Source organism: Streptomyces sp. NPDC001532 (assembly GCF_040298625.1).
In the GTDB taxonomy this organism is placed as follows: Bacteria; Actinomycetota; Actinomycetes; order Streptomycetales; family Streptomycetaceae; genus Streptomyces.
Window position 1 is genome coordinate 1 of the sequence record NZ_JBEPAL010000059.1, and the last position, 49,261, is coordinate 49,261.

35 protein-coding genes and 1 pseudogene are annotated in these 49,261 nt (G+C 73.5%); 12 read left to right on the forward strand and 24 right to left on the reverse strand.

Annotation, left to right across the window (positions count from 1 at the left end; genetic code table 11):
* Nucleotides 1-379: 379 nt before the first annotated feature.
* Nucleotides 380-2,638 carry an MMPL family transporter gene (locus tag ABT232_RS34875; RefSeq protein ID WP_351847842.1) on the forward strand — a complete coding sequence of 753 codons (2,259 nt, stop codon included), beginning with the start codon at nucleotides 380-382 and terminating at the stop codon, nucleotides 2,636-2,638.
* Nucleotides 2,639-2,694: 56 nt separating this feature from the next.
* Here the strand turns inward: ABT232_RS34875 and mgt are convergent.
* The 4 genes and pseudogenes from mgt to ABT232_RS34895 all read right to left on the reverse strand — a co-directional run bounded on the left by mgt (nucleotide 2,695) and on the right by ABT232_RS34895 (nucleotide 7,004).
* Nucleotides 2,695-3,925, reverse strand: a pseudogene (gene mgt, locus ABT232_RS34880) (macrolide-inactivating glycosyltransferase).
* A 42-nt stretch (nucleotides 3,926-3,967) separates the two neighbouring features.
* The gene (locus ABT232_RS34885) at nucleotides 3,968-5,239 is read right to left on the reverse strand and encodes an ABC transporter substrate-binding protein (RefSeq protein WP_351847844.1); all 1,272 of its coding nucleotides are present in this window, start codon (nucleotides 5,237-5,239) and stop codon (nucleotides 3,968-3,970) included.
* Nucleotides 5,239-6,072 carry a carbohydrate ABC transporter permease gene (locus ABT232_RS34890; RefSeq protein WP_351847846.1) on the reverse strand — a complete coding sequence of 278 codons (834 nt, stop codon included), beginning with the start codon at nucleotides 6,070-6,072 and terminating at the stop codon, nucleotides 5,239-5,241. The genes ABT232_RS34885 and ABT232_RS34890 overlap by 1 nt, the downstream gene beginning before the upstream one ends.
* Nucleotides 6,069-7,004: a carbohydrate ABC transporter permease gene (locus ABT232_RS34895; RefSeq protein ID WP_351847849.1), complete on the reverse strand. Its 936-nt coding sequence runs from the start codon at nucleotides 7,002-7,004 to the stop codon at nucleotides 6,069-6,071. Before ABT232_RS34895 ends, ABT232_RS34890 begins: the two co-directional genes overlap by 4 nt.
* Nucleotides 7,005-7,214: 210 nt before the next feature.
* Between ABT232_RS34895 and ABT232_RS34900 the strand changes: the two genes are divergently transcribed.
* Nucleotides 7,215-8,078, forward strand: a complete 864-nt coding sequence (locus tag ABT232_RS34900; protein ID WP_351847851.1) for a phosphotransferase enzyme family protein — start codon at nucleotides 7,215-7,217, stop codon at nucleotides 8,076-8,078.
* A gap of 45 nt (nucleotides 8,079-8,123) precedes the next feature.
* Here the strand turns inward: ABT232_RS34900 and ABT232_RS34905 are convergent, their stop codons facing one another.
* The 4 genes from ABT232_RS34905 to ABT232_RS34920 form a co-directional block, all read right to left on the reverse strand.
* The gene (locus tag ABT232_RS34905) at nucleotides 8,124-8,846 is read right to left on the reverse strand and encodes a 3'-5' exonuclease (protein ID WP_351847855.1); all 723 of its coding nucleotides are present in this window, start codon (nucleotides 8,844-8,846) and stop codon (nucleotides 8,124-8,126) included.
* Between the two features lie 141 nt (nucleotides 8,847-8,987).
* Entirely contained in the window at nucleotides 8,988-10,235 is a 1,248-nt protein-coding gene (locus ABT232_RS34910; RefSeq protein ID WP_351847858.1) for a DUF5919 domain-containing protein, read from the reverse strand.
* A gap of 102 nt (nucleotides 10,236-10,337) precedes the next feature.
* Nucleotides 10,338-11,672, reverse strand: a complete 1,335-nt coding sequence (locus ABT232_RS34915) for a copper amine oxidase (RefSeq protein WP_351847860.1) — start codon at nucleotides 11,670-11,672, stop codon at nucleotides 10,338-10,340.
* Between the two features lie 20 nt (nucleotides 11,673-11,692).
* Nucleotides 11,693-12,520 carry a Tat pathway signal sequence domain protein gene (locus ABT232_RS34920; protein WP_351847861.1) on the reverse strand — a complete coding sequence of 276 codons (828 nt, stop codon included), beginning with the start codon at nucleotides 12,518-12,520 and terminating at the stop codon, nucleotides 11,693-11,695.
* Nucleotides 12,521-12,702: 182 nt separating this feature from the next.
* Here ABT232_RS34920 and glgX point away from each other — a divergent pair, with 182 nt between their 5' ends.
* On the forward strand, nucleotides 12,703-14,820 hold the full coding sequence (gene glgX, locus ABT232_RS34925) for a glycogen debranching protein GlgX (protein WP_351847864.1): 2,118 nt from the start codon (nucleotides 12,703-12,705) through the stop codon (nucleotides 14,818-14,820).
* A gap of 107 nt (nucleotides 14,821-14,927) precedes the next feature.
* Here glgX and ABT232_RS34930 read toward each other — a convergent pair whose 3' ends face one another.
* A complete protein-coding gene (locus ABT232_RS34930; protein ID WP_351847867.1) occupies nucleotides 14,928-16,241 on the reverse strand; it encodes an MFS transporter in 1,314 nt (437 codons plus the stop codon).
* An 81-nt stretch (nucleotides 16,242-16,322) separates the two neighbouring features.
* On the opposite strand from ABT232_RS34930, the gene treY reads away from it, so the two are divergent.
* Together treY and ABT232_RS34940 are read left to right on the forward strand one after the other, a co-directional pair.
* Nucleotides 16,323-18,683 carry a malto-oligosyltrehalose synthase gene (treY, locus tag ABT232_RS34935; protein WP_351847870.1) on the forward strand — a complete coding sequence of 787 codons (2,361 nt, stop codon included), beginning with the start codon at nucleotides 16,323-16,325 and terminating at the stop codon, nucleotides 18,681-18,683.
* Between the two features lie 639 nt (nucleotides 18,684-19,322).
* Entirely contained in the window at nucleotides 19,323-20,570 is a 1,248-nt protein-coding gene (locus ABT232_RS34940; protein ID WP_351847873.1) for a M14 family zinc carboxypeptidase, read from the forward strand.
* Between the two features lie 150 nt (nucleotides 20,571-20,720).
* Here the strand turns inward: ABT232_RS34940 and ABT232_RS34945 are convergent, their stop codons facing one another.
* The 3 genes from ABT232_RS34945 to ABT232_RS34955 form a co-directional block, all read right to left on the reverse strand.
* Nucleotides 20,721-21,224, reverse strand: a complete 504-nt coding sequence (locus ABT232_RS34945) for an SSI family serine proteinase inhibitor (protein ID WP_351847875.1) — start codon at nucleotides 21,222-21,224, stop codon at nucleotides 20,721-20,723.
* Complete coding sequence (locus ABT232_RS34950; RefSeq protein ID WP_351847878.1) at nucleotides 21,221-22,618, reverse strand: M14 family zinc carboxypeptidase; 1,398 nt, start codon at nucleotides 22,616-22,618, stop codon at nucleotides 21,221-21,223. The genes ABT232_RS34945 and ABT232_RS34950 overlap by 4 nt, the downstream gene beginning before the upstream one ends.
* A 62-nt stretch (nucleotides 22,619-22,680) precedes the next feature.
* Nucleotides 22,681-23,232, reverse strand: a complete 552-nt coding sequence (locus ABT232_RS34955; RefSeq protein WP_351847880.1) for an FHA domain-containing protein — start codon at nucleotides 23,230-23,232, stop codon at nucleotides 22,681-22,683.
* A gap of 173 nt (nucleotides 23,233-23,405) precedes the next feature.
* On the opposite strand from ABT232_RS34955, the gene treZ reads away from it, so the two are divergent.
* Nucleotides 23,406-25,151 carry a malto-oligosyltrehalose trehalohydrolase gene (treZ, locus tag ABT232_RS34960; protein WP_351847883.1) on the forward strand — a complete coding sequence of 582 codons (1,746 nt, stop codon included), beginning with the start codon at nucleotides 23,406-23,408 and terminating at the stop codon, nucleotides 25,149-25,151.
* Nucleotides 25,152-25,173: 22 nt separating this feature from the next.
* Here treZ and ABT232_RS34965 read toward each other — a convergent pair whose 3' ends face one another.
* The 3 genes from ABT232_RS34965 to ABT232_RS34975 form a co-directional block, all read right to left on the reverse strand.
* Entirely contained in the window at nucleotides 25,174-26,112 is a 939-nt protein-coding gene (locus tag ABT232_RS34965; RefSeq protein ID WP_351847886.1) for an aminoglycoside phosphotransferase family protein, read from the reverse strand.
* A 53-nt stretch (nucleotides 26,113-26,165) separates the two neighbouring features.
* Nucleotides 26,166-27,296 carry an aminopeptidase P family protein gene (locus ABT232_RS34970; protein ID WP_351847925.1) on the reverse strand — a complete coding sequence of 377 codons (1,131 nt, stop codon included), beginning with the start codon at nucleotides 27,294-27,296 and terminating at the stop codon, nucleotides 26,166-26,168.
* A gap of 114 nt (nucleotides 27,297-27,410) precedes the next feature.
* Nucleotides 27,411-28,064, reverse strand: a complete 654-nt coding sequence (locus ABT232_RS34975; protein ID WP_351847888.1) for a LysE family translocator — start codon at nucleotides 28,062-28,064, stop codon at nucleotides 27,411-27,413.
* A gap of 159 nt (nucleotides 28,065-28,223) precedes the next feature.
* Here ABT232_RS34975 and ABT232_RS34980 point away from each other — a divergent pair, with 159 nt between their 5' ends.
* Complete coding sequence (locus ABT232_RS34980) at nucleotides 28,224-28,976, forward strand: metallophosphoesterase (RefSeq protein ID WP_351847891.1); 753 nt, start codon at nucleotides 28,224-28,226, stop codon at nucleotides 28,974-28,976.
* A 217-nt stretch (nucleotides 28,977-29,193) separates the two neighbouring features.
* Here the strand turns inward: ABT232_RS34980 and ABT232_RS34985 are convergent, their stop codons facing one another.
* Nucleotides 29,194-29,820, reverse strand: coding sequence for a PDZ domain-containing protein (locus ABT232_RS34985; RefSeq protein ID WP_351847894.1), 627 nt, complete (start codon nucleotides 29,818-29,820; stop codon nucleotides 29,194-29,196).
* Between the two features lie 118 nt (nucleotides 29,821-29,938).
* Nucleotides 29,939-30,805 (reverse strand): LysR family transcriptional regulator, encoded by an 867-nt coding sequence (locus ABT232_RS34990; RefSeq protein ID WP_351847896.1) that lies wholly within the window; start codon nucleotides 30,803-30,805, stop codon nucleotides 29,939-29,941.
* Nucleotides 30,806-30,893: 88 nt separating this feature from the next.
* On the opposite strand from ABT232_RS34990, the gene ABT232_RS34995 reads away from it, so the two are divergent.
* Together ABT232_RS34995 and ABT232_RS35000 are read left to right on the forward strand one after the other, a co-directional pair.
* Entirely contained in the window at nucleotides 30,894-31,637 is a 744-nt protein-coding gene (locus ABT232_RS34995) for a CTP synthase C-terminal region-related (seleno)protein (RefSeq protein WP_351847899.1), read from the forward strand.
* Nucleotides 31,638-31,719: 82 nt separating this feature from the next.
* On the forward strand, nucleotides 31,720-33,252 hold the full coding sequence (locus tag ABT232_RS35000; RefSeq protein ID WP_351847901.1) for a hypothetical protein: 1,533 nt from the start codon (nucleotides 31,720-31,722) through the stop codon (nucleotides 33,250-33,252).
* Here ABT232_RS35000 and cyc2 read toward each other — a convergent pair.
* Nucleotides 33,245-35,410 (reverse strand): germacradienol/geosmin synthase Cyc2, encoded by a 2,166-nt coding sequence (gene cyc2 / locus ABT232_RS35005; protein WP_351847903.1) that lies wholly within the window; start codon nucleotides 35,408-35,410, stop codon nucleotides 33,245-33,247. The two genes, ABT232_RS35000 and cyc2, sit on opposite strands and share 8 nt — an antisense overlap.
* Before the next feature lie 160 nt (nucleotides 35,411-35,570).
* On the opposite strand from cyc2, the gene ABT232_RS35010 reads away from it, so the two are divergent.
* On the forward strand, nucleotides 35,571-36,347 hold the full coding sequence (locus ABT232_RS35010) for an alpha/beta fold hydrolase (RefSeq protein ID WP_351847905.1): 777 nt from the start codon (nucleotides 35,571-35,573) through the stop codon (nucleotides 36,345-36,347).
* Nucleotides 36,344-37,609 (forward strand): cytochrome P450, encoded by a 1,266-nt coding sequence (locus ABT232_RS35015; protein ID WP_351847907.1) that lies wholly within the window; start codon nucleotides 36,344-36,346, stop codon nucleotides 37,607-37,609. The genes ABT232_RS35010 and ABT232_RS35015 overlap by 4 nt, the downstream gene beginning before the upstream one ends.
* A 56-nt stretch (nucleotides 37,610-37,665) precedes the next feature.
* Here ABT232_RS35015 and ABT232_RS35020 read toward each other — a convergent pair whose 3' ends face one another.
* The 6 genes from ABT232_RS35020 to ABT232_RS35045 form a co-directional block, all read right to left on the reverse strand.
* Complete coding sequence (locus ABT232_RS35020; protein ID WP_351847910.1) at nucleotides 37,666-38,844, reverse strand: damage-control phosphatase ARMT1 family protein; 1,179 nt, start codon at nucleotides 38,842-38,844, stop codon at nucleotides 37,666-37,668.
* 54 nt (nucleotides 38,845-38,898) lie between these two features.
* Nucleotides 38,899-39,546, reverse strand: coding sequence for a ScbR family autoregulator-binding transcription factor (locus ABT232_RS35025; RefSeq protein ID WP_351847912.1), 648 nt, complete (start codon nucleotides 39,544-39,546; stop codon nucleotides 38,899-38,901).
* 348 nt (nucleotides 39,547-39,894) lie between these two features.
* Entirely contained in the window at nucleotides 39,895-41,709 is a 1,815-nt protein-coding gene (locus tag ABT232_RS35030) for a S8 family peptidase (protein WP_351847915.1), read from the reverse strand.
* A 302-nt stretch (nucleotides 41,710-42,011) separates the two neighbouring features.
* Entirely contained in the window at nucleotides 42,012-43,907 is a 1,896-nt protein-coding gene (locus ABT232_RS35035) for a helix-turn-helix domain-containing protein (protein WP_351847917.1), read from the reverse strand.
* A gap of 93 nt (nucleotides 43,908-44,000) precedes the next feature.
* Nucleotides 44,001-45,509, reverse strand: coding sequence for an aromatic amino acid ammonia-lyase (locus ABT232_RS35040; RefSeq protein ID WP_351847918.1), 1,509 nt, complete (start codon nucleotides 45,507-45,509; stop codon nucleotides 44,001-44,003).
* Between the two features lie 13 nt (nucleotides 45,510-45,522).
* Nucleotides 45,523-46,482 (reverse strand): ABC transporter substrate-binding protein, encoded by a 960-nt coding sequence (locus tag ABT232_RS35045; RefSeq protein WP_351847921.1) that lies wholly within the window; start codon nucleotides 46,480-46,482, stop codon nucleotides 45,523-45,525.
* A 325-nt stretch (nucleotides 46,483-46,807) separates the two neighbouring features.
* On the opposite strand from ABT232_RS35045, the gene ABT232_RS35050 reads away from it, so the two are divergent.
* A partial coding sequence (locus tag ABT232_RS35050) for a sensor histidine kinase (protein ID WP_351847922.1) occupies nucleotides 46,808-49,261 on the forward strand: 2,454 nt, incomplete at its 3' end.

Genomic DNA, 49,261 nt, shown 5'->3' on the forward strand with positions numbered 1-49,261 from the left:
ATCGCAAGGCGGAGGAGGGCGGCATGGCGGAGCCATGGCAACCGACGACAACGCGGCGAGGCGCGGTGCCAGACGCCGGGAGCCCGGCATGATCGACGAGACGCCCCCTAGGGCCTGCCCGGGTGCCGGACGGGCCTGTGCCGGTGAGCGGCCGGCGTGCCCGGCGGGGGGCCGCGTGTCCGGGTCGCACCCCTGGTCGTCCCGATAGATGTAAGGGGCCCGTGTCCTCCCTGGTGCGGAGAGGCGGGGGGCCGCGGGGATGATCCGGGGCCGCCGGGGTTCACCGGGCAGCACGACGAGACGGCTTTATCCAGCCCATAACTTCGTAGCGAAAGGTGGCGGCAGGGGGCTGTCACCGCTCACGAGGGGGCAGCCCGGCATGGGGACCGTCACGGGGAACGGGGAAACACGGGTGCGGGGGTTCGCCGCCCGCGCCGGCGGCTGGAGCGCCCGGCATCGCTGGGCGGCCGTCGGCATCTGGGTGCTGTTCGTCGTCCTGGCGATGGGGCTCGGCTCGGCCGCGGGCCGCGTCGACGTCAAGGACAGCGACCAGCTCAAGGGTGAGACGCACACCGCGGCGAAGATCATCGAGGACGCGGGGATCGAGGAACCGGCGAGCGAGACGGTCCTGGTCCAGTCGAAGGACGGCGGGCCGAAGGCGACCGACGCGGAGTTCCGCGCCGCCGTGGAGGCCGTGATGAAGGCGGTCGACGGCACCGGCCGGGTCACGGACGTCACCTCGCCGTACGACACCAGGACCATCTCGGCGGACGGGCGCAGCGCGCTGGTGCAGTTCGACATGCGCGGCGACTCGGACACCGCGGGCGAGCGGGTGGAGCCCGTGCTGAAGGCCGTCGAGGAGGTGCAGAAGGACCATGAGGCGCTGGTGATCGAGGAGATCGGCGGCGCCAGCATGATGAAGACGTTCGACGACGCGTTCGGCGACGACTTCAAGAAGGCGGAGTACTCCGCCGTGCCGGTCGCCCTCGGCATCCTGCTGATCGCCTTCGGCGCGCTGGTGGCGGCGCTGCTGCCGGTGGCGCTGGCGGTCACCGCGATCATGGCGACGATGGGTCTGATGGGCGTCGTCAGCCATGTGATGCCGATGAGCGACACGGCCAACTCGGTGATGCTGCTGGTCGGTCTGGCCGTCGGCGTCGACTACTGCCTGTTCTATCTGCGCCGCGAGCGTGAGGAGCGGGCCGCCGGCCGGGACGCGCAGACGGCTCTGCGGATCGCCGCGGCGACCAGTGGCCGCGCGATCGTCGTCTCCGGTGTCACGGTGTGCGTGGCGATGGCGGGCATGCTGTTCACCGGGCTCGCCGAGTTCGAGGCGATGGGCCTGGCGTCGCTGATGGTGGTGGCGGTCGCGATGGTCGGTTCGGTGACCGTGCTGCCGGCGCTGCTGTCGCTGCTGGGTGAGCGGGTGGAGAAGGGGCGGCTGCCGTTCCTGTCCCGCAGGCAGCGGAACGGCAACGGCGAGAGCCGGTTCTGGACCGCGGTGCTGAAGGGTGTGCTCGCCAGGCCCGTGGTGTCGGTGGTGGTGGCGACCGGTGCGCTGCTGGCGATCGCGGCTCCGGCGGTCGGGATGAAGACGCAGCAGCTGACCCTGGACCAGGAGTTCGGCGACTCGCTGCCCATCGTGCAGACGTACAACCGGGTCAACGAGGCCTTCCCGGGCGGTTCCGAGCCGGCCGAGGTGGTCGTGAAGGCCGACGACATCAACGCGCCGGAGGTGCGCGACGCGCTCGCCGACTTCCGTGCGCGGGCGGTGAGTTCGGGCGCCTCGCGCGGGCCGGTGGAGATCAAGCTGCACGACGAGCACGATGTCGCGTTCGTCTACGTCCCGTTGGTCGGCGGCTCCGATCTGGAGACGGCGGGCGCGAGCCTGGCGAAGCTGCGCGACGAGGTGCGGCCGGCCACGCTCGGCGAGGTCGACGGCGTCCAGGCGCCCATCACCGGGCAGGTGGCGGGTTCTGAGGACTTCAACGACCAGCTCGTCGGCTCCGTCGTCCCAGTCTTCGTGTTCGTCGTGGTCTTCGCCTTCCTGCTGATGCTGCTGTCGTTCCGCTCGCTGACCGTAGCGATCACGTCGATCGCGCTGAACCTGCTGTCGGTGGGCGCGGCCTACGGCATCCTGGTCGCCGTCTTCCAGCACGGCTGGGGTGCCTCGCTGGTGGGCGCGGAGGGCGTCGGCGCGATCGTCAGCTGGCTGCCGCTGTTCCTCTTCGTGATCCTGTTCGGACTGTCGATGGACTACCACGTGTTCGTGGTCTCGCGGATCCGCGAGGCGCGGCTGCGCGGCCGCACCACGAGGGACGCGATCGCGCACGGCGTGGTCACCACGGCCGGGGTCGTGACCAGCGCCGCGGTCATCATGGTCGCCGTGTTCGCGATCTTCGGGACGCTGTCGATGCAGTCCATGAAGCAGATGGGCGTCGGCCTCGCCGCGGCGGTGCTGATCGACGCCACGGTCATCCGGGGTGTGCTGCTGCCGGCGGTGATGGCGCTGCTCGGCGAACGCAACTGGTACCTGCCGAAGTGGCTGGACCGTATGCCCGACCTCACGCACGACGAGGCGCCGGAGGCCGTGACGCACCAGGCGCGGGACGGCGAGGGCGAGCGCGTGCCCGTCTGATCCCGCCTCGTCACGAGGGCCCGTCGGTCACCGGGGAACCGACGGGCCCTCGGCTGTCATGAGGGCAGTTCGGCCTCGATGAGGTCGGCCGCCCGGCGGGTACCGCCCTCCTCGGCCATCTCGGCCTGGATGTCCTTCAGCCGCCGGGCGACCTCGGGGTCGTCGACGAGGGCGAGGGCCGCCTCGCGCAGCGCCTCGGCGGTCGCCTCCTCGGTGGGCAGGTGCCGGGCGACGCCGGTCGCCTGGAGCATGTCGGCGTTGCCGAACTGGTCCACGGCCTGCGGTACGGCGATCATCGGGGTGGCGGTGGCCAGCCCTTCCTGGCTGCCGCCGGCGCCGGCATGGGTGACGAACAGGTCGGCCTGCCGGAGGATCGCCAGCTGCGGCACCCAGGAGCGCACGTCGACGTCGGCGGGCAGGTCGCCCAGTTCGGTGGGGTCCACGTGCCTGCCGATCTGGAGCACCAGGTGCCAGCCCGGCAGCTCGCCGAAGGCCTTGACGCACTCCCGGTAGAAGCCGGGCCGCTTGGTGAAGGCCGACCCGAGCGAGACCAGCACGACCTTCTCCGCGCCGGCGGGCCGCGTCCAGTCGCCCTCGGCGGCGCGGTCGCCCTGGCAGGCGCCGACGAAGGTGTGCACGGTCTCGTCGACGCGGTCGGCGTGCGGCTGGAGCGCCTTGGGGATGAGGACGAGGGAGCGGGCGGGGCGGCCGACGAACGAATCGGGGTGCTCGGTGATGCCGTTCTCCTCCAGCCAGGCGTGGAAGCGGGCGTAGTAGGCCTGTCCGCGCTCGGTCCGCTTCGGCTCGGCCCACATCGGTTCGGCGACCTCCTCCTCGTAGCCCTCCCAGGCGACGAGGTTCGGTGAGAGCGAGACGGCGGGGACGCCCCAGCGGTGGGCGAGGACGCGGGCCGGGTAGGAGGTGATGTCGTGCAGGACGAGGTCCGGTTCGTCGCCGTCGTAGGCCTCGATCAGCTGCGGCAGCGCCTGGATCGCGTCGGCGAGGAACGGTTCGACGTTGTCCAGCAGGGTGCTGCCCCAGGCCTCGGGGTCGGCGTCGGGGCCCGGCAGGGTGGAGTGCCACAGCTTGGGTTCGGCGCCGGTCTCGGCGACCTTCTCGGCGAACGCGGGCGGGATGGCGTAGGTGACCCGGTGTCCGCGTGCCACGAGTTCGCGGATCACTTCCAGGCTGGGGTTCACGTGTCCGTGGGCGGCGATGGAGAACATGGCGATGTGCGCGCGGCTGGTCATGCCCCCGACCGTAGACGAGACGATACGTCTCGTGCAACCTGAATGTGTCACCGTCCCGCCTGATGTCGTCCGGGAGCGGTCAGCGCTGGTAGCGGGCCAGGACCAGGTTTCCGTCCTCCTCCAGCCGTTCGCGCAGCTCGGCGAGGCCGATCGCGCCGCTGTAGTACTCCTGGAACGCGGGCGTGGCGACCTTGTCCTTCCACTCCGGGTAGCCGCGGACGGACTGCGCGGGCGCCGAGCGCAGGTGCGCGGCGAGGGCCGTGCCGGTCGCCCAGTCGTGCTCGGCGGTGTGCAGGGCCGGGTCCTTCAGCGCCTCGGTGCCGGTGGGCAGCATCCAGTCGCCGAGCGCCAGGCGCACCATGTTCTCCGGGCGCAGCAGGAAGTCGAGGAACGCGGCGGCCTCCTCCTTGTGCGGGCTGTCCTCGGCGATGGACAGCGTCTGCGGGCTGACGCCCTGGGCGAGGCCGTCGGCGCCGGCCGGGGCGGGCAGCACCTGCCAGTCGAAGCCCTCGGGGGCCTGCTGGGCGATCTGCTGGCGGTAGGAGAAGCCGAGCGGGACCATCGCGTACCGGCCGCCGAAGAAGCCGGGCAGGGTGTCGGAGCCGCCGCTGCCGAGCGTCGAACCGGACGCGCTGCCGTCGGTGTTGACCTGGTCGTGGATGGTGCGCGGGACCACCTCGTCACCGGCCTCGAACCGGACCGTGACCTTGCCGTCGGCACCCCGGTGGAACAGCTGCCCGCCCGCCGACAACGACAGGTTGAGGCTGGCCGAGACGGGTTCCTTCAGCGGCCAGGCGACCCCGTACCTCCCTTCGCCGGAGAGCTGCCGGGTGATCTCGCGGAACTCGGTCCAGCTCCAGGGGTCCTCGGGTGTCGGTATCCGTACGCCGGCCTCCTTCAGCCAGGTCGCGTTGGCGATCAGCACCCTCGGCTCCTGGAGGAACGGCACGCCGTAGACGCCGTCCCCGAAGGTCACCGTGTCCCAGGTGTGCGAGGGGATGTCGGACGTCAGCCGCTCGGGCAGCAGCTCCGTCAGGTCGGCGAGGTAGCCGCCGTAGGCGAAGTCCGCGAGGTCGTCGGAGGCGTCGTGGATGATGTCCGGGGCCTCGCCGCCCTCGAAGGAGGTCAGGAGCTGGTCGTGGACGCTGTCCCAGCTGCCCTGGACGTACTCCACGCGGATGTCCGGATGGGCGGCGTTCCACTCGGCGACGAGTTCCTTGTTGGCCTCGACGGACTCCTGCTGCCAGGCCAGGGACTGGAAGCGCAGGGTGACGGGTCCGTCCTCGGAGGTGCCGCCGCCGGTGCAGCCGGCGAGGAGGAGCAGCAGGACGACGATCCAGCGTGCGCGCATCAGCCCTTCACCGCCCCGGCGAGCATGCCGCCCGTGATCCGCCGCTGGATGACCGCGAAGACGACCAGGGACGGCAGGGTGGCGAGGAACGCGGCGGCGGCCAGCGGGCCGAGGTCGGCGACGCCCTCCGCGCCGATGAAGTGGGTCAGGATCACGGGCAGCGTCTGTTTCTCCGGGGACTTGAGCAGGACCAGGGCGAAGAAGAACTCGTTCCACGCGGTGATGAAGGCGAACAGCGCGGTCGCCACGATCCCCGGTGCCAGCAGCGGCGCGGTCACCGACACCAGGGTGCGCAGCCGTCCGGCCCCGTCGACCGCCGCCGCCTCCTCCAGCTCGGCCGGCACCGCGCGGACATAGCCGACGAGCATCCACAGCGCGAACGGCAGCGCCCACACCACGTAGACCGTCACGAGTCCCGGCAGGGAGTTGATCAGCCGCAGGTTCTTCAGCACCAGGAACAGCGGGATGATCACCAGCACGAACGGGAAGGCCTGGCTGACCACCACCCAGCCGGTCGCGGCCCGCGCGAGCCGGGTGCGGTGCCGTGCCATGACGTACGCCATCGGTGTGGCGATCAGGACCGCGACCACCGCCGCGCACACCGCCGCGAGCAGCGAGTTGCCGGCCGCCCGCAGCAGCGGCTGCTCGTCGAAGGCCTGCCGGAAGTTGTCCAGGGTGGGGTTCTCGGGGATCCAGGTGGGGTGCAGACTGCCCAGCTCGCGCGGCGGTTTGAAGGCGGTGGAGATCAGCCAGAGGAAGGGCAGGGCGAGGAAGAGCAGATACGCGAGCAGCGCCGCGTACTGCCCGATCCGGGCGCCGGTACGGGTCCTCACGCCTCGTCACCTCCCTTGAGCCGGCCGACCAGGAACAGGGCGAGCAGCACCGAGATCACCGCGACCATCACACAGCCCATGGCCGCCGCATAGCCGAACTGCCCGTAGCGGAAGGCCTCTTCGTAGGCGAAGAGCATGGGCAGACGGGTCCGTCCGCCGGGGCCTCCGTTGGTCAGCACATAGACCAGGGCGAAGGAGTTGAAGTTCCAGATGAAGTTGAGTGCGGTGATGGCGAGCGCCACCGGGCGCAGGGCGGGCCAGGTCACGGTGCGGAAGCGGCGCCAGGCGCCCGCGCCGTCGAGGGCGGCCGCCTCGTGCAGTTCGCGCGGCGTGTTCTGGAGGCCGGCGAGCAGGGCGACCGTGGTCTGCGGCATCCCGGCCCAGACACCGACCACGATCACGGCGGGCAGGGCGGTGCCGAGGCCGCTGAGCCAGTCGCGGCCGTCGCCGAGACCGAGGTCGCGCAGGGACTCGTTGAGGATGCCCGCGTCCGGGCTGTAGACCAGCCGCCACATGATGCCGACGACCACCTCGGGCATCGCCCACGGGACGATGGCGAGCGCGCGGGCGAGCCATCTCAGCCGCAGCTTCTGGTTGAGCAGCAGGGCGAGGCCGAGAGCCAGCAGGAACTGCGGCACGGTCACCCCGACCGCCCACACCAGGCCGATCCGGAACGACTCCCAGAACAGGGTGTCCTGCGCCAGGTCCCGGAAGTTGAGGCCGCCGATCCACCGGGTGGGCTCGGTCCGGCCCGACTGGGCGTCGGTGAAGGCCAGCAGGACGCCGTAGAGCAGCGGTCCGACGCTCAGCACCAGGATCGGGATCAGCGCGGGCAGCACCAGGAACCAGGCCCCGTGGTCACCGCCACGACGCCGGCGGCCCTGGCTCGGCGCGCCGTTCGCCGGGCGCCGCACCTCGGTCACCACGGTCACGTCATCGGCTCCTTCGCGCGGGTCGTGACGGTCTGGGCCCGGCGGGCCTCCGTCATGGTCGTGAAGGGGTGGTGCCCCGTCAAGGCACCGCGCACCCGGTCCGACCTGTGCGGATGCGAGACTGGCCGACGGGTGGCGGGAACCGGCCACCACGAGCGGCGGTGACGGGCGGCGACTCGACGGCTCGGCGACGGAATCCGGAGGCGGACGATGGACGAGGCACAGGCACGGGACGTACTGGCGGCGGCAGGCGTACTGCCCGGGCCGGCCGGGGACGCCCGGCTGCTCGCGCTGGGCGAGAACGCCGTGTTCGCCTCCGGTGACCTGGTCGTCAAGGTGGGCCGCGACGCCGAACTGCTGGACCGGGCGCGCCGCGAGCTGGACATCGCGGGGTGGCTGGAGGAGGCCGGTGTCCCGGCGGTGCGGGCGGCCGAGCCGAAGGCGCTGCTCGTCGAGGGGCATCCGGTGACGGTGTGGCACCGGTTGCCCGATGCCGTGCGGCCCGCCGAGCCGCGGGATCTGGCCGAACTGCTACGGGTCGTCCACGCACTGCCCTCCCCCTCCTTCGCGCTGCCGCCCCGCGAGCTGCTGGGCGGGGTGGAACGCTGGCTGCGCCTCGCCGGCGAGGCGGTCGACCCGGCGGACGCGGCGTACTTGCGCGAGCGGCGGGACGGCTTCGCGGCGGCCGCGGCCGCGCTGGTCCCGCAGCTGCCGCCGGGTCCGATCCACGGCGACGCGCTGCCCCGCAATGTGCACATCGGGCCGGACGGGCCGGTGCTGGTGGACCTGGAGACCTTCTCGGCGGATCTGCGCGAGCACGACCTGGTGGTCATGGCCCTCTCCCGCGATCGCTACGGCCTGCCCGCCGAGGCGTACGACGCCTTCACCGGGGCCTACGGCTGGGATGTCCGCGACTGGGAGGGCTGTTCCGTGCTGCGCGGCGCCCGCGAGACGGCCAGTTGCGCCTGGGTGGCCCAGCACGCCCCGAGCAATCCGCGGGCGTTGGCCGAGTTCGAGCGCCGGGTGGCGTCGCTGCGGGACGGGGACGAGACGGTGCGCTGGTATCCCTTCTGAGCCGGTGTGTGGCCGGCCGGGGGCCGCGCCTGTCGGGCCGGCCCGTCAGACCTGTGCGTCGGCGTGCGCGCGCACCGGCCAGACGCCGTTCACCACCGCGTCCGTCTCGCCCTTGCGGCGCAGGAAGTCCTGGAAGTCCGCCGCCCACTCGGCGTACCACTCGATCTGGCGGCGGTGCAGTTCCGCCGGGCCGAGGGACGCGATCTTGGGGTGGCGGCCGGCTATCGCGCAGGCCAGTCGGGCGGCGGCGAGGGCGTCGGCGGAGGCGTCGTGCGCGGAGTCGAGGGTGATGCCGTACTCCCGGCAGACCGCTTCCAGGGTGCGCTTGCCGCGGCGGTAGCGGTCGGCCCGGCGGTCGATGGTGTAGGGGTCGACGACCGGGGCCGGGTCCTGGCCGCCGAGGCGGTCGCGCAGCGACGGCAGGCCGTGCCGCCGCAGTTCGGCGGCGAGCAGGGTGAGGTCGAACGAGGCGTTGTAGGCGACGACCGGGACGCCCGCCTTCCAGTACCCGGTGAGCACGTCCGCGACGGCGTCGGCCACCTGGTCGGCCGGCCGGCCCTCGGCGGTCGCGCGTTCGTTGCTGATGCCGTGCACGGCGACCGCGTCCGCCGGGATCTCGACGCCCGGGTCCGCGAGCCACTCCTTGCGGCCGAGGGGCTGTCCGTCCCTGACCTCGATCACTGCGGCGGTGACGATGCGCGCCTCGTGGGGATCCGTCCCCGTCGTCTCCAGGTCGAAGCCGATCAGCAGCTCCCGGTGCCAGCCCATGGGCGGTCCCCCTCCTTGGTGGTGCTTTCCCCCAGTGATCTCCACCATCGCATGCGCCACTGACAATCGGGGGATCGCCTTCCGCTTACCGGGGTTCCACCGCTCCGCACTCCCTACGCGTAACCCTCCACTGACGGCATTTCACGACACAGGGCGCGAATCCGCCCAAGCCGTCTCGAACTCCTCGCGGTAGGTGGGGAAGAGCCCGCCGTCCAGCGCCCCGTCCGAGGCGTCCGGTCTGACCACCCGGCTGCCGTTGCGCAGCACCAGCACCGGCGCCTCCATCCCGCGGGTCCGCCGCAGATAGGACTGGATGACCGCGATGCCGTCGGAGCCGTCGCCGTCGACCAGGTAGGCGGTGAAGCGCGGGGTCTCGTCGAAGACCTGGATCTCGAAGGCGCCCGGGTCCCGCAGCCGGGCCCGCACCCGGCGCATGTGCAGGATGTTCATCTCCACGGCCCGGCTCAGCTCGCCGCGCTTGATGCCCAGCTCGCGCTCGCGCCGCTTCACCGCGCTGGAGGCCGGGTTGAGGAACAGCAGCCGCACCCGGCAGCCGGCCTCGGCGAGGCGGACCAGCCGCCGCCCGGAGAAGTTCTGCACGAGCAGGTTGAGGCCGATGCCGATGGCGTCCAGGCGACGAGCGCCGCCGAAGATGTCCTCGGCCGGGAACTGGCGCAGCAGCCGCACCCGGTCCGGGTGCACCGCGACCACGTCCGCGTACCGGTCGCCGACCAGGTCCTCGACCGCGTCGACGGGCAGCCGGCGCGCGGACGGCACGTCGCCGCCCGCGCCCAGGATCTCCAGCAGCCGGGCCGAGGCCCGCTCGGCCTGGTTCAGCACCGCCTCGGACAGGGCCCGGTTGCGGGAGACGACGTTGCGGGTGACCTCCAGCTCGTCCAGGGCGAGTTCGACGTCCCGGCGCTCGTCGACGTACGGCTCGAAGCAGGGCCAGTGCTGCACCATCAGCTCGCGCAGCTGGGGCAGGGTGAGGAAGCTGAGGACGTTGTCGTCGGCGGGGTCGAGCAGATAGCCCTTGCGGCGGCTGACCTCGCGGACCGCGACCGCGCGCTGCACCCACTCCTGGCCGGCCGGCCCGGCGGCGGCGACCACCCATTCGTCGCCGTGCACGGGCTCGTAGATGGGGCGCAGGACGGCGGCGACGACCGCGCGCAGCCGCTGTTCGACGAGGTTCAGCCAGATGTAGGCCCGGCCGGCTCGCTGGGCGCGGGTGCGCACCTCGCGCCAGGCGTCGGCGTCCCAGTCCAGCTCCGGGCCGATGGAGTGCGGCTCCATCGGCCTGGCCAGGGACACCGTGCCGGGCGGGACGTCTGTGGAGTTCCCCTCGTGACCCTCGTCACCTGGGGGCAACTCCAGGCCTCCCGAGCCCACCCGCGCACCGCCTTCCGCTCCCCCGAGCACTCCCCGTCCCAACGATCAAGGAAGGGTACTCCGGGAGCGGTGGGCGGTGCAGCCGGATGCACAGGTCCTTTCTCAACTTCCCCGTTCCACATGCCCGTTCTGGTCGGCCAGCTCCTTCGGAGTGAGCGGATTCATAGCGGTGACATCGCGCGGGGCGATGGAGAATCCCTGCCAGTGGACCGGCATCGGCTGCTGGTCCTCGTCGCGGGCGACGTGGTGGAAGCCGATGTTCATCCAGACCACGGGCCGGGTCAGCGGCTGCCCGTCGACCCACTTGTCGACGGACCGGCCGGCACCGGCGCCGCACTGGTGCGGGTTGTCGCTGGCGTACTGCTCGCACTTCTTGTACTCGGTGAAGTACACGTCGTGCTTGGTGAAGGCGCGGCCCGGGTAGGTGGCGCTCGGTCCGGGGACGAGTTCGTAGGACCGCGGGTGCCCGTCCTTGTTCTTGCCGGCCGTGCTGACCACGCGCCACCAGCGCATGTTCCGCGCGTCGCCCGCCAGTTCCTTGGTGACCGCGGTGCGGGTGGTCTTGTTGGACGGCGCCGGGCGGCCCTGGGCGGGCGGGCTGACCTTCGAGTCGTACTGCTCGATCTTCGTCCTGGAGGAGCCGTCGAGGCCGAAGTTGAGCCGCCAGAAGACGTTGTGGTTGTGGCTCGTCGCCTTGTCCTTGGCGCCCTTGCCGATCGGCCAGCCGCGGCCGTCACCGGCGTCGTAGTCATCGGGCGAGAGACTGCCGGTGGCACCGACGTTCACGGTGATCGTGCCGTCGTCGGAGAAGCGCCACTCGGAGATGTATTCGTACCAGTCGACCTTGTTGACGCTGTAGACGAGCAGATCCTTGCCCTGCGCCTGGTACGACTTGACGCCCATGTCGGCCTGGAGGCGGTAGGCGTGGCCTCGGGAGCGGGTGGTGGTGCACAGGCCCTTGACGTTCGGCGTCTCGGAGTAGGAGGCCTCCGGCACCTTGACGGTCCGGATGGTGCCGCCGGGACACTCGCCGGGCGCCAGGTTCACCAGTCCGTCGCCGAAGTAGTAGTCCGTCAGGTCGTTGAACTCGTTGCCGCCGTCGTCGTACGGCACGTGGATCTGGGCGAGCTTGGCGCTGTTGAGGACCTTGATCGGGCGGGGCTCGCCGGGCGGCTGATAGGAGACGTCCTCCAGGACGATCCCGGCCCGGCTCTCGTGGCGCCAGCACATCCGCCAGGTGGTGCCGGAGGCGAGCTTCTGTTCGATCCGGTAGGCGGTGCCGCAGTCGGCGGCGGGCGGCGCGGGGGCCGCGGCCGGACGGTCGGCGGGCCGGGCGGCGGCGGGTCCGGCGCCGGCCGCGGCTCCCGCGGCCAGCGCGGCCACCGTGAGCCCCACGGCCGTCCGCCGGCGGGCACGGCTGATTCTGTCGACACGCATGAGGTGGAAGGCTCCTTGGGTCAGCCGCGGTCGAGGGCGGCGATCTCGCGAGTGCTCAGGTCGATCACCAGGTGCCCGGCGTCGATCCACGGGCCGTTCTCGACCTTCGGGTACAGCCGCGCGCAGCGGTGCTCCCCGCACTTGTCGAGCACGGCGGGCTGGGCGCCCGGGACGGCCTTGTAGACCATGGCGTGCAACTGGAGCTGGTCCGGGGAGGTGAGCTCGCGGTCGGTGGCGTCCAGGTAGTCCGCCTTCAGGCCGGCGCCCAGCGGGTCGGCGATCAGCAACCGGGCCGCCTCGGACTGCTCGGCACGGCTCAGCGGCGGCTGCACGCCCCGCTGGGTGGTGGTCCGCTCCACCTCGCCGGTCTCCAGGTTCACCGTCCTGGTGACGAGGGTGTCGTCCTTGTAGTCGTAGAACGTCACCTCGGCGCGCCGGGGCGCGGCCGGGTCGTCCAGCTCCTCGGCCTCCGGCTCGGCGAGGTCGAGGCCGACGCGCTGCGGGCCGCGGTCGCCCTCGACGTCCTCGCTCGTGCGGAGCAGCTGCCGGCTGAGCGCGATCCGTTCGACCCGCTCGGCCTCGTCGTCGGTGAGCGGGTCCCGGCCGGTGCCGCGCTCGCCCTCGGCGGGCGCCTCCTCGACGACGCCCGGCTCCACCGCGGCCCGCCCGTCCCGGCCCGCGTCCCGGGCCCCGGCCGGCTGTCCGGCCGTACGGCCGGAGGCACCGGGCGTGTCGTCCGCCCCCGCCGTGCCCGGCAGGGTGATCCCCACCATCAGAGCGGTCCCCGCGACCGCGACGGCCGTACCGGCCACCATCTTGCCCAGATGGCGGCGCACTGTCTGGCGCATATCTTCCCCCTACTCCCCCGTTCCGCATGGGAGTACGTCATTCGCCCCGCTGATTCGGCACACCGGGTATGCACTGGTCGCCCGGTAAGAGGGAAGGAGGGCTGAGGAGGTTCCCGCACTTTCGGGGAGACTCGGGGCCAAGGCGCCCCCGGCGACGAGGCACACCTGGAAGAGTCGTATCCATGCAGGTCTGGCCTGGAGAGGCGTATCCACTCGGCGCCACGTACGACGGCGCCGGCACGAACTTCGCGGTCTTCACGGAGGCCGCGGACCGAGTAGAGCTGTGTCTGCTGCACGACGACGGCTCGGAGACGGCGGTGGAACTACGGGAGAGTGACGCTTTCGTGCGGCACGCGTACCTGCCGGGCGTGATGCCCGGCCAGCGGTACGGCTACCGCGTGCACGGCCCGTACGCCCCGGAGCGCGGGCTGCGCTGCAACTCGGCGAAGCTGCTCCTCGACCCGTACGCGCGTGCGATCAGCGGGGCGGTCGACTGGGGCGAGGAGGTGTACGGCTACCACTTCGGCGACCCCGACCGGCGCAACGACCTGGACTCCGCCCCGCACACCATGACGTCCGTCGTGGTGAACCCCTACTTCGACTGGGGCGACGACCGGCGCCCGCGCACCGAGTACCACAAGACGGTGATCTACGAGGCCCACGTGAAGGGCCTGACCATGCGCCACCCGGGGCTGCCGGAGGAACTGCGGGGCACCTACGCCGCGCTGGCCCATCCGGCGATCATCGAACACCTCACCGAACTGGGCGTCACCACACTCGAACTCATGCCCGTACACCAGTTCGTGAACGATCACCGTCTGGTGGACATGGGCCTCAACAACTACTGGGGCTACAACACGATCGGCTTCTTCGCCCCGCACAACGCGTACGCCTCCTGGGGCGACCGCGGACAGCAGGTGCTGGAGTTCAAGTCGGCGGTGCGCGCGCTGCACGAGGCGGGCATCGAGGTCATCCTGGACGTGGTCTACAACCACACCGCCGAGGGCAACCACCTGGGGCCGACGCTGTCCTTCCGGGGCCTGGACAACCCGCAGTACTACCGGCTCGCGGACGACCCGCGGTACTACATGGACACCACGGGCACCGGCAACAGCCTGCTGATGCGCTCCCCGCACGTGCTCCAGCTGATCATGGACTCGTTGCGGTACTGGGTGACCGAGATGCATGTCGACGGCTTCCGCTTCGACCTCGCCGCCACCCTCGCCCGGCAGTTCCACGAGGTGGACCGGCTGTCGTCCTTCTTCGACCTGGTGCAGCAGGACCCGGTGGTGTCCCAGGTGAAGCTGATCGCCGAGCCGTGGGACGTCGGCGAGGGCGGCTACCAAGTGGGCAACTTCCCGCCGCTGTGGACCGAGTGGAACGGCAAGTACCGGGACACCGTGCGGGACCTGTGGCGGGGCGAGCCGCGCGCGCTCGCCGAGTTCGCCTCCCGGCTCACCGGCTCGTCCGACCTCTACCAGGACGACGGGCGGCGCCCGCTCGCCTCCATCAACTTCGTCACCTGCCACGACGGCTTCACCCTGCACGACCTGGTCTCCTACAACGACAAGCACAACGAGGCCAACGGCGAGGACAACCGCGACGGCGAGAGCCACAACCGGTCCTGGAACTGCGGGGTGGAGGGCGAGACCGACGACCCGGAGGTGCTGGAGCTGCGGGCGCGGCAGATGCGGAACTTCATCGCGACGCTGATGCTGTCCCAGGGCGTGCCGATGATCAGCCACGGCGACGAGGTCGCGCGCACCCAGCGCGGCAACAACAACGCCTACTGCCAGGACAGCGAGATCTCCTGGGTGGAGTGGCCGGACGGCGAGGGGCTCGGCCGGGAGATGCTGGAGTTCACCCGGGCGATGGTGTGGCTGCGCAAGGACCACCCCGTCTTCCGGCGGCGGCGCTTCTTCCACGGCCGGCCGGTGGAGGGCACGCACGACGAGCTGTCCGACATCGCCTGGTTCACTCCGGAGGGCCACGAGATGGCCCAGCAGGACTGGGAGTCGACGCAGGCCTCGGCTCTGACGGTGTTCCTCAACGGCAACGCCATCTCCGAGCCCGGTCCGCGCGGGGAGCGGATCGCCGACGACTCCTTCCTGCTGATGTTCAACGCCGCCCCCAAGCCGCTGGACTTCGTGGTTCCCGTCAATCACGGCCGCCAGTGGCAGGTCGTCGTCGACACCGCCCGCCCGGACGGCGTACCACCGGGCACCGGCGCCAAGGTGGCGGCCGGCGAGCGACTGCGACTGCCGGAACGGAGCATGACAGTGCTGCAGCGGCCTACGTAAGTGCCTGCGGGCGGCTCGGCGGGGGTGGTGGACTCGGCGGGGTGGCTGGCTGGCTTCGCCGACTCGGCGGAATTCGCCGACTCGGCGGATTTCGCCAGCTCGGCGGGTCAGGTGCCTTCGGGTGGCTCCGCGCGGGCCGACGGTTCGGTGCCTGCGGTGTGCTCGGGCCGTGCGGTGGGGTTCGCGTGTGTGGCGTGTTCGGTGTACGTCGCCGGACGCGCCGTCAGCGCGATCAGGCAGGCCGGCGCGGCGGCCGCGGTCGCCGCCGCGAAGGCCGCGCCGGGGCCGTAGGACTCGGCGAGCCGGCCGGTGAGGGCGAGGGCGAGCGCCTGGCCGCCGACGAGCGCGCTCGTCGCGAAGGCCATCGCCTCGGCGAGCCGCGCCCGCGGCACCACCCGCTCGGTCAGCCCGAACACCGTGATCAGATGCGGCGCGTAGGCGACGCCCAGGACCGTCACTACCGCGTACAGGCCGGAGAGGCTGTCCGTCACGGTCAGCGGCAGCGACAGCGCGCACGCCGCCGCGGTGGCCGTACGCCAGCGCGCCGTCAGCCCGAACCGGGCGGGCACGGCCGCCATCGCGAGCCCCGCGACCGCGCTCATCACGCCCATCGCGGCATACACCAGCCCCGCCTGCTCCGGCCGCCCGAGCCGCTCGGTGAGCGCGGTGATACCGGCCTGGCAGGCGCCGAACATGGCTCCCTGGAGGGCCAGCGCGGCACGGAGGGGACGGACGGAACGGGGCATGCGCGCGGGGACCGCGGCAGGCGCCTGGACGGCGTCGGAGCGGTGCGGCCGCGTGGCGCGGGCGGTCGGATGGAGGGCGAAGGCGGTGCCGCAGACGGCCACCAGGACGGCCGCCGCCGTCAGGGCATGGCCCGGATGGGCGACGACGGCCGCCAGACCCACCAGCGCCGGGCCCAGCACGAACGAGATCTCGTCGAGGGTGCTCTCGAAGGACAGGGCCGCGCCCACCGTGGCGTCGGAGGCACCGGAGCGGCGGGCGAGGGCCACCAGACGGGTCCGCGCGAGGGGGCCGATCAGCGGCACGGAGGCGCCCGCGAGGGCCCCGAGGAGGACGAGCGCCGGGGTCGGCGGGCGGGCCGCCGCCCCCGCCACCAGCGCCCCGATCGCCAGGGCGTTCACCAGCGCGCAGACGAGCACGACCCGGCGCTGGCCGTGCCGGTCGGCCAGTCGGCCCACCAGCGGCCCGCACGCCACCTGGCCCAGTGCCAGCGCCCCGCCGGTCAGCCCCGCGACGGTCAGGGACCCGCTGGTGCGGGCTACGAGCAGCACACTGCCGAACTGGATGGTGGCGGTCGGCAGCCGCCCCAGGAAGGACACGACCGGCAGCAGCGGCCCGGTGAGTCCGACGACCTCGCGATAGGTACCCAGCGTGCGGCGCAACCCCGTGCTTCCCATCGCTCGAAACTAGCCACGCGCGTGGGGGCACAAGGAGGGGACAATGACACGAAACCCGGCGGGGCGGGTACGTAGCATTCCATGACACCTGAGCGATCCGCCCCCGCGGTGCCCACGTCGACGTACCGGTTCCAGCTCCAGCCAGAGTTCCCGTTCGCGGCCGCCGCGGCGGCCGTGCCGTACGTGGCCTCGCTCGGCGTCTCGCATCTGCACCTGTCCCCCGTCCTGGAGGCCGTCCCGGGCTCGCTGCACGGCTACGACGTCACGGACCACGGGCGCGTGCGCGCCGAGCTGGGCGGCGAGGAGGGGCTGCGCGCGCTGGCCCGCACCGCGCGGGAGCACGGTCTGGGGGTGGTCCTGGACATCGTGCCCAACCACATGGCCATGGCCCCGCGGCACAACCGCGCCCTGTGGGAGGTGCTGCGGGAGGGGCCCAAATCGCCGTACGCGCGGTGGTTCGACATCGACTGGGAGGCGCAGGGCGGCAAGCTGCTGCTGCCGGTGCTCGGGCATCCGCTCGGTGCCGAGCTGGAGCATCTGACGGCCGACGGCGATGTGCTGCGCTACTACGACCAGGAGTTCCCGCTCCGCGAGGGCACCGAGGACCTGCCGCTGCCGCAGCTGCTGGACGCCCAGTGGTACCGGCTCGCGTGGTGGCGGCTGGCCCGGACGGAGCTGAACTACCGGCGGTTCTTCAGCATCTCGGAGCTGATCGGGGTGCGGGTGGAGGACCCGGAGGTCTTCGACGCCACGCACGCCACCCTGCTGCGGCTGGTGCGCGACGGGGTCGTGGACGGTCTGCGGGTCGACCATCCCGACGGTCTCGCCGACCCCGACGCCTATCTGCGACGGCTGCACGAGGCCACCGGCGGCCGGTGGACGGTCGTGGAGAAGATCCTGGCGGACGGCGAGCACCTGCCGGCGTCCTGGCCGGTCGCCGGCACCACCGGCTACGACGCCCTGCGGCACATCGACGGGCTGTTCACCGACCCGGCGGGAGCCACCGAACTCCTCGCCCGCTACCGCACGTTCGCGGCGCCGCAGACGGACCGGGGCGGACACTGGGAGGCGACCGCGCGGCGGGCCGCCTACCGGGTCCTGGAGCACGAGCTGGCCGCCGAGGTGGACCGGCTGACCCGGGTGGCGCACCGGCTGTGCACCGCCTCGCCCGACCCGGCGCTGCGCGACCGCGCGCCGTGGGCGCTGCACACCGCGCTGCGCGAGCTGCTGGTCCGGCTGGAGGTCTACCGGCCGTACGAGTCCGTCGACGCGGCCCTGGTGGTGACCGAGGAGGCGGCGGCCGAGGCACGGTCGGCGTTCGCCGTCCCCGAGGAGGCCGGCGCGGTCGACGTCGTGCGCGGGCTGGTGCTGGGACGGCTCGGCGACGGGCCGAACCATCTGGAGTTCCGGACGCGGTTCGCGCAGACGGCGTCGGCGCTGCGCGCGAAGTCGGTGGAGGACACGGCGTTCTACCGCTACGTGCCGCTGCTGTCGGCGACGGAGGTGGGCGGGAATCCGGGCCGTCCGGCGCTGTCCCCTGAGGACTTCCACGCGTACTGCGCGCGCGTGCAGCGCGACTGGCCCGGCACCGGGATCGTGGTGTCGACGCACGACACCAAGCGCAGCGCGGATGTGCGGGCGGCGCTCATGGTGCTCACCGAGTGCCCGGAGCGCTGGGCGGAGCTGCTGGCCGAGGTGAGCGAGGGCGGCGTGGCCGCGCCCGACGGGCAGCTGGCCTGGGCGGCCTGGCAGACCGTCTTCGGGCTCGGCCCGGCCGAGCCCGAGCGGGTGCGGGAGGCGCTGCTCAAGCATGTCCGCGAGGCCGGGATGTTCACCAGCTGGACGGAGCAGGAGCCGCCGTACGAGGACGCGGTGGCGGCGTTCGTCGCGGCGGGGCCGTGCGGGGCACCGGGCGAGCGGGTGGCCGCCCTGCGCGGGGCGCTGGAGCCGCACATCCGCGCGAACACGCTGGGTGCGGCGCTGGTCCATCTGACGATGCCGGGCGTGCCGGACGTCTACCAGGGCACCGAGGTCGAGTACCGGGCCCTGGTCGATCCCGACAACCGGCGGCTCGTACCGTTCCCGCCCGCGGACGCGCCCGGCGACAAGGGCGCCGTGACAGCGGCGGCGCTACGGCTGCGCGCACGGCGGCCCGAGGTGTTCGGCGACACGGCGACGTACACGCCGCTGACCGCCGAGGGCCCGGCCGCCGGCCATCTGCTCGGCTACGCCCGCTCGGGCGAGGTCGTCACCGCGGTCACCCGGCTGTCCCTCCGCCTCGCGGAGGCAGGCGGCTGGCACGACACCCGACTCCCCCTGCCCCCGGGCCGCTGGGCCGATCTGCTGACGCCGGGACGGGAGTTCACGGGGTACGCACGCGCGGCGGAACTGCTCGAACGGCTGCCGGTGGCCCTGCTGGAGCGGGTGGGCGACGAGGGCTGAGCTGGGGTTGGGGGACGGTTGGGCGGTTCCTGGCGGGGCGCGGGTTGGTGCCTGGCGGGGCGCGGCCAGGCAGGCGGCCGGTGGAGTGCGGCCAGGCGGACGCCGGCGGAGCGCAGCCGGGCGGGTGCCGCCCCGGCGCGGCCGGTCCGGCACCGACCGCGCGCGGTGAGTCGGGCACCTGACGGGTTGTCCGGCCGGGGCGACGACGGGGCGCGATTGGGCGCCGACAAGGCCCGGCTCCTGGGGGCGCCGGCGCGGCGCGGCAAGGGGCTGCCTGGCGGGGCACCGCCGAACGAACTCCGGTGAACACGGCCGGGCGGACGCCGGGGCAGCGCGGCCGGGCGGGTGCCGACCTGGCGCCGCCTGGCGGACGCCGGCCTCGCGCAGACGGACAAGCGCCGCCCAGGCATGGCAGGCGGACAGCAACAGAGCGCCGCCGGGGGGACGCCTGCGAGACACGGCAAGCGGACGCCGGCGAAACGCGAGCGAGCGAGCGGCGAGCGAGCGCGGCCTGGCGGGCGTCCTGTGCGGAGCTCTGTGCGCCCGGGCGCCCCGGGGAGCCGCCCCGGGGCGTGCTTGACAGGGGTCCTGGCGCGTGGGGTACTTCCGGTGCGGAGCCGGGTGGACCGTACGGGGGAGGTGAGTCTCCTGCCGGAGTTGCGCTACTTCACCGTGCCCGAGCTGGTCGCCTGCGCTCGGGCCCTGGCCTCGGCGCATCCCGGTCTGTGCGTCCTGCGCGAGGTCGGCGTCTCGCGCGCGGGCCGTCCTCTGCATCTGCTGTCCGTGGGACGCGCACGCCGCGCGGTGCTCGTCGTCGCCGGAGCCCACGCCAACGAGCCGACCGGCGGCTCCACGCTGCTCGCGCTCGCCGAGCGGGTCCTGGCGGAGCGGTCGTTGCGGTCCGGCACGTCCTGGCATCTGCTGCTGTGCGCGGACCCGGACGGGGCGAGCCTGCACGTCACCCCGGCGCCGCGCAGTCTGCTCGACTACCACCGCGGCTTCTTCCGTCCGGCGGGTCCGGAGCAGCCGGAGTGGTCGCCGGCCGTGCTGCCCCCCGACCGGCTGCCGCCGGAGACGCGGGCCCTGACCGGCGTCATCGACGAGCTGCGCCCGTACCTCCAGGTGACCCTGCACGGCACCGAGCTGGGCGGCAGCTGGGTGCAGCTGACCCGGGACATCCCCGGTCTCGCGGAGCCCTTCGCCAAGTCGGCGGCGGAGCTGCGCATCCCGGTGGAGACCGGCGCCTCGGACGCCGCCGGCTGGCCGGCCTCGGGGCCCGGCGTGCATGTGATGCCCGCTCCGGGCGCGCTGGCGTACCCGAGCATGCCGGACGACGCCCGGCACAGCACCTGGTACCACACGCACCGGTACGGCGGTCTGACGGCCGTCGTCGAGGTGCCGATGTGGGCGAGCGACCTGGTGGACGACCCGGCGCCGCATCCCGCGCCGGCCGCGGCTCTGCGGCGGCTGGCGGACCGGCTGTCGCGGGACGCGCTGGAGGTGGAGGAGGTACTCGCAGAGGCGCAGCCCCGGCTGGACGGTCTCGACGGGCCCCTGCTGCGCGCCGCCCGCTGGGTGCTGGAGGTGGTGCCGGGGCTGGCCAGGGACTGGACGCACACGCCGCCCGCGGGCCACACGATGGCGTACATCGGCAGCGTGGACGCGTTCGCCCGGCGGCTGCCGCTGCGGGCCGCGGCGATGCTGCTGAGGGTGCTGCGGGAGGCCGACGACCGCGCGGTGCCGCGGCTGGAACCGCTCGTGACGACCTGGAGCGAGGCGTTCGCCAGGCGGTTCCACGCCCGGTGGGTGCCGTTGGAGCACCAGATCGAGCACCAGTCCCGCACGGTCGTCGCGGCGGCGCGGCACGCGCGCGAGCAGGCAGACTGACCCGTCGAGCCGACCCGTCGAGCCGAAACCCGTTGAGCCGACCCACCGAGCAACCCGTCGAGCCGACCCGCCAAGCCGACCCGCCAAGCAACCCGTCGAGCCGGCCCCTCAATGGGCCGCCCGCGCGCGTGCCCTGCGGCCGCCTCGCCGTCAGGTGTCGAGCGCGAACACCGCCCCGGTCCTCGCGGCCAGCTCGCAGGCGTTCGCGAACGACTCCCGGTACTCGACCGGCCGGCCCTGCCACAGCCCGCGTGCCTCGGCGGTCACCGGTGCGAAGACCATGGGGCAGAGCGTGTCCCTCGGCGGGGTGCTGCGGATCGCGCCGTCCGCGGCGGTGAGCTGGGCGCAGGCCTCGGCGGCCTGGCCGTGTCCCTGGGGCGGGTCGCACAGCAGCAGGGCACCGCGCGTGTCGCGCGGAACGCTGTGTCCCGGCCGGACGGTGGCGAGTCCCGGCGGGAGGACGTCGCCGTGGGTGACGGTGAGGTAGAGCCAGGTGTCCGGGGCGGTCCGCCGGTCCGGTCCGGCCGCCGCGCCCGCCGGTGCCGCTCCGGCGGCGAGGGCGGCAAGGGCGGCGACCGCGGCGAGCGGGGCCAGGAGGGCCGACCGCGTCGGCAGGGACCGTCGTAGGGCCTTCGTCGTGGTGGTGTGCGTCATTCCCGGTGCATCGGCACGACCGGCTCGCCGCCCCAGTCCGGCTCACCCGAACGGGAGCGCGCCGGCGGCTGCCGTGCGGCCAGTTCGAACGCGGCGAGCACCACGCGGGACTGGTACTCGGCCTGGCGGGGCACCGGCAGCCACGCGGCGCCGCAGCCGTCGCGGTAGTCGGCGCACCACAGGTCGAGGAGCCGGTTCAGCTCGGGCAGCGCGCCGGACGGGTCCCGTCCGCTGGTGGTGACGAGCTGGTGCAGCAGCCCGGCCGTGCGCAGCGCGAGGCGGCGCCCGGCGATGCGCAGGGCGGTCAGGTGGGCCGCGGTGAGCGCGGGCAGCGGGCGGGACCGGTCGTCGATCTCGGGGTCCCAGGCGTCGGCGAGGCCGGGGCAGACCAGTAAATAGTCGTCGACGGGCGCCAGCAGGCGGGCCGCGTCGGGGCCGGCCAGGTGCGGGCGGATGCCGGTGAGGAGCTGCCGCAGCAGCCGGGTGTCGTGGCGCAGGGTGTGGCTGACGGTACGCAGCCGGGCGGCGGGGTCGGCGGGTACGGAGTCGTCCTCGACGGCCGCGACGGTCCACATCGGCGCTTCGACGACGGCCGTGAGGGTGCCGTAGGGGTGGGGGTGGAACCAGGTGGACTCGACGGCGGCCTCGGTGATGGCCGCGGCCCGGTCGCTGCGGCGCGGGGGCGGGATGCGGTAGACGGCGGGGCCGAGGTTCGGCCAGTACAGGGTGTCGTAGGGGCCGAGTTCACGCGGGACGCGCAGCCGGTTCGCGATGCGGGCGACGCGCGGGGCGAGGCCGGGCAGGTCGCGGGTCAGCTCGACGAAGCCGCCGCCGACGTCGACGCCGTGCAGCGAGCACTGGAAGAAGGGTCTCAGCTCGTCCTGGAGGGCGAGCAGGGCGCGGGTCTCGGGCAGTGTGGCGCGGGCCGCGCCGTCGGGCAGCCATTCGGGCTGTTCCAGGAAGCCGGGGCGGAAGAAGTGCCGGAAGTAGCGGCCGAGGTGGTAGGGGCCCGTGAGCCAGCCCTCGTTGCGGCGCAGGCCGTCGGGGTCCAGACAGAGCAGCAGGTTCCAGGTGGTGTCGGCGCCCTCGGTGAGAGCCGGGTCGGCGAGGGCCAGCTCGGCCAGGCGCAGTACGGTCGCGCCGCCGACGGGTTCGTTGGCGTGCGGTCCGGCGACGACGAGGGTCTGGCGGCTGCCGTGGCCGACCGAGAGCAGCCACAGCGGGGTGCCCGCGCGGGAGGTGCCGACGCGGCGCAGCCGGGCGTCCCGGGGACGGCGGGCGACGAGGGCGGCGGCCCGGGCGCCCAGCTCGTCGACGGTCGGATAGCGGAGGAGGGGCGGCAGGGCACACCTCCGTGGTGCCGTCGCTTCACCTGGTGTACGTGGTGTACGCACAGTCAGTCACGACTTCAGGTGTACGTCAACACCACAAGACGGGACGCGACTTGGGTGCCGGGTCAGTGCGCGGCGAGCCGGAACGCGACCTGTCCGAAGGACACCTGGTCGCCTTCGCGGACGGCGGTGGCGCCGATGACGCGGCGGCCGTTGACGGTGGTGCCGTTGGTCGAGCCGAGGTCCCTCAGGACCCACATGCCGCCCTGGCGGCTGAGTTCGGCGTGCACGCGGGAGACGGTCTCGTGGTTCAGCCGGAGGCCGCTGGCCGGGTCGCGGCCTATGCGCAGCGGGCGGCCGGCGGCGGGGTGCGGCAGCAGCAGTTTGGGCAGCCGTTCCGCCTGCCAGGCCCGGCGCAGCCGCCCGGAGAAACCGGACACCGCCTCGACGGTGCCGAAGAGCGCGCGGGAGAACCGGCCCTCGGTGGGGAGGTCGGCGGTGAGCGCGGCCAGTTCGTCGGCGTGGCGGGCGGCGAGGGCGAGCTCCATCCGGCGGATGAACGTGTCGTGGGACAGCCGGCCGAGGGCGACGCCGTCACGCAGCACCTTCAGCGCCTGGTCGCGCTCCGCGTCGGAAGGCCGCGCGAGGGGACTCGGGAACTCGAAAGACGACGTCACGGTGGTGATTGTCGGGCAGGTGACCTCGGGTGTCCAGAAAACGGGGAAACGGCCGCCACGCGCGCGTACCTGACGACACCTTGCGTAAAAGGGATGATTCAAAAGCGGATTGATCTTTTTTGACGCACCATGGACGGGCTACATCACGGTGAGCAGACGAAGGGGAACCGTCCGTGCAGTTCGAGGTGTGGGCACCGCAGGCCGGCCGAGTGACACTCCACTGCGAGGGGAGCACGCGCGCGATGGAGCGCGATCCGGAACGCGCGGGGTGGTGGACGGCGGAGGCGGAGGCCCGGGACGGCACCCGGTACGGCTTCGCGGTGGACGACGGCCGGGCGCTGCCCGATCCGCGCTCGCGCCGCCAGCCGGACGGCCCGGACGGGCTGAGCGCGGTGGTGGACCACGGGCGGTACGCCTGGCGTGCGCCGTGGCAGGGGCGTCCGCTGCCGGGCGCCGTCCTGTACGAGCTGCACGTGGGCACGTACACGCCGCAGGGCACTCTGGACGCGGCCGCCGAGCGGCTGGAGCACCTCGTCGAACTGGGCGTGACACACGTCGAGTTGATGCCGTTGTGTCCGTTCCCGGGGCGGCACGGCTGGGGGTACGAGGGGGTCTCGCTGTGGGCGGTGCACGAGCCGTACGGCGGGCCGGAGGCGCTGAAGCGGTTCGTCGACCGGGCCCATGAGCTGGGTCTGGGCGTGGTCCTGGACGTCGTGCACAACCACCTGGGTCCGTCGGGCAACTATTTGCCGCTGTTCGGGCCGTACTTCACGGAGCGGCATCACACGCCGTGGGGCGCGGCGGTGAACCTGGACGCGCCGGGCTCGGACGAGGTGCGCGCCTTCCTGGTCGGCAGCGCGCTGGCGTGGCTGCGGGACTACCGGCTCGACGGGCTGCGGCTGGACGCGGTGCACGCGCTGGTGGACACGCGCGCGGTGCACTTCCTGGAGGAGCTGTCGGCGGCGGTGGACGGGCTGGCCGCGGATCTGGGCCGGCCGCTGTTCCTGATCGCGGAGTCCGATCTGAACGACCCGCGGCTCGTGACGCCTCGCGCGCAGGGCGGTCTGGGGCTGCACGCGCAGTGGAACGACGACTTCCACCACGCCCTGCACACCGCGCTGACCGGCGAGTCGCAGGGCTACTACGCGGACTTCGCGCAAGCTCCTCTGAAGTCGATCGCCAAGACGCTGACCGGCGGGTTCTTCCACGACGGCACGTACTCCAGCTTCCGCGGCCGGCGGCACGGGCGGCCCCTGGACCGCAACCGGGTGGCCGCGCACCGGCTGCTCGGCTACAGCCAGACGCACGACCAGGTCGGCAACCGGGCCCAGGGCGACCGCCTGGCCGCCTCCCTCTCCCCCGGGCTGCTGGCCTGCGCGGCCGTGCTGACGCTGACCGGGCCGCTCACCCCGATGCTGTTCATGGGCGAGGAGTGGGCGGCGAGCACACCCTGGCAGTTCTTCACCGATCACACCGATCCGGAGCTGGCGGAGGCGGTACGGCGGGGCCGGCGGCGGGAGTTCGCCGAGCACGGGTGGGCCGAGGAGGACGTCCCGGATCCGCAGGACCCGGCGACGCGGGAACGCTCCTGCCTCGACTGGTCCGAGCCGGAGACGGGGATCCACGCGCGCGTGCTGGCCTGGTACCGGCAGCTCGCCGCGCTCCGTCACCAGCAGCCGGACCTCACCGATCCCGACCTCGCCGACATCAAGGTGGCCTACGACGAGGAGGCCCGCTGGCTGGCGTTCCGGCGCGGTGACGTGTGCGTGGCCGTCAACCTGGCGAAGGAGCCCGCCGCGATCCCGCTGGGCTCCCGCCCGGCCCGGATCCTCGCCGCCTGGGAGCCGGTGGACGCCCCGGACGCGGAGGGCCTGCTGCGGGTGCCCGGGGAGTCGTGCGTGGTGCTGACGCAGCCGTGAGGTGCCGGGGCCCGGCTGTCCGCTAGGCGGTGCCGTCCGCCGGGTCCTCGCGCAGTTCCGTGACGCGTTCCAGCAGGATCGGCTCCCAGGTGCGGCGCAGCCGGGTGCGCAGCGGGGGCAGCGGGGCCGGGGAGCGGCCGGTGAGGGTGTCGGCCAGGTGCAGGACGCTGTCGCAGCGGGCCAGCCAGAGGCCGCGCAGGCAGGGGCGGGCGCCGTAGCCGGCGAGGGTGGCGGCGCGTACGGCGGCCGGGGCGCCGACGGCGCCGGCGAGTTCGGCGATGTCCTCGGCGGGGTCGCCGACGATCGTGTCGGCCCAGCCGAGCACGCCGCGCACCCGGCCGTCGGCACTGACGACGAGGTGCGCGTCGGTGAGGCCGTGGTGGACGAGGACCGCGCCGCCGGGCTGTGCGGCGAGCTGGACGGCGGCGGTCGCGGGGAGCTGCTGGAAGCGGGCGGCGTCGAACTCGTCGGCCGCCGCGAGGCGTTCCGCGGCGTGGGCGGCGGCCCGGCGCAGTGCCTCCAGGGAGCGCGGCGCGGTGCGCGGGACGCCCAGCGTCTGGGCCTGCCGCAGCGGCACCTCGCGCAGGCCGGTGAGCAGCCCGGCGAGGTCGGCCTCGCCCAGGGCGGAGACCTCGTGCTCCGCGCCGGACCCGCCGGGCATCCTGGTGTCCAGCGTGTAGGTGAGTCCGGGCGCCCATTCGCCGTGCGCGACGCTGGTCGGCACGGCGACCGGCAGGTGCGGCCGTACGAGGTCGCGCAGCCGCAGTTCGCGGCGCTGCCGGGCGGCCGCCTCGGTGTCGGCGGCGAGGCGCAGCACATGGCGGGTGCCGACCCACCAGGTGACGGGCTCCGCGCGGTCGGCGACGACCGGCCGGACGTCGGGGTCCGCGCTCTCCTTGAGCAGGGCGCGGACCAGTCGGCGGACGGTGTCCGCGGTGGGTGTCGGTGCCTGGTGGGTCATGGTCGGACCGTCGTCGTGTGCGGGGCGTACGGGGGCGGGGTCGCGGGCGCGGGTCAGTCCACTGTCACCATCTCTCGCGTGGTGTCGTTCAGGCGGCGTCCGCCGTCCTCCGTGACCGTGACGATGTCCTCGATGCGGACGCCGAAGCGGCCCGGGAGGTAGATCCCGGGTTCCACGGAGAAGCACATGCCGGGTACGAGCGGCTGTTCCTCGCCCTCGATCATGTACGGCGGCTCGTGCGTGGTGACGCCGATGCCGTGCCCGGTGCGGTGGATGAAGTACTCGCCGTACCCGGCGTCGGCGATGACCGCGCGGGCCGCCCGGTCGACCTCCTGGCAGGCGACGCCGGGGCGCACCGCGCGGAAGCCGGCCTCCTGGGCCTCGCGGACGATGTCGTGGATCCGGCGCTCCTCGTCGGTGGCCTCGCCGACGTGGACCGTGCGGGAGGTGTCGGAGCCGTAGCCGTCCTTCAGGCCGCCGAAGTCGAGGACGACCATGTCGCCGCGTTCGATGACGCGGTCGCCGACCTCGTGGTGCGGGTTGGCGCCGTTGGGGCCGGAGGCGACGATGGTGAAGTCCACCTGGGAGTGGCCGAACCGGCGCAGCAGGTCGGCGAGGTCGCCGGCGACGTCGGACTCGCGGCGCCCGGCGAAGGGCACCGTCCGGATCTCCTCGAAGGTGGCGTCGGCGGCGGCTCCGGCGGCCGCCAGCAGTCGCAGCTCCGCCTCGTCCTTCACCGCGCGGAGCATGGGCAGGGCGTCGGTCAGGGCGGCGTAGGAGGTGCCGGGCAGCGCCTTCTGGAGGCCCAGCAGGTGCATGGCCCAGGCGTTGTCGCTGACGCCGAAGCGGCCCGCCGGGTCGAGGAGGGCGGCGGTGGCGGCGTAGGGGTCCTTGCCGTCGGTCCAGTCGCGCAGGGTCAGCGCGGGCGCTCCGGTGGCCTTCTCGGCGTCCGGGGCCTCCAGGGTGGGGACGACGAGGACGGGGTCCTGGCCGGGGGCGAGGACGAGCAGGGTGAGCCGTTCGGTGGTCGCGGTGGGCGCGTAGCCGGTGAGCCAGACCAGGTCCGGGCCGGGGGCGACGAGCAGCCCGGCCAGTCCCGCGTCGGCGGCCGCGCGGGCGGCGCGCTCCATCCGGGCCCGGTAGTCGTCGGTGGTGAAGGGCGTGGTCGTGCTGGTGCCGGTCATCCGGGCCTCCTCGGCGGGTGCGGAACCACGGGCAGCATCCTGCCCGTACAGCGGGGGCGGCGCGAGCCGGTGGGCGAGCTTTTCCGGCTCTTCGGGCAGGTGTGCGGTCATGGGTCAGCCCTCCAGGGCGAGCCGGGCGCCGAGCAGCAGCAGGACGCCGCCGGAGACCTGTTCGAGCCGCCTGCGCACTCCGGCGCGCGACAGGAAGGCCCTCATCCGGCTGACGAACCACACGTAGAGGCCGTAGTAGCCGATCTCGAAGACGGCCCAGAGCGCGGCGAGGCCGGCCATGGCGGGCAGGTGCGGAGCGCCCTCGGGGACGAACTGCGGCAGGAAGGACAGGGCGAAGACGGCCGCCTTGGGGTTGGCGAGGTTGAGCAGGAGTCCCGCGCGGTAGGCGGACCAGCCGCCGCGCTCGACGTCCTGCCAGGCCTCCTGGCCGTCACCGGCTCCGCCCGTCTCGCCCGCCTCGCCGGCGCGTCGCATCCGGCGGGCCTGGCGCAGCGCCTGGACGCCGAACCAGACGAGGACGGCCGCGCCGACGACGCGCATCCCGTCGTAGGCCAGCCGGGAGGCGGTGAGCAGGGCGGTGAGGCCGAACGCGGCGGCGATGCCCCAGACGAAGACGCCGGTCTCGTTGCCGAGCACGGTCAGAAAGCCGGAACGGCGGCTGCGCAGGGACTGCTTGATGATCAGCACGGTGCTCGGTCCGGGCGAGGCGGCGATCAGGGCGCAGGCGCCGAGGAAGGCGAGGAGGGTGCTCAGCATGGGGCACATCGTCGCCCCGCGCGGTGGGCGCCGACCAGCGGTTTACGCACCGCACGTCTCCACACCGCACCGCCCTGACTAATGGATGAGCCTTGATCAACCATTACGACTAATGTTTTGATGCCTTCATACCGTTAGACGCCACTCGGGGAGGCCCTCGTGCTCGTTCTCGCCCATGTCAGCGATCTGCATCTGGACGGCACCGCGCGGGCCACCGAACGCGCCGAGCGGGTGCGGGACCGGCTGTGGCGGCTGCCGGGCCGCGTGGACGCCCTGCTGGTGACCGGGGACATCGCGGACCACGGCACGGAGGAGGAGTACGAGGAGGCCGCCCGGATCCTCGGGCTGCGCGACGGCGACGCGCCCTTCCCGGTGCTCACCTGCCCCGGCAACCACGACGCCCGGGCGCCGTACCGCAAGGCCCTGCTCGGACACCCGGCGACCGACGGACCGATCGACAGCGTGCACGTGTTCGACGAGGCCGCCGTCCTGATGTGCGACTCCAGCATCCCCGGCCGTGACGAGGGGGCGCTGGCGGACGAGACGTACGACTGGATCGAGGAGACCCTCGACGAGCTCGACGGCGACCGCCGGGTGCTGCTCGCCTTCCACCACCCGCCGGTGGCGCTGCACCACCCGCTGCCGGACTCCTACCAGCTGGGCGCCCCGGAGCGGCTGGCCGCGCTGATGGAGCGCCGCCCGGAGATCGCGGGCCTGATCACGGGGCATGCACACACCCCGGCCGCCACGGTGTTCGCCGGCCGCCCGCTGGTCGTGGGGCCCGGGGTCACCTGGACGCTGCGGCTGCCCTGGGAGGGCGACCAGGTGGCCGACCGGGACGCGCCGCCCGGGCTGGCCTTCCACGTCCTGGACGACGAGGGCCGGCTCACGAGCCACTTCCGGGTGGCGTGACGGAGGGCCGTGACGGAGGGCCGGGCTCAGGACCGGGACCGAAACCGGGACCGGGCTCACGGTCGGTCGGAGATCGGGGCGTTGGTCAGGTCGGGTCGCGGGGCACGGGTCAGGTCGCGGGGCACGGACCGGGGGGCAGGGCACGGGCCGGGGGCGCGGGACACGGGCCAGGGCGCGGGACACGGGCCGGATCGCGGGGCACGGGCCGGGGCGCGGGTCAGGTCACCACGCCGGGCGCGACCGTGAGCTGCTGGTAGCCGCCGCTGCGGTGGCGCACCGTCACGGTGACCCGCTGCCCCGGTTCGGCCCGGCCGACGGCCCGGACCAGATCGGCGGCGGAGTCGACGCGGGCACCGTCGAAGGTGAGCAGGACGTCGCCGCGGACCAGGCCCGCCGTGAAACCGGGTCCTGGCACATGGACGGCGACGACCTCGGCGCCGGGCTTCTCGGCGTCGGCGACCTCCACGCCGAGGGTCGCCTTGGCGGGCGACGGGACGGGAGGCTGCGGCGCGGGATGCGGGCCGGGCCCGGACCGCGCGGACGGGCGCAGGGGCACCGCCGGGGCGGAACCGGGCTGACCGGCTCCGCCCGCCTGGCCCGCGCGTCCCGCCTGCTGCTGGAGTTCGGCGAGTCTGCTCATCCCGATCACCGTGGCGCCCACCGTGCCCAGTCCGATCCCGGCCAGCAGCAGCACCATGGCGGCGCACAGGCCGAGCAGCAGGGTGGTGAGCCGTCGGCCGCGCCGGCGCGCGGCGTGCGGGCGCCGGGCGGTGCCGCCGGGCCGGCTCGCGCCGCCGGGCTCCTGACCGGGCATCGGCTTGGGACGCAACGCAGTCTGTTCCATGGATCGCCTCCGGCTGGTGCTCTACCCGGCGCACCGGCGCACGACGAGCCACGAACGAGTGAGACTGACCCGGGGTCAGGAGCGGGAAGCCTGGTGTTTCCGGGCCGCCCGGCACCCGTCACACGCGGGCGCGCAGCGCCGCCACGAGAGCCGCCGCCGCCCCCACCGGCGATCCGCCGAACACCAGTTCCGTGCGGTGGACGACGCGGGGCTCGACGACGGGGACGGCGACCGCGCCCGCCGCGGCCGTCGCCGCCGCGCGGGGCAGCAGGGCCAGGCCGTGACCGGCCGCGGCGAGCGCCGTGAGGATCCGGACGTCGGTGCCCTCGTAGCGCAGCGCGGGGCGGAAGCCGTGTCCGCCGGCCGCGGCCCGCAACTGGGCCAGCGGCAGGGCGGCGTCCGGCGCGTCCAGCCAGCGGGCGTCGGCGAGGTCGCCGAGCCGAAGGCCGGTGCGGTGGGCCAGCGGATGGCTGTCGGGCAGCACCACGCAGACCGGCTCCTCGCCCACGCCCTCGGCGGTGAGCGGGGCCACGTCCGACGGCCGGAGCGGATCGCTGACCGCGGCGAGGCCGTCGACGAGGCCCAGGTCGGCGGTGCCCGTGGCGACGGCCGCCGGGACCTCGGCGCGGGGCAGCACCCGCAGGGTGACGCCGGCCGGCGGGAGCGCGGCGAGGACGTGCGGGCCGAGCGCGGTCGGCGCCGCCGCGAGACGCAGTCCGTGCGCGGGCGCCGCCGCGATCCGCACCACGTCCGCGCGGGCCGCGTCCAGGCGCAGCAGCAGCGGGCCCGCGTGCTCCAGGAGCCGTTCCCCGGCGGCCGTGGGGGCCACGGGGCGGCGGGTGAGCAGGGGGGCGCCGAGGTCCTGTTCCAGCGCGGCGATGTGCTGGGACACCGCGGACTGGGTGTAGCCCAGCTCGCGTGCGGCCTCCGAGAAGGAGGCGAGGCGGGCGACGGCGACGTAGGTGCGCAGGAGGTGCGGGTCCATGCGCGCCAGCCTCTCATCAGCAACGCTTATCGAGTGTGCGCACATCATCGTTGGACGTGAACCGAGGGCCACGACCAGGATGAACGTCATGACACAGCCCGTAGGCACGGCCCGTCCCGCCCGCGTCGCCCTGGTCGGCGACCGCACACCCAGCGTCGTCTCGCACGCGCGCATCCCGCTGCTGCTCGACTCCCTCGCCGCCCGCGACCGGCTCGTCCTGGACCCGTACTGGATCCCGTCCGAGGACGCCGAGGCCGAGGGCGCGGTGCGCGGGTTCGACGCGGTGTGGGTGGTGCCCGGCAGCCCCTACCGCAGCGAGGCGGGCGCGCTCGCCGCCATCCGCACCGCGCGGGAGGAGGGCATCCCGTTCCTCGGCACCTGCGGCGGTTTCCAGCACGCCCTGATCGAGTTCGCCCGCGGGGTGTGCGGGCTGACCCGGGTCGCGCACGCCGAGAACTCCCCCGAGGCGGACGACTTCCTCATCGAGCCGCTGGCCTGCTCGCTGGCCGGTCACGAAGCCGCCGTCCTGCTGGAGCCGGGCTCCCTGGCGCACTCCCTGCTCGGCGCGGAACGCACCGTCGAGCGCTACTCCTGCAACTACGGCCCCTCCCGTCATCTCGACACCCTGCGCGCGCACGGGCTGCGGTTCTCCGGACACGACGAGAACGGCGCTGTGCGGATCGCCGAACTGCCGGGCCATCCCTTCTTCCTGGCGACCCTCTTCCAGCCGGAGCTGTCCGGCGACGGCTCGCACCCGCACCCGCTGATCCGGGCGCTGGCGCGGGCCGCGGTCGAGCACGCCGCCGCGCGGGAGGCCCGTCAGCCCGTGTGACCCTCCCGGTGAGCGCCGCCCGCCGTACGGCCGGGACGGCCGGCCGGATCCGCTGTCGGTGGTGGCTGTTACGTTCTGCGGCATGACCGATCACGCGCTGCGCCTGCTGCGGCAGGACCGCCGGCCGGCCGCCCTGGCCGCGTTCCCGTTCGACTTCGACGTGGAGCGGGCGGCGCACGGCCATGTCGAGCCGGTCCGGCTGGCGTCGGGCGCCGGACCGCTGGAGGTGGTGGCGGGGGACGACACGGGCGGCACGTACTTCGTGTGCCCGGACGGCTCGATGCTGTACGCGTCCTCCGAGGGCGTGGCCGGGATCATCGGGTCGACTGCCGACGAGGCCCTGGAGATCCTGATCGGTCTGCCCGCCTGGCGCTCCTGCACCGACCTGTCCCCGCAGGACGGCGAGGAGCGGATCCTGGCGCGGGTCGCCGAGGCCGAGGACGAGATGCGCGAGTACTACGGCATCGACGAGGAACGGGCCGAGCTGCGCGCCGCCCTGGGCTTCCCGGAGCGCTCCCCGGTCGAACTCGTGGGCCTGCTGCACGCCGCGCTGCTGCGCACCGAACCCGACTTCGTGCTGCTCAACGGCGAGGAGTTCCGGGCCTACGACCGCCTCGACGACCTTCCCCGGCCGCCGCTGTGGGAGCCGGTGCTGGAGCGGGGCCGGGCCGACCTGGCGCTGCTGCGCGCCGGCGATCAGGCGGCGGTGGAGGCGGTGGCCGCCGATCCGGTGCGGCGCCGGGTGGTGCTGCGGGCGGCGCAGTTCGACCGCGCGGAGGGCGATCTCGGCTGGCTGCGGCGGCTGCTGCCGGCGGAGGCGGCCTCGTCGATGACGGATGAACTGCGGCTCGCCGCCGTGCTGGTGGGCCTGCACGGCGACGCGGCGGACCTGCCGCTGCTGCACGAGGTGCGCGAGACGGACTTCGACACGCACTGCGGACTGAGCGATGTGCCCGGACCCGGCGCGGACGGGGCCGGACTGCGGCGGTGGGCCCTGGAGATGGACGAGGCGCTGTTCGGCACGGATCCGGCCGACGAGTCGATGTTCACCTGGACGAGCCTCGCGCTGGACCAGGGGCTGACGGAGCCGGCCCGGGTGGCGCTGATCCGCCGCCTGGACGCGATCGAGGTCGACCAGAGCCTGCTGCGGCGACCGGACGACCCGACGCAGCTGGACACCACCCCGCTGGAACTGGTCGCCGAGGAGTGCGAGCGGTTGGGCGACCTGGAGCAGGCGCTGCGAGCGCGGCGCCTGCACGCGTCCCTCCAGGAGACCTCGCGGGACCGGGCGTACTCCTGGCTGGACCAGGCCGGGCTGGAGCGGCGGACGGGCCGGCTCACCGAGGCCGTGCGCTCGCTGGCGTCGGTCCTCGGTGCCCTGGACGGCGCCGCGAACGACTCCCTGCGGCACTGGCGGCAGGTGAACCTCGGGCTGTTCGTCGCCCGGGAGCACTACGAGCTGAGCGGTGCCCTGGCCGCCGCGGGTCTGCTCGACGAGGCCCTCGCGGTGCTCGCCACCGCCGACGGGATACGCGCAGGGCTCGGCGAGGCCGCCGCCCGGGGAGTACGGGAACTCGCCGAGACGACGGCCGCGAGTGTCCGGGCGGTCAGCTGACCCACGCGGGGACCGGCACCGCCGGGGCCCGGTCCGGGGCGAAGGCGTGGGCGCGGCCGGACAGCCACTCCTCCTTGTAGCGGTCGACCTCGCGGTGCCAGTTCAGGATGCCGGCCACCCAGTTCTGCAACGCGGTCACGTACGAGTCCAGTCCGGCGCGCTCCTCGGCGGACAGATCGAAGTCCTGGCAGACGATCGGCAGTTCGGTCGCGATCACATGCTCGAACTGCGTCATGCGCTGGTTCATCAGGTCGCCGACGATGTTCAGGGCGGTCGGATAGTCGATGCCGAAGAAGTTCTGCACGACCAGGATCGCGTTGTGGATCTCCCCCTCGTACTCGATCTCCTTCTGGTAGGAGAAGACGTCGTTGAGGAGGCAGGCGAAGTCGACGGCCGCGTTCTCCAGGGACCGCACCGGGCCGCTGCGGTAGACCTCCGGCGGGACGGAGGGGCCGTGTCCCATCCGGCACAGGCTCATGGTCATGTCGGAGCCGAAGGTGGCGCGGCGCATCTCCAGGTAGTCGACGGGGTCGGGGATGCGGTGCTGGATCTGGTTGGCCACCTCCCACACCCACGACTCCGTCATCACGTTCACGGAGTCCTTCAGCCCTCGGCGGGACTCGTCGTCCATGCCGGCGGTGGTGCGCTGCCACAGGTCGCAGAGGCTGCGCTCCATGGCGTTGAGCGGGACGATCGCCTCCTCGCCCGCGAGCGGCATGCAGTCCGACAGGCGTCGGGTGGTGAGCCGCGCGGCCGCCAGATCGCGGCGGTGGCCGTAGACCAGCGGGTAGTAGTCGTCGCCGTAGGTGCCGAAGGCCAGCCATTGCGCGCTGAGGTCGAGGGCTTCCGCGGAGCCGTCCGGGTCGAGTCCGGCGGAGCACAGCGCCAGGTCGTAGGCGGCGAGTTTGTCCTCGTCCCAGACGCCCTCGCCGAGGATGCCCATCCGCTGCGACCAGGTCACGAGGCGGGCGCGGGCGACGTCCAGACCGGGGTTCAGCCGGAGTGCGTACGGCATGCGGATGTCGGGGATGCGGGACGGGCCGACCTTCTGGAACGGCCGGTGCGTCCAGGACCGCAGCCGCTCGGCGCCCGCCGAGGCGAGCAGCGCCCGGACGTCGGTGCCGGAGGTGCCGACCACACCGAGGCTGTACCCCGGGCCGGTGGTGGCGGCGTTCTTGTTCATGTAGCGGCTGGACCGCATGTGCCACTCGTGGCCGCCGGACTGCCAGTCCTGAAGGCCCTTGGCGTAGGCGGCGACGGCGGCCACCTCGGCCGGGTTCAGGCCCTGCTCCAGGGCGAGCGCGGGCACCTCGGTGAACGCGGTGTGCTCGAACTGGTGGAGCCGGGAGGTGAGGACGTCGTTGACGACCTCGGCGGCCTCCTGCGTGGAGCAGCCGAAGAAGGTCTCCAGGACGAGCACCCCGTTGCTGTTCTCGCCCTCCTCCTCGACCTCCCGCTGGTAGGAGAACAGGTCGTTGCGCAGGTGCACGCCGTCGGAGAACGTCTCCATCAGCACCCTCAGCGGCCTCGACTCCGCGACGGCGGCGGGCACTTCGGCGGTCGCGTACTCCACCAGCCCGGCGGACCAGGGCGCGCCGCCGACCTTGCGGCGCATCTCGATGTACTCGACGGGGTTGGCGATCCGCCCCTCGTTGATGTTGGACAGCTCCCACAGGGACTCGTTCAGCAGGTGCTCGGTGGCCACGGCGAAGCGGCGGCGCCAGTCGGCCGACATCGCGGGCACGGTGCGGGTCCACAGATCGGCGAGGCCCGCCTCGACGGGGTTCTGCGGCTCGGGCACCGGGGTGCCGAGGTCGAGCGGCATGAACAGCGGCAGCCGGTCCAGGTAGGCCTTTCCGCCGGCGCGGTCCTGGCTGCGCTTGAACGTCTCCAGGAAGTGGTCGTCGAAGAAGAACACCCACACGTACCAGTCGGTGATCAGCGAGAGGGCGTCCGCGTCGCAGTCGGGGTGGGTGTAGGCGCAGAGCAGGCCGTAGTCGTGCGCCTCGAGGTCGGCCTGCTCCCAGATCCCGGACCCTTCCAGCATGCCCATCTCACGGGCCCACACGGTCGAGTGGGCGCGGGCCTCGTCGAGATGCGGGTTCAGCCGCGCGGGATACGGCATGTAGAAGTGCGGGAGTTCGAACGGCTGGGTCATGGCCGGGCCCTACCCGGGGCCTCGGCGGCGCATCCGTACGGCGGCACATGATCACACCATCGCGTGAATCCGGAGCGGGTCGGGGAGTTCCCGGCGGGCCGGGGCGTTCCTCCGGCATGCACCCTTGCCGACCCTTCGACCACCCGCCACGGTGGTGCCCATGACCTCCTTCGCGCTGCCTCATGAACTGCACGGCGACGGCGCCCACAAGGTGTTCGCCGTGCACGGCTGGTTCGCCGACCGCTCCGCGTACGCGCCGGTGCTGCCGGACCTGGACCGTACGTCGTTCCAGTACGCGCTGGTCGACCTGCGCGGCTACGGCCTGGCCAGGGACAGCGCCGGTGCCCACAGCACCGGTGAGGCCGCGCTGGACCTGGTGGAACTGGCCGACCGGCTGGGCTGGGAGCGGTTCTCGGTGGTGGGGCACTCGATGGGCGGCGCGATCGCCCAGCGGCTGCTGGCCGTCGCCCCGCACCGGCTGCGCCGGGTGGTCGGTGTCTCACCGGTGCCCGCCTCCGGGCTGGCGCTGCCGCCGGAGCAGTGGGAGCTGTTCGCGGACGCCGCGCACCGGCCGGAGAACCGCCGGGCGATCATCGACATCACCACCGGCGGCCGCCGCCCGGCCGCCTGGCTGGACCGGATGGTCGGCCGCTCCCTCGCGCAGAGCGACCCGAAGGCGTTCCGGGCCTGGCTGGACTCCTGGGCGCTGGAGGACTTCCACGACCGTGTCGAGGGCGCGACGGTCCCCGCGCTCGCCGTCGCCGGGGCTCTCGACCCCGCGCTGTCGGCGGAGCTGCTCCGCGGGACCTGGATGACCTGGTACCCGCGCGCGGAGCTGCACGAGCTGCCCGGCGCGGGGCACTACGCGATGGACGAGACCCCGCTGGAGCTGATCCGGGTGGTGGAGGACTTCCTGCGCGCGGACGGCCCCGCATGACGGTGCCCGAAGCCCCGCCCGTCCCCGACGTCTTCGACCCCCGCCGGTACGCCGAGGGCGTGCCGCACGACGCCTACCGCGTGCTGCGCGACCACCACCCGGTGGCCTGGCAGGAGGAGCCCGAGGTGCTGGGCTGGCCGGCGGGGCCCGGCTTCTGGGCGGTGACGCGGCACGCCGACGTCGTCCGCGTGCTGAAGGACTCCGCGGCCTTCTCCTCGTGGCTCGGCGCGACCCAGATCCGCGATCCGGACCCGGAGGATCTGCCGTTCGTCCGCCGCATGATGCTCAACCAGGACCCGCCGCACCACGGCCGGCTGCGGCGGCTGGTGAGCCGGGCCTTCACACCGGGCCGGATCGAGCGGTTCACGGCGGTCGCCGAGGAGCGGGCCCGGACCCTGCTCGCCCGGGCCGTCGAGGCGGCCCGGTCCGGGGACGGCACGGTCGATCTCGTCACCGCGGTCACCGACGACTACGCCCTGCTGAACCTGACCGATCTGCTGGGTGTCCCGGAGAGCGACCGGGGCCTGCTGCTGCACTGGACGCGGCGTGTGATCGGCTACCAGGACCCGGACGAGGCCGGTACGCCGGTGCTGGACGGGCGCGGCCGGCCGGTCGACCCGCGCTCCCCCGCGCTGCTGCGGGACATGTTCGCCTACGCCCGGCGGCTCGCCGCGCACAAGCGGCGCCACCCGGGTGACGACGTGCTGACCGTCCTGGCCCTGGACGCCGACCTGGCGGAGGTCGAGCTGGAGATGTTCTTCTTCCTGCTCACCGTGGCCGGCAACGACACCGTCCGCGGCGCGGCACCGGGCGGGCTGCTGGCGCTGGCGGAACATCCGCGGGAGCAGCAGCGGTTGCGGGCCGGGGCGGTGGATCTCGGCACCGCCGTCGACGAGTTGCTGCGCTGGCATCCGCCCGTGCTCACCTTCCGCCGCACCGCCACGGCCGACACCGTGCTGGCCGGGCGCCGGATCCGCGCCGGTGACAAGGTGGTGGTCTGCCATGCGTCCGCCAACCGGGACGAGCGGGTGTTCACCGACCCGGACCGGCTGGATCTGGCCCGCAGACCGAATCCGCACGTCTCGTTCGGCGACGGTCCGCATGTCTGCCTGGGCGCGCACTTCGCGCGGCTGCAACTGCGGTTGCTGTACGCGGAGGTGCTGCGGGCGCTGCCGGTGCTGCGGACCGCCGGGCCGCCCGGCCGGCTGGTGTCGAACTTCATCAACGGCATCAAGTCCCTGCCGCTGCGGATCACCACCTGAGCCGGATCACTCCCCAGCCCGGATCGCCCTCGAGCCCGGCTCACTCCCGGCCCGCTTCACTCCCTGACCTGGATCAGCGCATGAGTGCCGGAGGTCCGCCAGCGTCGGCCCTCGGTGTCGGTCAGGGCGGTCTCGGTGCGGGCGTCGAGTCCGCAGATCACCTCGGACTTCAGGGTCCGCAGGGCGGCGACCGGGCCGGGGAAGTAGGCGGTGAGCTCGGCGAAGGGTGTGGTCGGGTCCCACATCCGGTCGCCCACGAGCCGCCGGTAGTTGAGGTCGCCCTTGACGACGGTCACCGTGGCGGCGGCGAACTCGGCGCGCAGATCGGCCGGCATCCGAGCGAAGGGCAGCGGGGCGGCGGCGAAGGGGTGGACGCGGACGGTGAGGCGGCCGTCGGTCATCGCCGACCACAGCCGCCGCCCGTAGGCCGCGGCGGTGCCGGGTGCCGCGGTGAGCCGGCGCAGGGCGTCGAGGACGTCGGCGGGGGTGGCGTCGGAGACGTAGTACGGGTACGGCTTGACGTAGAGGACGGCCCGGTCGACGCGGCCCCGGTCGAGGAGGTCGGCGATCAGGAGCAGATCGGGGACGAGTTCCCGGCCCGCGTTGTCGGCGACCAGACAGAGGGTGCCGCTACCGGAGGGCGGGAGCAGCGACCAGAGGGTGTCGCTGTCGTCGGCGACCAGACCGGGGGCGGCGGCCGCGGGGTCGGTGCCCTCGGCGGAGAGACGGAAGCCGAGGTCGGCGCGGTTGCCCCACAGGGAGCCGTGCAGCAGGGCTCGGGAGCGGTCGTCGGCGGGGCGGTCGTCGAGGGCGTCGAGGGCGGCCAGTTCCGCGTCCGTGTCGGGCGCGTCCAGTTCGGCGAGCTTGGCCGGCCGGAAGGGGTCGACGCCCTGCCAGGGACCGGCCGCGAAGTAGCCGACGGCTTCCAGGAGCCGGCGGTAGAAGTAGCTCTCGGACCACAGCCAGGGCACGTCGAACCAGGACTGCCCGGCGTACGCGTCGAGTCCCCAGTCCGTCCAGCGGCCGCGGTCGGGCGCGTCGTCCGGGAGGGGTTCGACGACGCCTTGGGTGCAGCTGTCCAGCAGTGCGTCGAGGGCGCGCCGGCGGTCGGGGCCGTAGGGGAAGGACTCGCGCACCTGCCGGATGATCGCGGGGTGGCGTTCGGCCAGCACGCCGTGCGGGAAGGAGCCGGGCCGGTCGGCGAGGAGCACGGGCGCGGCGGCGGTGTCGGGCATGCGCCTCACCGTACCGCGCGGGCCCGGCTCCGCCGTCGTGGCCGACCGGGCCGGTCAGGCGGTTCTGATCTCCCGCTCCAGCTGGGCGACGAGGCTGAGGTAGCGGGGGCGGCGGGTGACCGGCACCAGGCCGCGGATCAGCACGTACCACATCTCGGCCATCCGGCGGGGCAGCCGGACGAGGGGTTCGAGGGAGCGGCCCATGACGCGGGTGCCGACGAAGAAGCCGACGAGGGAGTGGGCGACGGAGTCGACGTCTATGTCCGGGTGGACGTCGGACTCCTTGACCGCGCCGAGGAGTTTGCGGGAGACGATCTCCAGCCACTCGGTGAACGGGTGCGGCAGCGGCGGCCGTACGCCGACGCCCGCGGTGGCGAGGCGGAGTCCGGCGCGGGCCACGGGGCCCTCGACGGCGAGCCGGGTGATGCCGAAGGTGATCCGCATCAAGGCCTCCAGCGAGGAGCAGTCCCGGTCCTCCACCTCACGGGCCAGCCGGCGCGAGGAGCGGGACTGGATCTCCATGATCGCGTGCGCCAGGTCCTCTTTCGCCGCGAAGTGGAAATACAGGGCGCCTTTGGTGACGTGGGCGTGCTCGACGATGTCGCTGAGGCTGGTCGATTCGTAGCCGTGCCGGTCGAACAGATCGGCGGCGGCGGCGATAATCGTCGCTCGGGTCTGTTCGGCGCGTAACTGCCTCGCCATCGTCTGACTCTCCTGGCTGAAAAGAACGGGCCATGCCGTTTGTTACTTACCGGGTGTACACGATAACTCACACCCCGCTGGCATGCGCCGGACCGTCGGTTCTCTACGACCCTTCCGTGTGGTCGAGTTGACGCAGTTCATCGTAGCCCCAACCTGGGACTATCCAAGAGGGCAATGACCGGAACCTTACGATCCGGAGGCTCGGCATATGACAAATCCCTTGTGAAACATACCGGATATGCGGTTCTGGAACCGTGGTGCGGTGCCGAGACAACGGAAAAGGCGGGCCGAACGGTGCCCATCCGCACCGTCCGGCCCGCCCGATCAGGGAAGGCGCTCAGACCTCGTTCAGAACGTCAGCTTCCAGCTGTTGAGCCGGCCCGTGTCCTGCGACGCCACGTCCCGCACCCGCAGCTTCCAGGTGCCGTTGGCCACCTCTGCGGACGCGTTCACCGTGTAGGTGGTCCGCACGTCGTCCGCGGAGTCCGAGGAGCTGGAGTTCTTCAGCCGGTAGGCCGAACCGTCCGGCGCCACCAGGTCGATGACCAGGTCACCGCGGTAGGTGTGGGTGATGTCGACGCCCACCTGGAGGGCCGACGGCGCGTTGCCGCTGCGGCCGCTGACGGTGATCGGGGACTCGATCGCCGACCCGGCGTCCGGGATGGACACGGCGGTGGTGCTGGTGAAGGCGGTGCCGCCCGTCGAGCCGTCCGAGCCGCCGGAACCGGTCACCGCCAGCACCGTCTTGGTGGCGTCGGCGAGACCCGCGCCGCAGCCGCCGGAGCAGGCGCCGGGCAGCGCACGGGCGTTGGACTTGATCGCCGACTCGATCTGCGCCGGGGTCAGCGCGGGGTTGGCCGACTCCATCAGCGCGGCGAGGCCCGCGATGTGCGGGGTGGCCATGCTGGTGCCCTGGTAGTAGGCGTACGACTCGGTGGACGGCGTCTTCGTGCCGGAGTTCAGCGTGGAGTAGATGCCGTTCGCGGTGCCGGTGCTGGTCTGGCCGCCGGGCGCCGAGATGTCCACGAGGGTGCCGTAGTTGGAGTACGAGGCCTTGGCGCCGGTACGGCTGGTGGCGGCGACCGAGATCACGTTGTTGCAGTTGCCCGGCGAGTGGCCCGACACGTTCTCGTTGTCGTTGCCGGCCGCGACGACCACCGTCGTGCCGCGGTTCACGGCCGCGTTGATGGCGTTCTGGGTGGCGCTGGTGCAGGCGCCGTCGCCGCCCAGGCTCATGTTGATGACCTTGGCGACGTTGCCGTTGGCGGGCACACCGGAGACGGTGCCGCCGGACGCCCAGGTGATGGCGTCGATGATGTCGGAGTCGTAGCCGCCGCACTTGCCGAGGACGCGCAGCGGGGAGATCTTCGCGCCGTACGCGATGCCCGCCATGCCCTTGGCGTTGTTGGTGGCCGCGGCGATGGTGCCGGCCACGTGCGTGCCGTGCCAGGAGGAGTTGGAGGCCGGGACGCCCGCGCCGCAGTCGCCCGCGTTGTACCAGTCGCCCGGGTCGGCCGGGTTGCCGTCACGGCCGTCGCCGTCGACGGAGACGGCGGTGTCGGCGATGAAGTCGTAGCCGCCGACGATGTTCGCGGCGAGGTCGGAGTGGGCGACGTAGCCGGTGTCGATGACGGCGACGGTCACCCCGGTGCCGGTGGTGGTGTTCCAGGCGCCCGGCACGTTCATGCCGGCGGTGGCCTCGAAGAGGTCCCACTGCTTGGCATAGTCGGTGTCGTTCGGGTCGGCCTGCGGCGTGTTCAGGCGGTCCGGCACGACGTAGGCGACCTGCGGGTCGGCCCGGTACTCGGCGATGACGTCGGCGACGTCCGCCTTGGTCAGGTCCTCGCCCAGGTCGACCAGGGCGGCGCCGGTGCCGAGGCGGCGCCGGAAGTCCAGCTCCTCGCCGGCCCGCTTGCCCTTGGCGATGGCGTCGGCCTCGGCGGCCTTGTTCGACCTGGCCTCCGAGGCGCCGGACTCGTAGCCGACGATGAGGCGTTCGGCGGTGACGCCGGGGGCGGCCTCGGTGCGGGCCGCGAGGTCGGCGGCGGCCTGCGGGGCGGGTTCCTGGGCGACGGCGACCGAGGCGGTGCCGGCCGTGAGCAGCGCCGCGGAGACCGCGGCGACGGATATCAGCTTGCGTCGCAGGGACGGGGAAGTACGCAAGGGCGTGCCTTTCGTGGCCGTACTCCGGGCAGCACGGAGCGGCGGTCGGGCGCTTCGTCGGTGAAGTCGTCGAAGCGGAGGGGGGTTTACCGAAAAGCGAGCGCGATGGCCGGCCAGGCGCGAGTCGACCCTGTGCCAGGGGTTACCTGTGGGTCAGCTGTGCTCGAACGATAGGCAAACGCGAGGTCGACCGGATACAGGGGAAACCCTCGATCCGGCCGGAAATCCACCCTCGCCGTCCGAGAGTCGACCGATGATGCCCGCTTTCGCCCCTTAGGCGCAGAGGGTTGCCGGTCCTCCGCTCAGAGCGGGAAGTACGAGGTGCCGTCCGTCCCGGGCCGCTCCCGGGACAGCAGCCGCAGACCGAGCATGGCGGCCAGCCGGTGCTCGGGGTCGTCGAGGTCGAGGCCGGCCAGCGCGACGGCCTTGCGGACCCGGTAGCGCAGGGTGTTCGGGTGCACCTTCAGTTCCTTGGCGCAGACCGCGACATCGCCGAAGGCGTCCAGGTAGAGCCGCAGCGAGCGGGCCAGCTCGGTGCCCTGCGCGGTGTCGTGGGCGACCAGCGCCGCCAGCCCCTGATGGCGGATGCCGCCGTGCCGGGCGAGCACGTCCACGGCCTCGCGCACCATCAGCGACGAGGTGAGCCTGTCGTGCGTCTCCACCGCCCGCTCGGGGGTGCGGGCCAGGATCTCCAGGCCGTGGTGACCGCGCAGCTTCACCGCCGGGATGTCGTCGAGGCGGCCGGCGGTGCCCGCGACGACGGCCTGGACCGGGGTGCGGGCGTGCGCGCGCAGCACGCTCACCACGTCGGTCGCCCAGCGCAGCAGCGCCCGTTCGGCGTCCGGGCCGGCCGGGAACGGCTGCGGCAGCATCGCGTAGATCTGCCCGCAGGCCTGCGCGACCAGCGCGTCCCTGCGGTACGCCGCCGCGTGCACGGAGACGATCTCGGCGGCCTCGGCGAGCCGGGCGTCCCGCCAGGCGGAGTCTCCGCGGGTGGGGTCGTCGCGCAGGTCGACGGCGACGACCGAGGCGCCGGCGGTGGGGGCGATGCCGAGATGGCCGGCGAGCGCGGCGGCGTTGAAGCGGCCGGTGAGCAGTCCGTGCGCCAGCTCCTCGCGGGAGCGGACGCGGCTCGCCGGGTCGCCTGTGTAGTAGTGGTCGACCAGTTGGGAGGCGGCCAGCCGGGCGGTGCCGCGCAGCGCCTCGGCCGCGCGGTCGGACAGCGGGCGGTCGCCCTCCTGCACCCAGACCGTGCCCAGCGGGCGGGCGCCCGCGTGGACACCGGCGGCGAGGCGTCGCCGGACGCCGAGTTCGGGCCGCGCCTCGATCTCGACGACCTCGTCGCTCTCGCGCAGCCGCTGGAAGACGCCCCAGTCGCGGAGCAGGGCGAGGTAGGGCTCGGGGCAGCTGCGGCCGAGGATGGAGCGGCGGCGCAGCTCGTCGGCGTCGTCGGCGGGGCCCGCGTACGCCAGGACCCGGTGGCCGGTGTCCTCGACGCTGACCAGGCCGTGGGTGAGGGAGGCGAGGGTCTGGGCGAGGGAGTAGAGGTCGCCGCGCTGTCCCGAGGCGGCGACGGCGGCGCGGGCCAGTTCGGCGCGGGCCACGGTCTCCACCTCGTCCCAGCGCAGCCCGGTCGGCACCGCGAGCAGGGCGATGCCGGTGCGGGCGGCGGCGGCTCGGATGTCGTCGTCGGACGCCGCGTCCGCGACACGGCGCACGCCGTCGCCCGGCCGCCCGCCGTCCACGCCGCGCCGCGCGGCCCCACTCCGGCGCGCACCCCGCGCGCCCTGCCCCGCGCTTCCCGCGCTGCCCGTGCCCGGCGGTGCCTCCTCCGCGTCGTGCGGCACCTCGACCCTGCCCGGTCCGTCCGCCTCGGCTCCGGGTGTCTCGCGCCCGGGTGCCTCGCGTCCGTCCGCCTCCTGTCCGGGTGCGGCGGCCGGGGCCCGGCGTACGGCGACGGCCGCGGCGCCCGCCGCGTGGGCCGCCGTCAGCAGGGCCACCGCCTCGGCGCCGCGCGCGCCGACGGCCAGGACGAGCGCGCCGGAGAGGTCGGTGAGCGGATCACCGGGCTCGGCGATGGCCACCGCGGCGAAGCCGACGGCGCCGGGCCCGGCCGGTATCAGCTCGGCGCCGAGCACATCGGCGAGCCGGCCCAGGGGGGCGCGGGCGGCCCCGGGGCCGCCGAGGTCGTGGGACATGCGGACACAGTAGGCGAGCGGCCTACGACAGCCGAACGGGTGCCCGAATACTGGCCGCGCCGTCGACGCCGATGTCCACGACGACGGCGTCGGCTACAGCCGTGCCAGCGCGGTCAGCAGCTCCCGGGCCGTCGCCAGGTCGGTCGCCAGAGGACGGTCGGCCGTACCGGTGGGCAGCGCACGGGATGCGGTGGTGAAGGCGCGGACGGGTGGCGGCGCCGGGTGCAGCCGGAGCGCCCGTACGGCGGTGACCAGTTCGCAGGCCAGGACGATGCCGTAGGCGTCGGCGGCGCGCAGGGCCTGGCGGGCCGCTTGGGAGGCGAAGCTGGCGGCCTCCTCCAGGCCGTGCGAGAGGACGGCGTGCCCGGTGGAGGCGGGGACGGCGCAGGCGCGCAGTTCGGCGAGGGCGGAGGTGGCCGTGTACTCCAGGATCATCGTGCCGGAGCTGCCCGCCGGGCCGACCGCGAGGAACGCGGGCAGGCCGGTGAGGTCGGGGCGGCCGAGCGCGGTGAGGCGGGCGACGCTCAGCTGGGCGGTCTGCAGGAGGGCGAGGTTCAGCGCGTCCAGGGCGAGGGCCAGCGGCGCGGCGTAGAAGCCGCCGTGGTGGTGGGCCGCGCTGCCGTCGAGGGCGATGAGCGGGTTCTCCGAGGGACAGTTGATCTCGGTCTCGGCGATCCGGCGCAGCGCCTCCGCGGCGTCCAGGGCGCAGCCGTGCACCTGCGGGAAGGCCCGGAAGCCGTACGGGTCCTGGATGCGGCGGCCCTGGCCGTACGGCCGGTCCGGCAGTCCCAGCAGCCGGCGCACCTCGGCGGCCGCGCGGGCGGGGCCGGGATACGGGCGCAGTGCGTGCACCGGAGCCGCGTACGCCTCCGGCGAGCCGGAGACGGCGGTCAGCGACAGCGCGGCCACGGCGTGCGTGGCGCGCAGCAGGGTGTCGAGGTCCTGCCAGGCGAGGGCGGTCTGCCCGAGTACGAGGGCGTTGCTGCTGAGCAGTGCGAGGGCGTCGCCCGGGCGCAGGGTGACGGGGGCGGGGGCGGCGCCGGGGTGCGGTGCCCAGGGCCGCTCGCCGATGAGCGCGAGGCCCGTCTCCGCGAGCGCGGTGAGGTCGCCGGTGCCGAGGCCGCCGTACTCCGGGACCTCGGGGTGCAGGCCGCGTCGCAGCGCCTCGGTGAGGGCGTGCACGAAGTCGGGGTGGATGCCGGAGCCGCCGGCGAGCAGCTGGTTGGTGCGCACGGCGAGCATCGCGCGGACCTGCCGGGCGGGCAGCGGGGTTCCGCCGCCGCCCGCGTGGCTGCGCAGCAGGCGCAGGCCGTGGCCGGTCTCGTCGTCCGGGCCGACGGCCACCGAGCGGTGCGCGCCGACGCCGGTGCCGCGGCCGTAGAGACGGCCGGCGGCGGCCAGCCGCTGCGCGGCCCGCCAGGACCGCCGCACCCGCTCCACCGCCCGGCCGGCCACCTCCGGCACGGCCGTCCCGTCGGCGAGCCGGACCACGTCACCGGCCGTGAGCCCGTCCCCGTCCAGCAGGACCCGGCCGTCGGTGAGGGCGGGCTCCGCCGGTACGGGGCGGGGTGTGCGGGTCGGGTCGTCGGCGGTGGTGCTCATGCGGTGCGGACCGTCAGTCGAGGCCGACCGACTTCAGCCAGGCCTTGGCGACGTCGAGCGGGTCCTTGTTCTCCAGCTGGACCTGGGAGTCGAGGTCGAGCAGGGTCTTGGTGTCGAGCTTGGCGGAGACCTCGTTGAGCGTGTCGACGCCCTCCTGGGAGAGCCCGCTCTTGTGGACCAGCGGGGTCACGTTGGCGAAGCCGAAGAGGTTCTTCGGGTCCTGGAGGACGACGAACTTCTCCTTGGTGATGGTCGGGTCGGTGGTGAAGATGTCCGCCGCCTGCACGGTGTTCTTCGTCAGCGCGGCCTGGGTCAGCGGTCCTCCGGCGTCGAGCGCCTTGAAGGACTTGAACTTCAGGCCGTACTCCTTCTCCAGTCCGACCAGCCCCTGGTGGCGGGTCTGGAACTCGGGCGAGCCGCCGAGGACCAGCTGGGGGGCGATGTCCTTGAGGTCGGCGAGCGTCGACTGGGCGGTCAGGCCGTGCTTCTTCGCCGTCTCCGCGTTGATCGACACGGAGTCCTTGTCCTCGGCGGGCGCCGACTCCAGCAGCGTCAGCTTCGGGTCGAGCTTGGCCTTGGCCGCGGCGTTGACCGACTCGATCGACTTCTGTTCGGCCTCGGGGTCGAGGTAGGCCAGCAGCGAGCCGTTGTACTCGGGCAGAACGGTGATGGAACCGTTCTTCAGCAGGCCGTAGGTGGTCTCCCGGCTGCCGATGTTGGGCTTGTAGGTGACCTTGATGCCGTTGGCCTTGAGTGCCTCGCCGTAGATGTCGGCGAGGAGGATGCTCTCGGCGAAGTTGTTGGAGCCGACGACAACGGTGCCGCTGTCCGCCTTCTCCTCCGCGAGCGGGTTGTCGGACTCGTCGTCGGACGAGCCACAGCCCGCCACCAGTACCGCGGTGACGGCGAGTGCGACGGCGGCGGCGCCGCGGTTTCTCGTGCTGGTCCAGCTGCTCTTCACGGTAGAAGTCACGTTTCCCGTTCCGGGCCGAGGGGGTGGGGGCGTCGCCAAGGATCCAATCCAGCCCCGTTCTGGTCAGTCAAGTGCCATCTGATCACAATCGCCTTCAAGAAGTGGCCGATTGACGGTCGGGAAGTGGCCACTTGTGTAGGAAAAGCGAACGAACTGCCTGGATTTCTGAGCGGGTTGTAACGGATTCTTGACGTGCAGTCGTGATCCGTCCGCCCAAGAGGCGGTAGTCTCCCCGGAGTTGGCGCCCGTCACATGGGCATGCGTCGATCGAAAACGGTCACGTTCGCATCCCGCGCCCCATGACACACCCCCCGAAGGAGGCCCGATGTCCACGCACGAGGTGGGTGTGCGGGGCTTCGCCGACCGGTGGCCCTTCCGGCGCAAGCTCAACGTGCTGGTCGGCGTTCCGCTCGCCGGACTCGCCGCAGTGCTGTCCTATCTGATCGCCGACCAGGTCGAGCGGGCCCGGGACGCCGCGAGCGCGGCCCGCCTGGTCCGGGACAGCGCCCAGGTCGCGACCCTGGTCGACCGGGTGGAGGCCGAGCACCAGCAGGCCATCCTGCTGTCGGTGCGCTACGAGGCGGCCGGCACCGGCACCAAGCCGGCGCTCACCGGCTACCGCGAGGCGCAGGACGCGGTCGACGCGCAGGTGGAGAAGGTCCGCGACACCTTCGGCGACCGGCTGCCGGACACCGAGGCACGGGTGCTGCGCGAGATCAGCGGCCTGGACAGCCTGCGCGCCACCATCGAGCAGGGCTATCTGCCCGCCGACAACATCGACCCGGCGTACACCGGCGCCGCCAAGGGCGTCATCGACGGCCTCGGCCTCGACCGCAACCCCGCCCTCGCGGCCACCTTCACCGGCAACCTGCTGGACTCGCTGCTGCGCGCCGACGCCGCCCACAGCTCCTTCGAGACCAGCGTGTTCTCCGCCTCCACCGGTGACTCCAACGCGCTGATCGAGTTCATCAACGCGGTCGGCGCGCACGAGCTGTACGAGCACCAGGCCGACCGCTTCGGCCGGTTCGCCACCGAGGCGCAGATCGCCGAGCTGCGCGGCATCGAGCACAGCGAGTCGCAGGCCGTCATCGGCCGGCAGTACGCGGAACTGCAGATCGACCCGAGCGGCCTCCAGGCGGGCACGCCGGAGCGGATCCGGGAGAAGTTCACCGCCGCGCTGGCCACCTACCCCGCCTACCGCACCCAGTCCACGACCCGGCTGGAGATCACCGCGTCGCTGATCGACCAGATCGCCGACCGCGCCGACGAGACCTCCTCCGACGCCTGGTGGAACGCCGGCTGGCTGCTGGGCAGCGCCCTGCTCGGCTTCTCGCTGTGGCTGGCGTTCGCGGTGGCGGTGCGCCGCTCGGTGGTCCGGCCGGTGCAGGCGCTCACCGGCGCCGCCCGCACGGTCGCCGACGTCGCCGGACGCGAACTCGCCCGGGTCGCCGACGACGACACCGAGGACGCCGCCCCGCTGCGGCTCAGCGAGGTGCCGGTGACCGCGCGTGACGAGATCGGCGAGCTGGCGGACGCCTTCAACCATGTGCAGACCACGGCGGCCGCGCTGCTGGAGCGGCAGGTGCTCAGCCGCCGCAACGTGGCCGAGATGTTCGGCAACGTCGGCCGCCGGGTGAGCAACCTGACCACCCGCCAGCTCGCGCTGATCGACGCCGTCGAGCGCGGCGAGACCGATCCGGCGCTGCTGGAGCGCCTGTACCGGATCGACCACATCGCGGTGCGCCTGCGCCGCAACGCCGACAGCCTGATGCTGCTCGCCGGCATCCGCGAGACCGTCCTCGACGGGGGGCCGATCGCGCTCACCAACGTCGTCCGGGCGGCGCTCGGGCAGATCGAGGAGTACCAGCGCGTCGAGCTGCACGCCGGTACCGAGGTCATGGTCGAGCCCGACATCGTGGGCGACCTGACGCTGATGGTGGCCGAACTGCTGGAGAACGCGGTGTCGTTCTCGCCGGCCGGCAGCGCCGTCGAGGTCACCGTGCAGGGCGGCCCGGACGGGGCGGCGATCACCGTCGCCGACCACGGGCTCGGTATGAGCGCCGAGCGGCTGGCCGAGGAGAACGCCCGGCTGATCCGCCGGGAACGGCTCGACCTGGTGCCGACGAAGGTGCTCGGCCTGTTCGTGGTCGGCACCCTGGCCCGCCGCTGGGAGATCGGGGTCACGCTGACCCGTACGCCGGGCGGCGGAGTGACGGCCGAGATCGTCCTCCCGCCGGCCCTGCTCCTGTCGCCCACCGCCCCCGCCCCGGCCACGGCTGCCGGGCGCGGCGCGACCCCGGAGCCGCTGCCCGCACGGGTGGACGGGACCGCCCGTCCGGAGGCCGTACGCCGGGACGGCCGGGCTGGGCGGGACACCGGGCCGGAGGCCGTGGGCCGCCGTCTCCCGGCCGACGCGAGCCCCGAGCCGGCAGCGGTCCGCCCGACCCCGGCCACCGAGAACCCCGACGCCCATGACCTCGACGCGCAGCACCCCGACACCCGGCCGGAAGCCGTCCGCCGGAACCCCGCAGCCCCCGACACCGGAGCAAGCACCGGCACGGGCACCGGCACCGGCGCAAGCACCGGCACCACCAGCCCGCTCCCCCGCAGGCTCCCCCGCCGCGACCCGGCGGCCGCCGGCCCGGCCGACGCGAGCAGCGGCACCAGCCACGGCAGCGCCGAGGGCGACAGCGCCGGCACCAGCGACCCCGGCAGCCGCACCACCCCCCTCATCCCGCGCGCCCGCTCCGAGGCCGCGCCCGCCGTCGGCGGTGCCCGG

Excerpts from the sequence above, each read along its gene's own strand:
- ABT232_RS34930 (WP_351847867.1), bottom strand. The coding sequence starts at position 16,241 with ATGGGAAGCACGGGGTTGCGCCGCACGCTGGGTACCTATCGCGAGGTC.
- glgX (WP_351847864.1), top strand. The coding sequence starts at position 12,703 with ATGCAGGTCTGGCCTGGAGAGGCGTATCCACTCGGCGCCACGTACGAC.
- ABT232_RS34875 (WP_351847842.1), top strand. The coding sequence starts at position 380 with ATGGGGACCGTCACGGGGAACGGGGAAACACGGGTGCGGGGGTTCGCC.
- ABT232_RS35040 (WP_351847918.1), bottom strand. The coding sequence starts at position 45,509 with ATGAGCACCACCGCCGACGACCCGACCCGCACACCCCGCCCCGTACCG.
- cyc2 (WP_351847903.1), bottom strand. The coding sequence starts at position 35,410 with ATGACCCAGCCGTTCGAACTCCCGCACTTCTACATGCCGTATCCCGCG.
- ABT232_RS34970 (WP_351847925.1), bottom strand. The coding sequence starts at position 27,296 with ATGACCGGCACCAGCACGACCACGCCCTTCACCACCGACGACTACCGG.
- ABT232_RS34915 (WP_351847860.1), bottom strand. The coding sequence starts at position 11,672 with ATGCGTGTCGACAGAATCAGCCGTGCCCGCCGGCGGACGGCCGTGGGG.
- ABT232_RS34905 (WP_351847855.1), bottom strand. The coding sequence starts at position 8,846 with ATGGGCTGGCACCGGGAGCTGCTGATCGGCTTCGACCTGGAGACGACG.
- ABT232_RS34990 (WP_351847896.1), bottom strand. The coding sequence starts at position 30,805 with ATGGACCCGCACCTCCTGCGCACCTACGTCGCCGTCGCCCGCCTCGCC.
- ABT232_RS35015 (WP_351847907.1), top strand. The coding sequence starts at position 36,344 with ATGACGGTGCCCGAAGCCCCGCCCGTCCCCGACGTCTTCGACCCCCGC.
- ABT232_RS35000 (WP_351847901.1), top strand. The coding sequence starts at position 31,720 with ATGACCGATCACGCGCTGCGCCTGCTGCGGCAGGACCGCCGGCCGGCC.
- ABT232_RS35025 (WP_351847912.1), bottom strand. The coding sequence starts at position 39,546 with ATGGCGAGGCAGTTACGCGCCGAACAGACCCGAGCGACGATTATCGCC.
- ABT232_RS34985 (WP_351847894.1), bottom strand. The coding sequence starts at position 29,820 with ATGGAACAGACTGCGTTGCGTCCCAAGCCGATGCCCGGTCAGGAGCCC.
- ABT232_RS35035 (WP_351847917.1), bottom strand. The coding sequence starts at position 43,907 with ATGTCCCACGACCTCGGCGGCCCCGGGGCCGCCCGCGCCCCCCTGGGC.
- ABT232_RS34920 (WP_351847861.1), bottom strand. The coding sequence starts at position 12,520 with ATGCGCCAGACAGTGCGCCGCCATCTGGGCAAGATGGTGGCCGGTACG.
- ABT232_RS34885 (WP_351847844.1), bottom strand. The coding sequence starts at position 5,239 with ATGCGCGCACGCTGGATCGTCGTCCTGCTGCTCCTCCTCGCCGGCTGC.
- ABT232_RS34945 (WP_351847875.1), bottom strand. The coding sequence starts at position 21,224 with ATGACGCACACCACCACGACGAAGGCCCTACGACGGTCCCTGCCGACG.
- ABT232_RS35020 (WP_351847910.1), bottom strand. The coding sequence starts at position 38,844 with ATGCCCGACACCGCCGCCGCGCCCGTGCTCCTCGCCGACCGGCCCGGC.
- ABT232_RS34965 (WP_351847886.1), bottom strand. The coding sequence starts at position 26,112 with ATGACCCACCAGGCACCGACACCCACCGCGGACACCGTCCGCCGACTG.
- ABT232_RS35010 (WP_351847905.1), top strand. The coding sequence starts at position 35,571 with ATGACCTCCTTCGCGCTGCCTCATGAACTGCACGGCGACGGCGCCCAC.
- treY (WP_351847870.1), top strand. The coding sequence starts at position 16,323 with ATGACACCTGAGCGATCCGCCCCCGCGGTGCCCACGTCGACGTACCGG.
- ABT232_RS34995 (WP_351847899.1), top strand. The coding sequence starts at position 30,894 with ATGACACAGCCCGTAGGCACGGCCCGTCCCGCCCGCGTCGCCCTGGTC.
- ABT232_RS34900 (WP_351847851.1), top strand. The coding sequence starts at position 7,215 with ATGGACGAGGCACAGGCACGGGACGTACTGGCGGCGGCAGGCGTACTG.
- ABT232_RS34975 (WP_351847888.1), bottom strand. The coding sequence starts at position 28,064 with ATGCTGAGCACCCTCCTCGCCTTCCTCGGCGCCTGCGCCCTGATCGCC.